Here is a 57,671-nt window from a genome sequence, read left to right on the forward strand (position 1 = left end):
TTGATCAAATGGATAGACTGTCAGGAATAGTTGTTGATCAAAACAGTATTGTGAACGAGCAATTGGATATTTTCTCAGAAGAAGCTAACAACCTTGTGCAAAAAATCAGCGAGTTAAATAAACAAGTAGCGAGTAAATCAGCACTCAATCTGAACAATGTCGATCACAGTGTACTTAACGAGCGAGATCAAGCTATCAAGGAACTCGCTGAACTTGTAGATATAGAAACACTCGATGGTGAAAATGGCGAGAAGCTCGTATTTTTAGGCACTGGGGATGCACTTGTGATGCAAGGTGGAGCCTTCAATTTATTCGCGATGAAAGGCAACCCAGATCCTAACCATAAAGAACTAATCCTAGACATTAAAGATAAAAATGTTGTGCAGCTCGAGTTAGATAGCGGCAGCTTGAAAGGCAAAATCGGTGGGTTACTGGCGTTTAGAGATGAAGTGTTGATCCCGGCACAAAACCAACTAGGTCAAATTGGCCTCGCATTGGCAGATGCTTTTAATCAGCAAAATAGATTGGGAATGGACTTAGATGGCAACATAGGTGGAGATATATTTAAAATACCTACCGTGGGTGGCTTTGCTTACAGCGAAAATACAGGCACCGCAGCGCTTACGGCAACACTTGAGCCTGGGCGCGGCAATGAGTTGCCAGCTACCGATTTCCAAGTTACTTATACCAGTGCAACAACCGTTGAAATAACAGCTGTAGATGCCAAAGGCAATCCTATCGGTACTCCGACGACTGGTAATATTGCAGGTGGAGTCATCACGGGAACGGGCGATTATTTTGGCTTACAAATGAACGTAACGGGTAGTGGTGCAACAGGCGATAGATTTCTTGTGAAATTAAATCAACAGGCTGCAACTGGATTGGAGCTTGCAACTCAAAGACCAGAAGCTCTCGCATTAGCGTCGCCAATTCGTACTGAAAAATCAGCAGACAATAATGGTACGGCGACCATTTCAGCCGGAGTCGTCACTGATACCGATCCCACGACCAGTGCGTTTACTGCGGGAACGCCGCCAACGTTGAATGATGGTCCTTATACGTTGACTAAAACAGCCAATGCTAACGAATATACGTTAACCAGTAATTCAGGTACAACGCATACCTTTACGGCTCCTGCGGATGGTAAAGATATTCTTTCTGGAGTGGGAGCAGCGCCTGCACCTTTTGATAATCTTGGCTTCACTTTCGATATTGAGGGTACGCCGAATACCGGTGATAGTTTTGAGATTAGTTTTAACACTGGTGGCTTTGATGACAACCGTAATGGTGCAGCGCTCGATGGTCTGAAATCATCGGATTTAGTTAGACAAAATGTAGAGTCTACAGGTAGTACAGAAAGCCATAAAACCTTTAATGAAGCATATGCCGATATTGTCACTGGTGTAGGGGTTATTACCAATCAAGCGAAAACCAATGGCGCGGCATTTGAAGCGTTGGCTAATCAGTCAAGCGCATGGTTTGAGTCTCTATCCGGTGTAAATCTAGATGAAGAAGCGGCCAACTTGTTACGTTTTCAACAGTCTTACTCGGCTTCGGCGCAAGTCATTTCGGCAGCAAGAACTGTGTTCGATACCTTATTAAGTGCAGCGAGGTAATTATGCGTTTATCTCAAAATCAAATTTTTAATTCTAATCTCAATTCTATTTTGCGTAATCAGCAAGACGTGAATAAAGCAACACAGCAGTTGAACACGCAAAAGCGGGTGTTGAGTGCTTCTGATGATGCTTCAGCGACTGCTAGAGCCATGCTTTTTGACGACCGGATCCAAGCAAACGATCAGTTTACTAAGAATTTGACTATGTTGTCTTCGAGATTAGACACTCAAGAGTCAGTACTAGAAAATATTAAAACGGCCATTGATAGTGCTTATACCAAGTCGATACAAGCAGGTAATGGTGGGTTATCCGATGTTGACCGCCAAGCAATCGCTGACGAGCTAGAGTCAATCCAAGATACTATTTTGGATTTGATGAACTCAAAAAGTGAAGATGGTAAGTTTATATTTTCCGGTTACCAAGACAATACGCAAACTTATAGCTTTGATTCAGCAACTGGAAAGTACGTATATAACGGTGACCAAGGACAACACAAAATAAAAGTTTCTGAGGGCGTCGAGATACGTTCCAGTGATAACGGTTTTGATGTATTTGAAAGTGCAGAGAAGCGACTGAATATTACTTCAAATACAGGTGTGGTTTCCGGTGGTATCACCTCTGCATCGGTTTATGTAGATGAGCAAGCTGTGTTTGATAAGTTTCATAAAGCGAATTACAACGCGGATCCAAGTGCGCCTGCAGGTGCAAACACCTTTGACTTAGTAGTGACAGCGGGTACACCAAATACTTACCAGCTTGAGCAGGGGGGAACGGTTATTTCAACCGGTACTGCAGAAGGCGGAACTATTAAAGTCGCTGGCATGGAGTTTGACTTCGCTGGTGCTGCGCCAGGCCAAATAAGCTTTGATTTGGAAAAGCCTCAGAAGGAAAACATTCTAAATACATTAGAATCTATGATTACGTCATTGAGAGACACCAGTATTACGGGTGATGATTACAAACAGGTACTGGCTGATGGTATTACTGGCCTAGATAATGCCAAGATTAAAATATCGCAAGGACAAGCGGGGCTTGGTGGCAGGTTAAATGCTGCAAAGCTTGTATCTGATGCAAATTCAGACTTGGACGTTGATAATAAAGCAAATAAAGCGGCTTTGATTGAAGTCGATTTTTATTCAGCGATTTCAGAGCTCACCAAGCATGAAACTGCATTACAGGCCTCTCAGGCAACATTTGGCCGCCTAACTAACCTTTCTTTATTAGACTACATTCGTTAAAAAGGTAGCCTTTAAAGGTTACCTTCTTCAAAACAGCCTAAAACACTACTATCTAATTTAATGTATTGAAAGTAATAGTACTTTCAATACATTTCTTCAGTATAAGCTCATAGCCATAACTTCCTGTCCTTTGTTCCATATAAAACAAAAAGTCTCGATAAATCAGTTGTTTATGTTTTTTTTAAAAAAAACACTAAAGGAAAATTTTTGCCGACCGATAACTTAAATAACCAAGCCGGAGAGTGAAAAACATTCAAAGGTTGGAAAGTTTCTAAGTTTGAGAGTGAAAGACTCGATTTAAAGTGGGAGAACCATCATGGCACTTTATGTAAATACTAACGTAAGTTCATTGAACGCACAAAGACAATTAATGCAATCTGGTAACGCACTAGATACATCATTTAAGCGTCTATCTTCAGGCTTTCGTATCAACAGCGCTGCTGATGATGCTGCAGGCCTACAAATTTCTGACCGTTTGACTTCACAAATCAATGGTCTTAATCAAGGTAACCGTAACGCGAACGACGGTATCTCTCTTGCTCAAACTGCAGAAGGGGCAATGGACGAAGTAACTTCAATGTTCCAACGTATGCGTACCCTAGCTCAACAAGCTTCAAACGGTTCGAATACTGATGAAGACAGATTGGCGATTCAAGAAGAAATCCGTTCTTTAGCATCAGAAGTTAACCGTGTAGCAAAAGATACAACTTTTGGTGGACAAAATTTACTAGATGGCTCATACGAGGCTAACTTCCAAGTCGGTGCTGATGCAGTACAGACAATTGGCTTCAGCATGAAAAACGTTGGTTCGTCTGCGAATGGTTCCAACTCTTTGACAGCAAATGGCGGCTTCACAATGTCTGGTATCGCGGGGATCGCTTCCGCGGTAACTGGCAAAACAATGTCGACCCTTGCTGCTGGTATCAGTAATGTTGGTACAGGTGTTACAGAAGCGACAGCTGGTTTCACCAACATGGCAGCTACAATCATTAGTGTATCGTCACAGGAAAATGCACAACAAGTGTTAGCTGCGATGGATTCAATGATTGCAGTAGTTGATAAGAAACGAGCTGAGCTTGGTGCGGTACAAAACCGATTCCAATCAACTATTCGTAACCAATCGAATATTCAGGAAAACTTATCAGCTGCAAAATCTCGAGTGAAAGATACTGACTTTGCTCAAGAAACAGCTAGCTTGACTAAAATGCAGATTCTACAGCAGGCAAGCCAAACAATTCTAAGCCAGGCTAACCAACGTCCTCAAGCTGCACTAAGTCTACTAGGATAATTTAACTAGGATGGTAAAAGGTGCCTAAGCCAGATGGGGTATTTGCTTAGGCACCGAATTGGATGATAAAGCGGAGGAGCTAAAAAATCCAATAGCGTTCATTAAAACAATGAACACGTTAATTAAAGCACATACCATGCCAAGTTTGTGTTAAAAAAATGACACTCACTCTCAAACTTACTAAAGAGGGGCTAGCCAGCCCCTCTTTTACTTCATATAACTTCCTTTATACCAACTATATATAGAGCGTAAAATCTGTTTGTTTGCCGCTAAATCAATGTATGAGGTTTGGATAAGGCATTAGATGTTCGATGCACAGATTATTTAACCAGCGACTTCAATGCCTAGGCTATTTTGTCTAAGATTTATTGGTGAGCATCGCTCACACGGTATATGAGTACCGCTCAAATAAGCACAGTAAATTGACGCTAAGATAATATCTATATCCAAATTTCAAAATAGAAATCTATAAATTTCATATTTATCATGGTTTTAAATTAAATTTTTAGCTATGTCTATAACCTTGTGTCTTTTTGGCCTGTAACTTGCTTTAAACCCAGTAGAGTTAATTTTGGCGTCAAAGTGGCAATTGGTTGCCTTAGTAAAAAGAAAACCTGAAACATGCATGCCGCTTTGTCATTTAACTATCTATCAATTAGATATTGATTTGGCAAAAAGAGAGTGAGTTATGGCTTTATATGTAAATACCAATGTCAGTGCAATTAATGCACAAAGACAATTGACTAATTCAGGTAATGAACTAGATACTTCTTTCAAGCGTCTATCATCTGGTTTGCGGATAAACAGTGCTGCTGATGATGCTGCAGGTTTACAGATCTCCGACCGATTAAATTCACAGATCATGGGACTTGAACAAGGCAACCGTAATGCGAATGACGGTATTTCTCTTGCTCAAACAGCTGAAGGTGCAATGGACGAAATCACCTCTATGTTCCAGCGAATTAGGACGCTTGCACAACAGGCTGCAAACGGCTCTAATACTGATGAAGACCGTTTAGCGATCCAAGAAGAGATTCGTCAGCTATCAGCTGAAGTAAATCGAGTCGCAAGTGATACAACATTTGGTGGTCAAAATCTACTTGATGGAACCTACTCTGCAAACTTCCAAGTAGGTGCAGATGCCGTTCAAACAATTGGCTTTAGCATGAAGGAAGTTGGCTCTTCTGCTAACGGTAGCAACTCAATGACCACCAATGGTGGCTTCACTATGTCTGGAATAGCGGGGATTGCGTCTGCGGTTTCAGGTAAAGGGATGTCAGTGTTGGCTGCTGGTATTAGTAATGTTGGCACCGGAGTAACAGAAGCGACTGCCGGTTTTACGAACATGGCTGCAACTTTGATCAGTGTTTCTTCGCAAGAAAATGCACAACAAGTTCTCGCAGCGATGGATGCAATGATAGCAGTGGTGGATAAAAAACGTGCAGAGCTGGGTGCTGTTCAAAACCGCTTTCAGTCGACCATTCGAAATCAGTCGAACGTATCTGAAAATCTAAACTCAGCGAAATCGCGAGTAAAAGACGCGGACTTTGCTTTAGAAACTGCAAAGTTAACGAAGAATCAGATTTTACAACAAGCTAGCCAAACTATATTAGGTCAAGCAAATCAACGACCTCAAGCAGCTTTAAGTCTACTACAAGGCTAATGAGTTAAATTTTTTAAAAAAAAAGCTAAAGCTTCCTCTTTTATAGTCGATAGAAGAGTTAGAGAACTATCAATCTAGTACTCTAACCTCTTCAATACTGCAGGGTAGGGGTATCCCGCAGCATTGAAATATGTATTATAAAGCGGAGGCTATTATGGCTATTTACGTTAATACCAATGTCAGTTCATTGAATGCACAAAGACAATTGATGAACTCAGGTAGTGCGCTTGATACTTCTTTTAAAAGATTGTCATCAGGCTTTAGAATAAACAGTGCAAAAGATGATGCTGCAGGTATGCAGATCTCGAACCGTCTAACAGGACAAATTAACGGATTAAACCAAGGTATTCGAAATGCGAATGATGGTATTTCTCTTGCGCAAACCGCAGAGGGTGCTTTGGATGAGACGACACAAATGTTTCAGCGTATTCGTACGCTAGCGCAACAAGCATCAAATGGTTCGAATACAGACGAAGACCGATTAGCACTGCAAGAAGAAATTCGCTCATTGGCGTCGGAAGTTAACCGTGTTGCTAAAGACACAACTTTTGGTGGTCAAAATCTACTAGATGGCACCTATGATTCAAATTTCCAAGTTGGCTCTGATGCCGTTCAGACTATAAGCTTTAGTATGAAAGACGTTGGTTCGTCTTCAAACGGCTCTAACTCTTTGACAGCAAATGGTGGCTTCACAATGTCTGGTATCGCCGGCATTGCGTCAGCAGTATCAGGAAAAACAATGTCAACATTAGCTGCTGGTATCAGTAATGTTGGTACTGGAGTTACAGAGGCTACCGCTGGTTTCACCAACATGGCTGCCACCGTAATTAGTGTATCTTCGCAAGAAAATGCACAGCAAGTACTGGCTGCAATGGATACCATGATTGCGGTAGTTGATAAGAAACGTGCTGAGCTTGGTGCGGTACAAAACCGATTCCAGTCAACTATTCGTAACCAGTCAAATATCCAAGAAAACTTATCAGCAGCTCAATCTCGAGTTAGAGATACCGATTTTGCTCAAGAAACAGCCAACCTGACTAAGATGCAGATTTTACAACAAGCGAGTAGCTCTATTTTGAGCCAAGCTAATCAGCGTCCACAGGTAGCACTATCGTTACTTGGGTAATATTCTGAGAAAAGCGTCAAGTTTGGGAATGTTCGCGAACTTGGCGTATACTCTTTATAGGCTTTACAGGAGGTCTAGATGAGTGATGTTCAAATTTCTCAAGGGCTAAACTATTCGGTTGATAGCCAACTGATTAAGCAACCAAGACAAGAATTAAACAATGAACGCGGTAATACTCCAGATGGAGTAAAGCCTGAAGATTCACCTGAGCATAATGGCAAAGGTGCTAGCAGTAATGAACAGTTAATATCAGAAGTTAAAGACAATTTAGCTAGACTAAACGATGTTATCCCCGTTACGGCTACGAACTTACAGTTTCAACTTGATGAAGAGGGTGATCCTCCAGTTGTTCTTGTTTTAGATAAGTCTAGCAATGAAGTAATTAGGGAAATTCCTTCAAAAGAGTTTAGGGAAGTAGCTAAGGCTTTGGAAGAGTTTGCCGATAAACTTACAAAGCGTGGCGTGTTATTTGATAGAACCGCCTGATATAGATTTGGAGGTAGATTATGCCACTTATTACATCTGCGGGTGTTGGCTCAGGGCTTGATTTAGAGTCAATTATAAAAGCTTCTGTGGATGCGGAAAACGTACCCAAGATGCAAAGGTTTGCTGCAAAGCAAGAATCACTGAAAGTTGAGTTGTCTTCTGTCGGTGAGGTTAAATCTGCCATTTCAAAACTTAAAGACACAATTGAAAAACTAGCGGACATCGATAACTTTGGCAAGCGAATCGCGAATATTCGTCAACCAGATGGTGCTGAAATAATCAGCGTAACACCAACGTCAGATATTTCTACGGGTAATTTCAAGATTGCTGTAGAACAATTGGCGCAAGGAAGCCGAGCCGTTTCTGCGGACGGTGCTTTTGCTTCAGCCGACGCAGTTGTTAGTGCAAGTGGTGGTACTTTGTCTTTTTCAGCAGGTGCGGATAAATCATTTGATTTAGAAGTAACTGCTGGAATGACTCTGGCTGAGTTAAGAGATGCTATTAATGCATCAGATACCAACTTCGGTATCACTGCCAATATTATTAACACAGGTGATCCCGATGTAGGCTCCAAACTTGTTTTTACGTCAAATGTCAGTGGCGATGGAAACGACCTAGTGATTACAAGTGATACTACTGAGCTTGATGCTATTGAGACATATGACGCGACAACAAACCCGTCTGGTGGCATGGTAATTGCGGATGCAGACAAAGCGCAAGATGCAATTATAACGGTAGATGGCCTTACAGTTAACAGCGATACAAACACATTTAAAGATGCTGTTCAAGATATGACGATAAGAGCACTCGAAGTTAGCCCTGAGGACACATCTGGTACAAAATTAACAGCTAAATTGGACGTAGATTATGACAGAGAGTCTGTCACTAAGCTCGTCGATGAGTTGATTACAAATTACAATAATCTCGTTGGAATGATTGGCCTGCAAACTCGAGTCGGAAAGCCTCTAAATGGTGATGCTTCGATGAGAGCATTGAGTGATCAGTTGGTTTCTACTCTGGGTTCTACGTTGACTGATGCTGGACCATTTGAGTCAGTGTTTGACATGGGCCTTGGTGTTAATAAAGAAGGTTATTTAGAAAAGTCATCACTAGTTCGCAGCTTAAACGAAGCAATGGATGATAATTACGATGATATTGGTACAGCATTTGCAGGGGAAAATGGTGTAGCCAAAAAATTAGAAGAATTGCTCGGAAACTACGTCGATTCAGATGGACTTATGAAACAACGTGAGACTAGTTTGAATGCTCAACTTGACGATTTAGAGGACGATGTCATAAATCACCAGGAGCGTATGAAGTCATTTGAAGCTAGCTTACGTCAAAAATATGCAGGGCTTGATGTACTTATCGCGCAAATGCAGCAAACTCAATCTTATTTGGGAGCTCAACTTTCTAATCTTCCAGGCTTTACCAAATCCAAGTAATAGAGAGGATTGAACATGTATAATGCAAAAGTTAAGAATTACCAGAGAGAAGCGCTTAAAACTCGAGTGGCAGGTGCGGATCGTTATGAAATTATCCAGATGTTGATGGCAGGCGCTATTGAAAAAATGGTACTGGCAAAGGTAGCTATTGATAAAAGAAATCTTGAAGCCAAATCCGAACATATTTCAAGAGCATCAGCAATTATTGAAGCGTTACGTGAATGCTTGGACTTTGATGTTGGTGGTGAAGTAACAGAAAACTTATATGCCCTGTACAGTTATATGATGGATAGGCTACTGGATGCATCAGTACAAAATGATTCAGCCATCGTAGATGAAGTGTCTAACCTGTTGAAAGAAATTAAATCAGCTTGGGATGCGATCCCTGTAGATGTCCGCATTAAAACACTGAATAATGCTTCTCAAGACGCTAGTCATGGATAGCCAGCATAGAGACGAACTTGGGGAATTGTTGTGTTTGATTTTCGAACACCTTCAAAGAGGTGAGATGGAACTCGCTGAAACAGAAACAAAGAAATTTTGTTTATATATTCAAAAGCGTTCAGACTTGATAGAAGATGTTGAAGAAAAAAGGGTCTACTTAGAAGAGTCAATCGCAATGTTGAATGAAGTGATTGAACGTATGAATCAAGAAAAAAGAAGTACCCGAGAGCAGTTGCTGAAGATTCAGCGAAAACAATCCTCAATCAAGAAATATAACGAGTTCAAATAATATCATGGATCCAATTAAGTCCCAGTTAGAAACTCTTGAAGTAAAATTAAAGGCCGTGGAAGAACAGGCGCTTAGAGAAGAGTTGTTTATAGAAGCTGCCAATTTAAAATTTGAAAGAAACCTCAAAGCCTTCAAATCACATTTTCCAGAAATTTACGAAAAATACTTAACCTACGAGCCAAACTCGCTGTTTAACTTATTTGTTAATCCTAACGGCAGCGCCAATATTATTGATTATAAAACTGGTGTACCGATGTATAGCGAAGACCCAGTTTCACAAATACAAAAGCAGACACAGAAAAATATCGAAAATCCAATTCTTGGACGTTTAGACCACTCCGGTGTTGCATTTGTTGAAAATGGTGACATCGAGTTTCTTCATGTTGAATTGATGCGAAACTTAGGGGAAATCTTTGTTGAGACGAAATCGAACTTAGCGCCATTTAAGAAGTTAGGTAGTGCAGTTCCAAACAAGATGATTTTCGGTATTGGGCTTGGCTATCACCTTGAAGACGTTATCGATGCTTGTAAAGCTGGTTACGTAAATATTTTTGAACCGAATGAAGACTACTTTTTTGCTAGTTTGTTTGTTTCCGATTGGGTTTCTATACTTGAAAAAATTGAGGCTCAAGGTGCTTACCTTTATCTAGGTGTAGGGGTCACAGAACATGAAATTTACGAAAAGGTTTATTCACGCTCAAGAGAAATAAGTGTAGCCAGTGTCTGCCACTCTTGGTTTTATCAGCATTACCCATCAGTTGAAGTAAATAAATGGATCGCGGAATTTAAAAAGAATTACCACCAGTTTTTCGCGGGATTTGGCTTCTTCGATGATGCTATGATCGGGATAGCTAACTCATTGGGGAATGTTAAAAACAACTGCAACTTCATGTTTTCTGCCAATGAACAGCAAGATAAAGCGCTATTGCATGATATACCAGCCGTAGTGGTTGCAAACGGTCCTTCATTAGACGCCAATATTGAACCGCTAAAACGGATCCAAGATAAAGTCATTATATTCGCGTGTAACTCAGCGACTACAGCATTAATAAAGCATGGGATTATTCCCGATTTTCACGTTGCACTGGAACGAACTAAATCAACCTATTATTTCCTCAAGCAGCATATACCCGAATCGATGCGCAAAGACTTAAATTTGCTTGTTACTAATGTGATGCATCCAGATGTGGCTGGTCTATTTGGATGGGCGGGAATGGCGCTTAAACCTGGTGAGTCAGGTACACAAATGTTGCAACTATCTCATTACAGGAATGAGAATAAAGTGCTTCGAAGCCTTTCATTTTCAAATCCTCTCGTGGGCAATACTGCGCTGAGTTATGCATGTCATCTTGGATTTAAAGACATCTATCTGTTTGGTGTGGATAATGGCTACATAGACCCTGAACATCATCATAGTAAGGCAAGCTTTTATTACAGTGAAGAAGGTGAGACTGTCATTGAACCAACCAAAATAGGGGGGCAAGTCAGGATCCCAGGAAACTTTTGTGAAACGGTACTTTCTGATGAGTTTATGTATGTTGGCAACTGTCAAATGGAAAGGATTCTAGAATCATTTCTTAAAGAAAATGTAAACTGTTACAACTGTAGTAATGGTGCAAAGATTAAGCACTCTATACCACTGGAGAGTAAAGACATTTTGTTGCCTGAAAGGGGAGTTGATAAACACCAAGTTGTGGAGCATATCAAAACTAACCTTTTTGCAGCTAAAGCTGACATTGAATCTATGGAAAAGCTACTTTGTGAAGAAGAGTTTGAGCAGCTGTGCGGCACAATGGTGGAGCTTTTGGAAGAAGAGTTTGATTGTCGAGAATCTGCGCAAGAAGTTTTACTGAAAAGTCTCAGGTATTTGTACTCATTTAGAAATTCTGCAGATCATTTAGGCTTGTATCAGTTACTAGAAGGTGAAGCTCTTTATACGTCATCAATATTAATTTCAATTCTTCATAACTTTGGTGATGATTACGAAGTGGTTCCGTATTTTAGAAAAGCGTTAAAGGCTTGGGTTGATTTTCTTAAGCAATGTCCTGAATACTACCGCCAAAGAAATAGACTTTGTCAGTAAAAGTCGATATGTAAAAGGGTGACAAGATTTTGTCGCGGCTCCGAAGTTAATGAGTAGACACTTCGGAGCCAGCTTAAACCAGAAATAATAAACGTTTTGCATGGCTTGTTACTCTCTACGTTTCCCCCCATTTTCTTTTAAAATTAGCTGTTTATTTAAAATTCCCTTACACTTTACTGAAATCTGATTCTTGAGTGAAAAATATCAGTAAAACTACCCTTGATTTCCCTGAAGGAGTTGTTTACTGAAGATTAAAAGTGACTCAAGCCAAATTTAAAGGTTAGTTACCACCTAATTGGTACTAACTTTGCTTCATCAGTGAAGTTGAAAATGTTAGTTGAGAAATCATGACGAATAAAAATACTGAAATGCAAGCAAAAGCGAAGCAACTGATCCCTGGTCTTTCACAATTATTGTCAAAGCGACCCGACATGTTTAATCAAAGTGTGTGGCCAGGTTACTTCAGCAAAGCGAAAGGTTGTTATGTTTGGGACCTCAATGAGCAACGATATCTTGATATGTCGATATCTGGCATAGGGGCAAACATTCTAGGGTATGCTGAGCCTGCCGTCGATCAGGCTGTAATTGAAACAATCAATAATGGGGTTAGTTCTAGTTTAAACTGTCCAGAAGAGGTCATGTTGGCAGAGAAATTAGTAGAGCTGCATCCATGGTCAGATCAAGTCCGATTCGCAAGGTGCGGTGGAGAGGCAATGACAATTGCTGTAAGAATTGCTCGCGCCGCGACGGGAAAAGATAAAATTGCATTTTGTGGTTACCATGGCTGGCATGACTGGTACTTGGCGGCAAATGTGTCCTCGAAAGAAAACCTAGATGAGCATTTAATTGCGGGTTTATCTCCAGCGGGTGTTCCAAAAGCGTTGGCCGGCACTGCAATACCATTTTCATATAATGACATTGACTCTCTAAAAGAGGTCGTCGAGCAACATGGCCCTGAGCTGGGCGCTATTGTTATGGAGCCAATGCGTAATATTGCACCTAATTCAGAGTATTGGAGTTTCGTTGGAAAAATAGCCAAATCACTGGGTATCCCATTAATAATTGATGAAATATCGATGGGTTTCAGAATTAATTGTGGAGGATCGCATTTACTGCTTGGTATAGAACCTGATATTGCCGTGTTTTCTAAAGCACTAGCGAATGGTTATGCGATGGCCGCAATAATCGGAAAAGAGAAGTGGATGGATGCTGCACAATCAAGTTTCATTTCCAGTACGATGTGGACGGAGCGAGTGGGTCCAACCGCAGCACTAGCAACTATACGTTATTATGAAGCAAATAACGTGCATGATCATCTTCAAAAAATTGGTGCACTGGTTAAAGCCGGTTGGCAGTCTCTTGCTGAAAAACATGGATTGAGCATTCATATTTCTGGTATTGATGCCCTGTGTCATTTTTCTTTCGAGCATGATAACCCACTGCAGTTGAAGGCGTATTTTATAGAGCAGATGATAAACCAAGGAGTGTTAGCTACAAATATGTTCTATGCAATGTATGCACATAAAGAAGAACACGTAGATGAATATCTATCTGCAGTAGACAATGCATTTAAAGCAGTAAAAGTCGCTCTGCATGATCCTGAAGTGCTGAAGGAGGTTACTCCGACAACTGCTGGTTTTAAAAGGTTAAATTAATATTAACAACTTTTTGAATACTGATATTTGATATTAGACGGGAAAGCACAAAATGATGATTGTTTCCGAGCGTTTCAAAATGAGAGGGTTAACTCCGTCCGACGCAACCGCTGATTATCTTTCATGGTTAAATAGTGACGTCAGTCAGTTTATTTTAAACCGACAACAAACGACCGACGATTTAGTGACATATATCAATACACAAAATAATACGCCAGATACTTATTTGTATGGAATTTTTACAAAGGAAGCTGAGCAGCATATTGGCAACGTGAAGTTTATTCTTTCAGAATATTCTGGTGGGACCTCGGCTGAAATGGGGATCTTGATTGGCGATAAAAATTGGCATGGCAAGGGAGTTGCGAAAGAGGCAATTTTTGCTTTTATCACAATAGCAAAAGACAAATACAACCTTAAGAGAGTGTTTTTGGGCGTTGATAAGTCTAATGTCCCAGCTGTGAAAGCGTACATTAAAATGGGTTTCAAGACTTTGGAACCTGATCAGCTCGATGATGAAAGTCTCTCTGGGGTTAAAATGGAATTGTTATTAAATTAGTTATTGGTTTGGCCGATAACAAAGCATTGAAGTATTTTAGTTATTAGTATGAATCAAAGTGACTCTATTTATGAAAGCTTAAAAAATAAGGACTTTCATATTATTATTCAGGCGCGGATGACATCAACTCGCTTGCCGAAAAAAGTGATGTTGCCTTTGTGTGGACGTCCAGTGCTTCAGGTTATGATTGAGCGTTTATCCCCTTTCAAAGACAAAATTATTGTAGCAACAACCAATGATGGCTCCCAAACCCCAATTACCGAACTGTGCAAGTCTTTGGGGGTAAGGTTTGTTGAGGGGGATACTCACGATGTGCTCAGCAGGTATTACTTAGCAGCAGAGTTAGTAAACGCGAAACCAGATACAGTACTTGTTCGCTGTACTAGTGATTGCCCTTTGATTGATGCCTATGAAACCGCTAAGGTCGTTTCTCATTTCTTTAATATCCGCAACAATTTTGATTATGTATGCGCGGGTCCTCATTGTGGATTTCCAAATGGCCTTGACACCGAGGTATTTACATTCGCAGCGCTAGCACAAGCACATGCCAGTGCTAGCCAAGATTTTGAGAGAGAGCACCTGACACAGTATATAGTGAAAAACTTGAAGGTCGCTGATTATAGTTATCATGAGGATTTATCTGGTTGGCGTTTGACTTTAGACGAACCAGATGACTATCTAGCAATACAGAAAGTTTTTCAGCTCTTCGATAATAAGACTGAATTTAGTTTTCCTGAACTGAAGAGAAAATTAAAAGCACACCCAGAAGTACTCGACATAAATAAACATGTTGAGCAAGTAAAAGTTGGATAAATATGTTTAAACAAGAGCTTAAAATAGATGGGCGTCTAGTCGGACATCAACACCCAAATTATATTATTGCTGAGATGTCAGCAAACCATGGACAAAGCTTAAGTCGAGCCAAAGAGTTGGTTTATGCGGCAAAGGAAGCGGGTGCCGATGCAATTAAATTACAAACATATAGTGCCGACACGCTTACAATTAAGTGTGACTTACCACATTTTTTTATTAAAGATGGGCCGTGGAAGGGGCAGTATTTATACGATCTTTATCAACATGCGTACATGCCTTGGGAGTTTCATGCTGAACTTTTTGAATTAGCTAAAAAAATAGGGATTACTTGCTTTTCTTCACCATTCGATAAATCAGCTGTTGATTTATTAGAACAACTTGATGCGCCGGCATATAAAATTGCGTCTCCAGAGCTGATTGATCATCAACTTATTCGTGATGTTGCCGCAACCGGCAAGCCTGTGATTATGTCTACTGGCGGTGCGACGCTGCCTGAAATTGCAGACGCAGTAAAAGTAGCAAAAGATGCCGGTGTCACTGAATTATGCCTGTTAAAGTGTACCAGTACTTATCCGGCACCTGCTGATAGTATTAATCTAAGAACAATACCGCATATGCGAGAAGCTTTTTCGGTTCCTGTTGGTTTGTCAGATCATACTCTAGGGAACGATGTGCCTTTAGCGTCGGTTGCTGTGGGTGGATGTGTTATCGAAAAGCACTTTGTAATGGATAAAAATGATCAAACTGCAGATAGCTTTTTCTCAATGACACCAGAAGAATTACAAAACCTTGTACATGGAGTAAGACAGATCGAGAAAGCAATGGGGCGAGTACATTACCCAGATACTCCTTGTCAAAAGCGCCGTTGTGTTTACCTTATTAAGGACGTTGAATCGGGTGAAACGCTGTCTAATATGCATTTGCGACAAATGCGCCCTGGTGGAGGCGAAATTCAACCAAAGCACTTGCCATCGCTTATCGGGCGACGAGTAAATAAGTCTTTACCTGCAGGTACTCAGCTTAAATGGGAGGATTTTTGTTAATGCCTAGCGAAACTCAGCTACTTGAATTTTTTCAGACCTTCCTATTAGCTCGTGGTGTAGCCGTTAAGAGTGAACAGCTACAAAGTTTTAATTTTATGGAGTCCGGGTTATTAGACTCATTTGAAATGTTATCAATGGTAATGCAGATCGAAACCGATTTTGGGGTTCGCCTAACACCTGAGCAAATGTTGAGACCAGACTCAGCGACAGTGGGTGGCCTCATTGATGTAATCTTGAGGTCTTGATGTTTGTTTTTCGTGTTAACAGCACTCAAGGAATTGGCCACTTAAAACGATGCTTGAATTTGGCTAAGGAGCTTAGTGTTCGGGGTTGTGGTAGTCATTTCATTTTAGATGAAAATGACTGTCTGAGTGACTATATCAGTGGTATTAACTACAGCGTCACCTTAATTGCTCATGGGACGAGTGAATATGATGATGCCCAACAAACTTTATCTATCGCTTACCAAGTAGGTGCTGAAGCTATCGTTGTTGACTCTTATCTATTAGGTAGAGAGTGGGAAAGCCAAATTCAAGATCAATTTAAACTTGTTGTAATAGATGATTTGGGTCGTGAACATTTAGCCAATACATTAATAGATATTAGATGGCGAGGAGATCAAACCGAAGCTTATTATCATCATTTGGTATCTCATGACTGTGAAACGCTTTTGGGACCTAAATATGCTTTACTTGAAAGTGTATATCACGACAGTTCGCGCGCAGATATAGAACGTTCTCATCTGCTATTTTCTCTCGGTGGTGGCGGGGATTGGGAGTTATTGACTCCTATAATTGAATTAGTGTGTCAGCTTAGGCCATGTCAGCCGATAGAAATTGTCCTAGGACCATCTGCAACAAATTATGACTCGATAATATCATTGCAGCATATTTATCCACAAGTTGAGATAAACAGAAGTCCAAAGAGTTTGTACCCAAGCTTTATTAGAGCACAGTTATTTGTTGGTGCGTTGGGTACTTCGTTGTATGAACTTGCTGCAACAAAAACACCTGCACTAACATTTAGTATGGCTAAAAATCAAGAGCATAATCAGAGCTGGTTGGATGATTTAGGGCACTGTTTACATCTGCCTGAGTTTTTATCTAGTGATCCGTTGGAAGTCGTTGAATTGATTAATATATTACTTGATAATTCAGACAAGCTAGCTGAGTACAGAAACCACAGTAAAGTTTGCGTCGATGGCAGGGGAGCTGCTAGAGTTTCAAGTTATTTATTATCACAACAGACACAGTCTGAAGCGGAAATACAGTCACTTTGTAAACGTGAATATCTACCTATAGCAGCAGATTTAACCGTTAGGATGGTAGACTTTTTTGATATTAATCGCTATTTACACGCCCGCAATAGTCAACATAATAACGTCAGAATGACTATCACGGAAGCTATCCCGACACTTGGTCACTACAAGTGGTGGCATCAAAATCAGCGTGAAAACTTTGTCGTTGAATTAGATGGTAATCCTCTCATCTATATTTGGCACCAATCACTAGAGCAAAACGGACAAACATACTTATATGGCGGCTGGTTTTCAGCCCTTGAGCAGGTTAATTTTGCGTATGTCCAGTTGGCATTAAACTGGCAGCTAAAACTCTGTGAGGAAGAATATCCTGATGGTATTTGGCTTGCAGTAATCCATAAAGACAATAAATTTGTTAATTTGCTGAATCAGCATAATGGTTTCAAAGCTATTGAGGTCGATAGTCCTCATTTTCAGGTTACACAATCAATTTTCCCATCAGCTGATCCTAAAAAGTTTAATTATGTAATGTTAACGAGAGAGAACGAGCATGGTTAATATATACCACCTTTTTCATCGAAATGTGGAAAAGTCGCCAGATAAGGTAGCAGTAGTATTTTCCGGAACGGAAGTTACCTACCGCTCGTTGTTTAATTACGTCCTAATTTTAAGTCGTTTTTTTAAGGAGCAGGGTCTAACACCGGGGCAGCGAATTGCATTGTTTGCACCCAATGGCATTGAATACCCTGTTGTATTGCTAGCTGCTGCGAAATTGGGTTTAGCTGTGGTACCGTTGCCAATAACCCTAAAGGGAGCTGCGTTAGAAATAGCGCTGAAGAAGACTCCTGTAAGTATGGCCATTTGTTGGCCCACTGTTAGTCGTACTTTACTGGAAAGTGCGGTTGTGAGAGAAGATGAGGTAATAACTATAGGTGAAAGCGTTCTCGGTGAACGTTGTTGGGAGGATATTTTCACCGATGTAGAACATGACGAAGAATACTCGGATGCAGCGCCTGAGTTGGACTTTATTTTGACTATGACGTCAGGCTCAACAGGTTCACCAAAACCAATCGTGTTAAGTCAAAAGTGTAAGATTGAACGCGCGTTTTCAGCAACGATAAATTACTATCAATTAACGTCAGATGATGTCATTTTGGTCGCAACACCGCTTTATCATTCCCTTGCCCAACGGGGGGTATTAATGCCGTTAATGCTCGGCGCTACAACTGTGATTTTACCTAAGTTTCAGTTACAAAGCTGGCTAGGTGCTATCGAACAGTATCAAGTCAGTTTCTTGTTTGCGGTGTCTTCACAGCTAGAGGGGTTAGTTGCCCAAGGTGTCGAAAACAAAGACATTTCCTCCGTCCGAATACTTGTGTCTTCATCAGCTGTTTTAAATACAGTGACGAAAGGGAAGTTATTAAAGTCACTTAGCTGCGAGTTTCATGAATGCTATGGTGCATCTGAAGTGGGGGTAGTAACGGACTTTTGTATCGATGATGAAGGTGGAAATCAGGGCAGTGTAGGTAAACCTCTCCCATTTGTTGATGTAAAGATCTGTGACGGCCACAGAAAGCCTGTTGAAATCGGAGTTGTCGGAGAAATTGCCTGTAAAACTACAACTCAATTTTCAGGTTATTTGAAACAGTTAGAGGCAACAAAAGCTGCATATGATGATACAGGTTATTTTTACACAGGCGATTTGGGCTACCTGAATAAGGAAGGTTTTCTATTTTATGTGGGTCGCAAAAAAGAGGTAATATCAAGTGGTGGCATCAATATTTACCCACAAGATATTGAAGAGGTAATAAAACGTCACCCCTTAGTTACTGATTGCGTTGCTTTTGGCGTTGCCGATCCTACTTTAGGAGAAGTCATTAAAGTAGTCTACGAGCAGGCGAAAGTACAACAAGAAGAAAGCCTTGAGCAAGCGTTACGTAAATTATGCTTCGCTGAATTGACCGATTATCAACAGCCTCGGATTATTGAAAAGTGTGACAATTTAGCCCGAAATGCGATGGGAAAAGTACTCCGGCAGCAAGTCAAAGAGACATACAGCTAGTCAGGTAGATAAGCACTTTAGAGAGTAATAGCATGAAGATTTCACTAATAGTACCAACTTACAACAGCGCTGAGTATATTCAAGCTTGTCTTGCAAGTTTGGTGACTCAATTAGAAGATTTCGCTGAGATCATCGTAATTGATGATTGCTCAACGGATGGTACTTTTGCGTTGTTATCAGCTTTTGCAGAGCGCAATCAAGCTGTGCATGTGCTCCAGACTGAGACTAATAGTGGTCCGGGAGTTGCGCGTAATTTGGGTATAGAGCATGCTAAAGGGGAGTGGATTTTATTTGTTGACAGTGATGACGCATTGACTGATCTAGCGTTAAAGCAGTTGATACAATTTGTTGATCCCGAAACCGTTAATTGTGATGTGGTGGCTTTTGACTGGCGATATAAAAAAGATAACGTTAACAATGAGACATTTCATTTTGAAGGTCGGTTTGATAAACCTGAATTTACAAATGAAAAAGCGTTGTTGTTAGAAAAATACGTAAAATTTAGAATGGATCATTCGGCAATTTACTTGATGATCAAGCGTCAATTATTGATAGAGCATCAGGTGTCCTTTGCTGGTGGCTTCCATGAAGATATTGACTTTACCTTTTTAGTGTACTGGCATGCAAGGGAAGTAAAATTACTGGATGAAGTTATTTATTTAAAAACCCCACGACCTGATTCAATAGTGAATTCGGTTAGCACGTCTCACATCAAAGGATTTTATCGTTCTTATGCAGTGATCCACACACTCCTCAAATCAGTTTCAAAGAACCAAAGCCTGCATACTGCTTTCTTAACCGGTGTAATTGGGTTGGTTGCTACTTGCATCAGGAAAATATTCTTAAAAGCGCCAAGTAAGGAGCTTCGAGAGCCTCTCTATGAATATACGTTTAAACAACTTAACGATTTTTCTGTGCCTATTGATAGCCTACCATTGGACAAAACCTATTACAGTTTGTTAGTAAAACACTTTCTTAATACCATGATGACGCATGAAACCGCAGCGCAGCGCCGAAGTGAAGTAATAGATGAATTCCTAGAAGAAAACGAAGGGAAAAAGTGGAGCTGTATAGACTTACATCACTCCGCGTTTCTTGCACCAAAAGAAATTCGTACTTGCTGTAAGCGTTTCTTTGTTGACAACGAAATGCGTGGCGACGTAACTATTGTTAATAGTGAGCAGCTAGAGCAATCCGAAAATCTAGTAAAAACGATAATGGATGCAAAGAAAAAGCTATTTGCAGATATCAATATGGGTGAGCCGACAGGTTGCGATGGTTGCCCTTACCTAGAGTTTAAACAGTGGGGGGCGATTGAATCTAGTAAAATTACAAAGGTATCGTATGAGCATCACTCAGTATGTAACTTGAAATGTAGCTACTGTAGCGATACTTACTACGGCGGAGAAAAGCCAGCTTACGACGTACTGGCTTTGCAAAAAGCATTATTAGATGAGCAACGACTGAGTGAAAAAGCGCTTTGCATTTGGGGTGGGGGGGAGCCTACCTCTGATAAGCATTTTTCTAAATTACTTTTGCAGACAACGGAGCGATTACCGCTATCAAGCAACCGGGTTATAACTAATGCGGTAGTGTTTAATAAAGCGATCTATGAGCTACTGCTCGCTAAGAAAGTTAGCATATTTACGAGTATAGATGCGGGGACTGAAGAAACGTTTGTCAAGATCCGGGGCAAAAACAGCTTACATAAGGTGATGGAAAACCTTGTAAAGTACTCCAGTGCTAATGCCGAAGCCGTTACGGTTAAATACATATTCACGGATGGAAATAAGTTTCAAGCGGAAATTCGTGCGTTTGCCGAGCTAATTGATCGATATCAGCTGAAAGCTTGTAATTTTCAGATAAGTTTTGATTTTAAAGAAGAGCGTATTAGCAGCGATGATTTGGTGCTTATTGTGCGTTTATATAAATCATTAAAGCAGCTTGGCGCACACGTGGTTTATTTAGACGACTTGATACTCATGCGTATCGGAGAGTTAAGCGTTGATGAAGAGGCGTTGTTAGCGGATAAATTGGAGCTGGCTGGGCTGAATGATATCGTCGCGTTAGCGGACTCCAAAGTGCCTGTTGCTCTTTGGGGGGCAGGAGAAACAGCACGTCTGTTATTGGAGCATAGCAACTACTTCAAAAGAGTCGAGTTAGCTTATTTTATTGATCCAGACCCCAATAAAATTGGAACCACGTTTATGGGTAAACCGGTTTATGCACCAGATATGCTGACAAAAACCCAGACACCGGTGTTTATCGCAGCGGTTCAGTACTATGCTCCGATATATAGAGAATTTAAGCAACTAGGCTTGCCTGACAGCCGTTTGATTAACAAGCTTATTATCTAATCAGAACAGCGGACAAACTGGAAGGCCGATTGCACGTTTACGGCTGGCTTTGAGGCTACACGATGTAAAAGCACTATTATGTTCAGCACAAGGTGAGCTACAAAAGATAGGTTGAACAACACCTTATGCAAGGGGGAGATATCCCGAAAGTGATTTTTATTTTAGTGGTATGAAGAGCTAAACCGAAGGTAAAAGTCGTTAGCAAAGCTTGGCTCATTCAGAACTCAAGAGCGAAGTGTTTGATGCAATTGGCTGAAAATTTATTCCCTAAAATTGATTAGGGAATAAATAAGGTCTATTGAAACGATATTAATTCGCTATTTTTTCCCAAGTACCAGAGTGTACAGATTCTTTGGCGGCTTTAAATAGGCACAGACCTGCTTTAGCTTGCTCTAGGCCAAATACGTAGTCATTGCTTTTCTTTTCACCTTCCAGATATAAGCATAGCTCGTGGTGTATATCTGCGTATAGGTTAGCGAATGCTTCGACAAACCCGGTAGGGTGGCCTGGCTTCATACGGTTATACCGAAATTGACCTGCGTACTCACATTGCCCAGCGCGGTCCAAAATTTCTCTGCGGCCATCATTATAGTTGAGTTCAAGTTCATCTGGGTTGAGTTGATACCAAAACGCACTCCCTTTTTCACCATAAATGCGCACTTTTAAGCCATTCCTATGTCCTATTGCTGTCTTAGACATCCACATACTACCTTTAATATTACATGGATATTTTAATAGCATATGTACATCATCTACTAAATTTGGGTACTGCGAGTGATTCGCAAATTCTGCTATGGTTTCGTTTGGTTCAATGTCGAGCAAGTAAGTGGACAAGTGATGTAAATGAACGCCTAAATCCAAACAAATTGTTGGAACTTCGCTGTCGTGTAAGCGCCAAGCCTGAGGGCTAGAAGCTTTCCCCGCAATATCTGGAGGTCTACGAAAACCCTCTTGAGGCATCTCTAAATGAACTTTCTGTATGGTTCCCAGCTTATCGTGCTTAATCAGATGCTTTAGCTCTCTGATCATGGCATAACCTGAATAGTTATAGGTAACTGCTAAGAAGTGCTTACTGGCGTTATAAGTCTTCTCGAGAGTTGCTATTTCAAGTGGGCCGCAAACTAATGATTTTTCGCAAATTACGGGTATATCTTGCTCCAACAAAGTTGTGAGAACTTCGATATGGTGGGGTGTAGGTGTCAGTATAACAAATGCATCTACGTTACTTTTCTCTTTTTTTATAAGCTCTTTCCAGCAACGATAAGTGCGTTGCTCTGATATACCCCAGCGATTTGAGGTTGCAATGTTTTGTTCCGTATCTCGTGAAAAAGCACCAGCAACAACGGTGAATTTGTTGTCGAGTTGAGTGGCTGCAAAGTGTACATAACCGACAGCTGAATTATTGCCACCACCAATGAACGCAAGCTTTAGTGGGGACTGTTTTGTCTTCATTTGCATTTTAATTCCTATTCGTTATGGCCACAGTGCGGGGTTGGTTAACGCTAAATCATCCACACTCAAATCTGGCAAGTCACTTGAAGCTATGTGAATCGCATTCTCAAAAGCTGATAGTATGTCAGTAAGCTCTCGAGCCTTATTTACTCCAACAACACAGTGATCTATCGCTTTTTGCTGTAATACATAAGCGAGGCTAATAACTAACTTGGAGGTATTGAAGGTCTCTGCGAGTTTTGAAATCTGTTCAAGGTTGCTTATCCAAGTCTTGAAGTAAGGCGGTACTTTGTCAGATTCCATCAAAAGCAACCCCTGTAGAAATATACTTCGAGCATGAACTTCAATTCCTCGTTGTCGGAATTGAGCTAACCATCCTGTCTGTTCAAAGTATCTGTCCAATACATTGTATGGTAGTTGAACTAGATCAAGCTGATAAAGTGATAAGAGCTGTTTACAGTCAGCATTGGCATACATCGATACACCTAGCTTTGAAATTTTTTTTTCACTTTGGAGGGCTGTTAGTCTTTGCCAGATTGCTTCTACTCCGGGCTTTAGGAGATCTGCACTTTGGTGAAATAACACGCCGTGTAAAGAGTCGGCGCCGAGTTCCTCAAAAGCACTTTCAATATATTGCAGGTAATGGTCTACATCCGACTTTTCGAAGTAAGCTTTGTTGAGCGGAGGAAGTTTCGTGATCAGATTGAAATCACGTTTGGCTACATGATGATCGTTTAGGACGTTGTGACTATTGCCGTAACCGATAGCAGTATCAATCAAGTTGATATTATTTTTTTCAGCAATCTCTAGAATTTGAGCCACTTCTGCTGTGCCCGGTCTGCCATCAAAATTACTCACTCCATAATCTAAACCAAATTGAACTGTACCTAGTGCTAACTTCATAATAGCTCCGACAATATGGACGAGATGTAAGCAATATCTTGTGTTGTCAAATTAGGGTGTAGAGGCAAAGTAATGGCACGTTTATAGTACGCTTCCGCATTGGGAAAATCACCTTTTTTAAATCCGAGAGATTGGTAAAACGGCTGTAAATGAATCGGGATATAATGGACGTGTGCAAACACTCCCTTATCGCGTAAATGTGTGACCACGTATTTTTGGTCCAAGCCTTCAGGTAGCAGCACGATATAAAGGTGATAGGAGGAGCGACGATTAGATAGCCGAGTTAAATGGCAAAGCTGCTTAGGCAAATTATCACTGTAAATCTCAGCCAACTGGTTTCGCCGAGTGACAAAATCTTCTAGGCGCGACATTTGACTTAGTCCGAGAGCAGCTTGTATATCTGTCAGTCGATAATTAAAGCCTAAAGATTGCTGTTCATAATACCAAGGGCCATGACTTTGCTGGACTAATTCTTTTGGATCAGAGGTAATACCGTGGCTTCTAAATGACTTGGCTCTGTGTGCTAGTTGTCCATGCTTGGTTGTAAGCATGCCTCCTTCAGCACTTGTGACAATCTTTACTGGATGAAAGCTAAATACGCAGATATCACTGTATTTACAGTTTCCTACAGGTTCCCCATTGTAATTCGCACCGATAGCGTGGGAGGCATCCTCTATTACTTTAAATCCATATTTTTTCGACAGTTCAGCAATTTCATACATATCGCAAGGCTGACCTGCAAGGTGCACTGGAATGATAGCTTTGGGTAATTTATTTTCAGATTTTGATTGCTCAAGTTTTTTTGTCAAAGCTTGAATCGACATATTACCCGTTTGGGTGTCTATATCAACAAAGTCGATGCTTGCACCGCAATATAGGGCACAGTTACTACTTGCTACGAATGAGACTGGTGATGTCCAAACGATATCATCTGGACCGATTTCTAATGCTAAGCACGCTATGTGCAAAGCTGAAGTAGCACTATTACATGCGATAGCATGTTCAACATTGCAGTGTTGCGCAACTTTTAACTCAAAATCTTGAACTTTAGGGCCTTGGGTTAGCCAGTCTGACTTTAGAACTTCAATGACAGCATCTATATCATCTTGATTAATATCTTGTCTGCCATATGGGATCATTTAATTGCCTCAATGTTAAATGCCAATATTTCTTCAACAGACATATAATCAGGGTTATCGAGAGAGTTAAATTCGAAGTTAGTACTAACAGGGTGGCCTTTTTCGCCAATTGCGTTGATCGTAAAGTCGTTACTTCGACTACTGAACTTTATACCTGGAGCGATAACGAAATGATCGTCATATTCAAAAGTATCAAAGCATAAGTCTGCAGGACACATTACTTCGTGAAGTTTTTCGCCTGGACGTATACCAATAATTTTCTGCGGTAAGTTGGGGGCCATCGCGGTCGCCAAATCCGTAATCTTTATGGAAGGTATCTTTGGAACGAAGATTTCACCACCTAGCATCCGCTCAAAATTCTTTAGTACAAAGTCAACCCCTTGCTGCAGGCTTATCCAAAAACGGGTCATTTCAGGATGTGTGATAGGAATGTGATCTTTACCTTCATCAATGAACTTTTGAAAGACAGGAACTACAGAGCCTCTGGAGCAGACAACATTGCCATAACGGACAACGGAAAAAAGAGTTTTATGTCCACCTGCAATATTGTTCGCAGCGACGAAGAGTTTATCTGATGCGAGCTTCGTAGCACCGTATAAATTAATTGGATTTGCTGCTTTATCTGTAGAAAGTGCGATAACCTTTTCTACATCATTATCTAAAGCGGCTTCAATCACATTTTCAGCCCCATTAATATTGGTTTTAATACACTCCATAGGATTATATTCAGCAGCAGGAACTTGTTTCAATGCAGCGGCATGAATGACGTAGTTGACGCCTTGCATTGCTCTTCGTAACCTATCTTTATCTCGTACATCTCCGATAAAGTATCGCATGCAGCGTTGATTAAACTCTTGTTGCATCTCAAACTGTTTTAACTCATCTCGAGAAAAGATAATGATTTTTTTAGGCTTGTATCTCTCGAGCAAAGTTTTTACATATTTTTTGCCAAAAGAGCCTGTGCCGCCGGTTATTAAAATGGTTTTATTATCAAACATAGGGTGTCCACCTACAGGTGCAATCAAAACTTTACAGTATCGAGTATCGAAACTGCTCTAGATATCTCACCGATACAATAAATTAGCTACTACTCAATACTTTATATCACTTCTATGTGTTTTGCAGTATTTATGCCAGTCATTGCAGGAAATTTAACGGCTATGGTGACTTTTTGCTCACAATAGCGTAGATTTAACCTAATGATAGTGAATGGGGGTATATATGAAAATCCAATCACAAAGTACTGCTTTTTTTAATCGCACGGAGCAGACTGCTAATAAACTCAATCAACAGCTGGCTTCTGGTAAGAAGGTTAATTCTGCTGCAGACGATGCTGCGGCTTTGCAGATCATTAATCGTTTGACGTCTCAACAGGACGGCTACAGTCAATCTATTCGTAACGCATATGATGGTATCTCGTATTCGCAAACCGCTGACTCGGCATTGTCTGGAGTGAATGATGCGGTTTCCCGGATTAGAGAATTATCGATTCAAGCCGGTAATGGGGCGTTGACAGATAGTGACCGTCAAGCATTGCAAGAGGAAGTATCGCAGTTGCAAACGCAAATCAGCGAAACGTTTGAAAATACTACATTTGGTGGCGCACAAATTTTTGACGGTGAGTCTCGTAGTTTTCAGGTAGGTCCCGACGCTAATACCACTCAGTCGCTACAGCAGACTGATGGTGGTTTTGCCAGTGCAATATTGAGTGTAGACATTTCGACGCAGGCGGGCGCACAAGCTGCCATTGATGCGGCAGATACAGTCTCTGAGGATTTAAACAGCCAACGCGCGGAGCTTGGCGCATTTGAAAATGCGGTATCTAGTACAATTCGCTCTGCAAGTAACCAACGTGAGAACATTGCGGCGAGCCAAAGTCGAATTCAAGACACCGATTACGCGCAAGCGGTGAGCGATCAAGTTGCCAACGATATTTTATCGCAAGCTTCTATTGCTTTGCGTGGTCAAGCTAATCAGTCTGCATCATCGGTACTAGGTTTATTATAAATTAATACCAAAGTATTGATATAGAACAGCTCTAGTGGCGATTTTTTGGCGTTAATGTCAAAAAGTTGCCACTTAGGTATTGCATCCCCCTTAATCTCTCTTACAATCTAACTATTGAAAAAATTTTAAGTAGATTGGTTCTCAAGCAATGGTCTTGATCTTAGATAACAACAACAAAAGAGCGATCGGATTAGGTGCGGCACTTAGTTTTGTCGGTCAAGCAAATGAAGTGCTGGCCGAAGAGCGTTATGAGCCCAAGATCCTTGATAACAACCAAGAACCAATTTTTGTGCTAGGCGCTTTGCAAAGCTTAACACACGAAGCGTTGATAAAATCTCATCCCGCCGTCCCGTTTTTATTAATAGGTGAAACGCTCAGGCCGCTACTTGCATTACCGAATGTAATAGGGCTTATCACCGAACCCTTTGGGCAAGAAGTCACGATGCAATTGCTACATGACTGTCAGCAATATTTACGTATGCTTCCAAATAAAGAGAACAAGCTACTAAATAAGAGCTTTGATGGTTTAGTTGGGGAAACCGAAGCGGTTAAAAACGTTCGTTTCTTGATTTCTCAAGTGGCTAAAACCGACGCCAATGTCCTTATTTTGGGTGAATCGGGAACCGGTAAGGAAGTGGTTGCACGTAACGTACACTTATTGTCTAAACGTGCACAGGGACCATTTGTGCCAGTTAACTGTGGTGCTATCCCTGGGGAGTTGTTAGAAAGCGAGCTTTTTGGTCATGAAAAAGGCGCGTTTACTGGCGCGATTTCAGCCAGAAAAGGGCGTTTTGAACTGGCGCAAGGAGGTACGCTTTTTCTCGATGAAATCGGTGATATGCCACTGCAAATGCAGGTGAAATTGTTACGAGTTTTACAAGAACGCACCTATGAACGAGTAGGGGGCACAAAGCCGATTCAGGCGGATGTTCGTGTGATTGCCGCAACGCACCGTAATCTTGAAACCATGATTGAAAACGGCAAGTTTCGCGAAGACTTATTTTATAGACTCAATGTATTCCCCATTGAAAACCCCTCTTTAAACGAGCGTGCGGAAGATATTGCGCTACTGCTAAAAGAACTAACACGTAGAGTAAATGAACAAACGGGCAATTCGGTTAAGTTTACGGATAGAGCCGTAGACAGCTTAAAGTCGCACGCTTGGCCTGGGAATATTCGAGAGCTTGCAAACCTTGTGGAACGAATGGTGATTATGTTCCCAGACAAGGTTGTCGATGTGACTGATTTACCACAAAAGTACCGCTATATAGAAGTCGAAGCGTTTGAGCCTGAATATCCAGAAGAACTTTTGGAAAAAGATGCCTTCAACGAACTATTTAGCGATGGTTTTAGTGACGATGAAGAGGATATGGTAGCAGAAGATTTTGCGCCGCAAGCATCGAATGTTGGCTTACTGCCGGACGAGGGGATAGAGTTAAAAGAATATTTAGCAGAGCTTGAAATTGATTTGATCACTCAAGCTTTAGAGCGCTACGATTATGTGGTTGCTCGCGCGGCTGAAATCTTGGGCGTTCGCCGTACAACATTAGTTGAGAAGATGAAAAAGTATAATCTCAATCGTGATTGATAGTTCATCAATTACTACCTAACCTGAACTCGGGATAAGAAGTAAGTTAATCCACTAAAATCACTAAATTCAAAAGCGAAGTATCACTCTAGCCAGAAGTTATTTCTTAATACAAGGCAAATTTGTGCGTCAATAGCTGGCCTATTGTAAGCAAATTTAACGCAGTAGTAAGGGGTAACAGCTGCTAGAGAACAAGTTGTTATTCCAAGTTCAGGTTACCTAATCAACTCAACAAGGCCGCTTAATACGCGGCCTTGTGTTTTATTGTTTAAAGTCGAGTAAAATCCAAGTCTTGATAACTGGCAATAATGGTTTGTTTGCAAAAACAGTTATCGGCATGGTCGTTAACCATGCCGCAAGCTTGCATATGTGCATACACGGTCGTTGAGCCTAAAAACTTAAATCCACGTTTTTTTAAGTCCTTGGCAAATTTGTCGCTGAGTTCACTGGTGGCAACGGCATCGTGTTTGTCATGTATGGGATTGATAACAGGCTTGTAATTAACAAATTGCCACTGGTATTTTGCAAAGCTGCCAAACTCTTGCTGAATTTCAATAAATCGCTTAGCGTTGTTTATCGTGGCTGCGATTTTTGCACGGTTTCTGATAATTCCGTCAAATGCTAATAGCCGCTCGACATCTTGCTCTGTCATCTGGCTCACTTTGTGTACATCAAAATCGTGGAATGCTTTTCTATAGCCTTCACGTTTTTTCAAAATGGTATACCAGCTTAAGCCAGCTTGTGCAGATTCCAATGTGATAAACTCAAACAAGCTCTGGTCATCTAGTACAGGTCTTCCCCATTCCTTATCATGGTATTCAACATAATCGGGTTTGCTCTCGTCTACCCAGCCGCATCGTATTGTCATTGTTGGCTCTCTTCTATCTAATTGTGAGTATGAATAAGCTAAATGATTTACTACGCCAACTACTCATTGCGGCATCACATTTGGCTTTCAAAAACTCTAGCATAATGCTGTATATAAAAACAGTGTCAATAAATTGATATTGTTAAGTGTTATGTAACTCTATGTTTTAAATGGAATATAAAGTTGGATCGTTTTTTGCTTTTATCCATTGAGTTTATTTTTAAGAGAGCGGAAAAATGGCATTAGCACATGTTATTAATCCACAATTTGTACCAACGACGAATCGCTACAACCCCTGTTTGCTGCAAGAAGCCTACGTAGGTGAGCTAAGCGACCTTAGGCAGCAGGCGAGTTGGTTAAGTCATCTTGTTGATACTATGCCTGCGGGTGTCGTGGTACTTGATGGTCAAGGTATGATTGCCAAGGCAAATCAAATCGCGATGGATATGTTGGGTGAACCACTCGAAGGTGAAAAGTGGTTTAGCGTTATTCAGCGTTCATTTCGACCACAGCAGGACGATGGTCATGAAGTCTCTCTTAAAGATGGCAGAAGAATTAAGTTAGATATAACCGCGCTAACACCAGAACCTGGGCAACTTATTTTAATGACAGATCTCACCGAGACGCGCCGGCTTCAAAGCCGTGTTGCGCATATGCAAAGGTTAAGTGCGTTAGGAAAAATGGTTGCTTCATTGGCGCATCAAGTGCGTACGCCGTTATCGGCTGCGATGTTATATGGTGCAAATCTTGGTGCAGCTAATCTTCCTTCGGCTTCTCGAGAAAAGTTTCACGATAAGTTGATGTCTCGGCTAAAAGACTTAGAAAGCCAAGTTAATGACATGCTGCTGTTTGCTAAAAGCGGTGAACAACAAGTGGTTGAGCGAGTGTCAATGCAACAATTATTAAGTGAAGTCAAAGCGGGTGCTGACGCTATGGTTGAGCTTAACCAAGCAAAATTGGAAGCATTTTTACCCGAGCCAGATATCGAAATATTAGGTAATCGTACTGCGCTTGCAAGTGCGATCCAAAACCTGATCCACAACAGTATTCAAATAATTGGCAGTGCGGCACACATTGAACTTAATGCAGAGCGCGAGCCGTGTGGCGAGTATGTACGTATCTCAGTTGTTGATAATGGACCTGGCATCGATGAAACCTTAGTAGACAAGTTGTTTGAACCATTTTTTACAACTAAGTCGCAGGGGACTGGGCTAGGACTTGCGGTGGTTAATTCGGTCGCTAACGCGCACAAAGGGTTTGCGCAGGCAGACAATGTTGAAGGTAAGGGTGCGCGTTTTAGCTTGGTACTACCACTAATTGAGGCGGAGGAACTATGAGTAACAGAGTTTTAGTTGTCGAAGATGATGCTGGTTTAAGAGAAGCACTCATCGATACATTGCAGCTTTCAAATATCGAGTGCGTAGAAGCAAGTTGTGCGGAACAAGCCGTTTTATTGCTAAAGCAGGAAACCTTTTCTTTGGTGGTGAGTGATGTGCAAATGGGTGCCATGAGTGGGCTTGACTTGTTAAAGACCATTAAACTCAACTATCCCGAATTACCGGTATTGATGATGACAGCATACGCGACCATTGATGATGCGGTTGAAGCGATGAGATTGGGTGCCATCGACTATATGGCTAAGCCATTTGCGCCTGAAGTATTGCTCAATATGGTTGGACGTTATCTACCTGAGAAGGAAAAAGAGACAGACGGCCCCATTGTTGCCGATCCAAAGAGTATTAAACTACTTGAACTGGCTGCAAAAGTAGCTAAGTCGGATGCCAGCGTTATGGTACTTGGACCGAGCGGTTCAGGTAAAGAAGTGTTGGCTCGCTATATTCACGATAAATCCGACAGAGCAGACGAGCCTTTTATCGCAATTAACTGCGCTGCAATCCCAGAAAATATGCTCGAAGCGACCCTGTTTGGTTACGAAAAGGGGGCATTTACAGGTGCCATTCAGGCGTGTCCAGGTAAGTTTGAACAAGCACAAAAGGGAACGATTTTGCTTGATGAGATCACAGAGATGGATTTGGGATTACAAGCAAAATTACTTCGCGTGTTACAAGAGCGGGAAGTAGAGCGTTTAGGCAGTAGAAAAACCATTTCACTGGACGTCAGAGTGTTGGCAACCAGTAACCGCGATTTAAAAGAAGCGGTGGAGGATGGGGTATTTAGAGAAGATTTATATTATCGCCTCAATGTTTTCCCGCTAGAGTGGTTGTCACTGAAGGATAGAGCGGGTGATATCGCGGTGTTAGCCGAGCATTTGTTGGTAAGACATACGCAAAAAGCAGGCAAGCCAACACCTATATTAAGCAGCGGTGCAAAGCACAAGCTCAGTTCGCACAGTTGGCCTGGAAACGTAAGAGAGCTAGATAACGTTATTCAACGTGCCCTGATTTTGTTCCAAGGTAATGAAATTCAAGAAGATGATATTTTTATCGAAAATTTCTCACCGATGGCTTTGATTGAGTCTGCACCACTTGTAAATCATGAAGCATCAGCTTTAATGGAGCGCTCTCAAGGTGAGGATGAGATCATTAGCTATAAAGATGAGTTACAGGATAAAGAACACCAAATTATTTTAGATACACTGGCAAAGTTTAATGGAAAACGTAAAGAGGTGGCGGAGGTATTGGGTATGAGTCCTCGCACACTTCGCTACAAGCTGGCAAAAATGCGAGATTTAGGGATTGCGTTACCCGCTTAGCCTAAGATACCTGAGCTTAAAAACAATGAGTTAGCTTATTTCTTTTCCAAACCTCAGGTTAAGCTTTATCTGTTAATTCAAATTTACTCAGGCGCCTATAAAGATCAGCAGATTTTAGGCGCCTAGTTTTCACTTCTATGCACTGCCAATTTTTCGACATGATTAAAATATTATAAGATGCTGAAAATAAAGGGTTTTAAGTTGGCACGTTTTCTGCTTTATTACAGGTAACTAAGAGTTATTTTGAGTAAAGCATCATGAAAGTACAATCATCAGCGCTATTTCAAGAAATGCAGGCAATGGCTGCAGAAGCGACGAGAAACACACAGCCATCAGTGCAGCCGGTTAAGACTGCGGCATCTTCGTCGGCTCAGTTTGGCGATTTACTCTCAGACGCACTTAATACGGTTCATGGCTTACAACAAGAAGCGAAACAAAAAGTCACCGCTGTTGAAATGGGTGACAGAAGCGTTTCTCTTGCAGAAGCCATGATAGCGAAACAAAAATCGTCGGTCGCTTTTGAGGCAACAGTGCAAGTTCGTAATAAACTTGTTGAGGCCTATAAAGAAATCATGAGCATGCCAGTTTAATTGAGTGACTGTGGAGAGTAATCGTGGCTACTAATCAATCAACAGATCTTACGCTTTCCGATGCAGCGCTGAATAATGACAGCGGTTCGGATGAGCAACAAGAGCAAAAATCAGGCTACTTCAGTGCGCTAAGCGGTGTTGATATGTTGCGCCAGGTTACTCTGGTTATTGCCCTTGCTATTTGTTTAGCAATCGCAATCTTTATTATCATTTGGGCGCGCCAACCAGATATGCGCCCACTTGGTAAATATCCAACAGAAGAACTCGTTGAAACGTTAGACTTTTTAGACCAACAAAAAATTGAATACCAATTAGATGGTAATACCATTTTAGTCGCTGAGTCGGACTATCAAGACATAAAACTACGCATGGCGCGTGACGGTTTTACCCAGTCTCCGAGTTCTGGCACTGATATTCTGATGCAAGATATGGGTTTTGGTGTTAGCCAACGTCTTGAAAGAGAGCGCTTAAAGCATAGCCGTGAGCAACAACTTGCAAGAACAATTGAAGAGTTACAAGACGTAAATCGTGCAAAAGTGTTGCTTGCAATACCAAAAGAAAACGTCTTTGCGCGTCGCGAGAAAAAGCCCTCAGCAACCGTAGTTATTACCCTTAAACGTGGCAAAACGCTTGGCGGCGAAGAAGTTGATTCAATCGTAGACATCGTGGCATCAGCGGTACAAGGCCTAGAACCTTCACGCGTGACCGTCACCGATCAAAACGGTCGTCTACTCAACTCTGGTTCTCAAGACTCTTTAGCTGCACGCTCGAGAAAAGAGTATGAAATCGAACGTAAGCGTGAACAAGAGTATCTAGAAAAAATTGATAGCATCCTGATCCCAACTGTAGGTCTTGGTAACTTTACCGCGCAGGTTGACTTAACGATGGACTTCAGCGCAGTTGAAGAAACGCAAAAACGTTATAACCCAGATTTACCTGCGGTTCGTAGCGAAACGACGTATGAAGAAAATAATATTGGTGGTTTAGCTGTAGGTATTCCGGGGGCACTGACTAATCAACCTCCCATAAACTCGAATATCCCAGAGGTTGCTGGGCAAGGCGGCAATGGTCAAAGTGCAACACCAAGCAGCAATCAAAAAGAAGCAACCCGTAACTATGAGCTGGATACCACTATTAGCCATAAACGCCAGCAAACAGGAGTTATTCGCCGGATCAGTGTGAGTGTGGCCGTTGACTACCTCGCAAAACCTGATGCTGAAGGTAACATGGCAATGGCGCCGCGTACGCAAGAAGAGTTAAATAACATCCGTCGTTTGCTACAAGGTGGTGTGGGCTTTGATATGCAGCGAGGTGATGCGCTAGAGGTAGTGACTGTGCCATTCGTACGTGAAGACCTCACTGAAATGCAAGAGATACCACTTTGGGAGCAAGATTGGTTCCAAAAGACAATCCGTCTTGCAGCAGGTACCTTAGTGATCATTGTGCTAATCTTAGCGGTAGTAAGACCTATGCTTAAGCGTCTAATTTACCCAGATGATACGCTAGAAGATTTTGATGAAGATGCGTTGACCAGTGGTGTAGATTTAGGTGACAGTACACTCGATATGCTAAATAACGAATTCGATGAGTCTGCGGTTGGCTTCTCTTCTGACGGTAGATTACAATTGCCAGACTTACATGGCGACGAGGACTTACTCAAAGCAGTACGTGCCCTAGTTGCTAACGAACCAGAACTCTCATCACAAGTTGTGAAAGCGTGGTTGACAGAAGATGACTGATCAAGAACAAAAACAATTGCCCGCAGCCTTTGACGTTGACAAGCTAGATGGCGTCGACAAGGCTGCCATCTTACTGCTTAGTTTGACTGAAGAAGATGCGGCTCAGATTTTGAAACACTTAGAGCCAAAACAAGTGCAAAAGGTCGGTATGGCAATGGCCTCCATGGATGACCTATCTCAGGCTAAAATAGCAGCTGTGCACAATTTGTTTATCGAACAAATTCAAAGTTTTAGTACAATTGGTTTCCAATCGGAAGATTTCATTAAGAAGGCGCTAACCGCAGCACTTGGTGAAGACAAAGCGGCAAGTCTTATTGACCAAATCGTTATGGGCTCCGGTGCAAAAGGGTTGGATTCGTTGAAGTGGATGGACTCGAAGCAAGTTGCCAATATTATCCGCAACGAACACCCGCAGATCCAAACGATTGTATTGTCTTATCTCGAGCCTGAGCAATCCGCCGAAATCTTGTCTCAGTTTCCTGAGAAAGTACGCTTAGATTTAACAATGCGTATTGCAAACTTAGAAGAAGTACAACCTGCGGCACTGCAAGAACTCAACGAGATCATGGAGAAGCAGTTCGCTGGTCAAGCTGGTGCACAAGCAGCGAAAATGGGTGGCTTAAAAGCCGCTGCAGATATCATGAACTACTTGGATACCAATATTGAAGGTCAGTTGATGGATTCAATCCGAGAACATGACGAAGAAATGTCGCAACAAATTCAAGACCTCATGTTTGTGTTTGAAAACTTGATGGATGTCGAAGACAGAGGTATCCAGGCTATTCTGCGTGAAGTACAGCAAGACGTACTGATGAAAGCAATTAAAGGCGCGGACGAATCTTTAAAAGAAAAGATTATGAAGAATATGTCTAAGCGTGCTGCTGAGATGATGCAAGATGACCTTGAGGCTATGCCTCCAGTGCGGATCAGTGAAGTGGAAGCTGCACAAAAAGAAATTTTGGCAACGGCTAGACGTTTGGCTGACTCAGGCGAAATTATGCTTGGTGGCGGTGGTGGTGAGGAGTTCCTATAAACCATGGTCGATAAAAAGTTGTATAAAGGCCGCCCAGTCAGCACCGAAGCGCTGGATGAGTTATTAGAAAACTGGCCTATTCCAGATGTTACGGATAAGCCCGAAAAATTCCGCGGTCGTTCGACCGCATTCGGTACACCGCTTGAAGAGTTGTATACGAAAAAGCAGGCACACCCCGAACCTGAGCCACAAGAGCCTGAATTTCCTACTTTGACCATTGAAGAGTTAGAGCAGATCCGCCAGGACGCCTACGACGAAGGAATAAAGCAAGGCCATGAGCAGGGCTATATTGAAGGCTTTGACAAAGGGGTTTCTGAAGGTAAAGAAGCCGGTTATAAAGAAGGCGTAGAAATAGGTAAAGAAAAGGGACTTGAGGAAGCACAACCGCTTATTGAAGAGAGGATGAAGGCGCTATCCACTATACTAGATGGCATGCAAACGCCACTGAAAAAGGTTGATGATGAGTGTGAAAAGCAGCTGGTTGTACTTGTCAATTTATTGGCGGAGCAGGTTATTTTTAAAGAGCTTAAGACCACGCCTGACCTCATTTTAAACGCGTTGAAAAAAGCAATGGACGCGTTGCCTGTCAAAGATCAAACAGTACGCATCCATCTGCATCCAGAAGATTTGGCCTTAGTGCAAGTCATGTACGGCGAAGAACATATACAATCACAGCATTGGCAGTTACTTCCAGAGCCGACGTTGGACAGAGGTGGCTGCGAGGTGAAAACGCCACAGTCATCCATTGATATGACGCTTAAGAACCGTATTAGCGAAGTGTTGGAATCATTTTTGCAAGATAGCGGTATAAACCAATAATACTGCACTGTTATCTAGATAAGCGAAGCAATCAAATCAGGATAACGATGCCTTCCTAAGGTAATTGCGAACATGTCGACATCTGCTGCTATGAGCGAGCGCATCAGTAAGTATCAGAAATTTATTAAACCATATGGGGTTGCGGTTGCAGGCAGCCTCACCCGTGTGGTTGGCCTCACCCTTGAAGCTAGGGGGCTAAGTGCTCCCGTCGGCAGCCAATGTAAAATCGAGACACTGGGCGGTTTTATTGATGCAGAAGTCATCGGTTTCAATCAAGAAACGCTTTACCTTATGCCAAACGATCATATTACAGGCGTCCTTCCTGGAGCGCGAGTGATCCCAAAAGTTAAGGATGCTGGATTACCTGTCGGAATGGGTCTACTTGGCCGCGTGGTTGACGGACTTGGTAGGCCACTAGATGGCCTTGGAGCCATTGACGCTGAGAAGCATCTGAAATTTGCCGCAGCGCCCATTAACCCACTTGCAAGGCGTCCAATCGACTCACCAATGGACGTAGGTGTACGCGCGATAAATTCGATCGTGACAGTGGGTCAAGGCCAACGTATGGGTCTGTTTGCAGGGAGTGGTGTGGGTAAATCGGTACTGCTTGGCATGATGACACGAGGCAGTGAGGCGGATGTTATCGTCGTTGGCTTGGTCGGTGAACGCGGTCGTGAGGTGAAAGAATTTATTGATGAGATTTTGGGCGTCGAGGGTAGACGCCGCTCCGTCGTGGTTGCCGCTCCCGCCGATGCCTCACCGCTGATGCGCTTAAAAGGCTGTGAGAGTGCAGTGACTATTGCGGAGTATTTCCGCGATCAAGGATTAAACGTACTGTTATTACTGGATTCGGTGACGCGTTATGCCATGGCACAGCGTGAGATAGCGCTTGCGGTTGGTGAGCCGCCAGCCACAAAAGGATATCCGCCTTCCGTGTTTGCAAAGCTCCCAGCATTGGTTGAGCGCGCAGGTAATGGTGGTGAAGGACAAGGCTCAATTACCGCATTCTTTACGGTATTGAGTGAAGGTGATGATATGCAAGACCCCATTGCCGATGCTGCTCGAGCTATTTTGGATGGTCATATTGTGTTATCACGAGAGCTTGCCGATAGTGGTCATTATCCAGCGATAGATATTGAAAAGTCCATTAGTCGAGTCATGCCTCAAGTGGTATCAGAGGCACATATGCAGCAAGCCAGAGTGCTCAAACAAGTCTATTCAATGTACCAGCAAAATAAAGACATGATCACCTTAGGTGCTTATCAACGTGGCAGTGATCAGATGTTAGATCAGGCGATAAATATGATGCCTGCGGTGAATAACTTCCTTCAGCAAGGCATGAAAGACGTGATCAATTATGACGAGTGTTTACAAGGCCTCGCTAAGCTACTAGGACAAGCATAATGGCAAATAACAAACTGACTTTATTGCTTAAGCTAGAAAAAGACAAAGAAGATAGCCTTCGAGCGAACTTTGTTCAAGCCCAGCAGCACTTAGCAACAAACCAACAACGGTTATCGGGACTAAACGATTTTCGTCTGGAATACAGCATGCAGCTTCATAGTAAAGCACAAGTTGGTCTGTCTAGTGGCGGATTCAATCAATATCATAACTTTATTAATAAGATTGAGCAGGCAATTGATCAGCAAGCAAAAACGGTCAACACCGCGAAGCAGGTGGTTGAACAACGTCGCAAGCTATGGCTAGCGCAACAGGCTAAAACGAAGGCAATTGAAAAGCTTATCGAGAAGCAAGCCCTCGCGAAGCAAACTCGTCTTGCCAAAGCAGAGCAAAAGATGCTTGATGAGTTTGCAACGAATCAGTTTGTACGAAGAGAGCGTGCTTGGTAAGTTGGCTCGAAATATGCTTCGTAATAATTAGCGTTTTATTATTTAGGTAGTTCACTCGTAAAAGTCACTAATATTCATAGTGTTGGTTTTTAACGGTGTATTACAACGGCAGGACATTGCCACTTTATGAGGTAGCTTTAAGATGAATCTAATGCTTGCATCCATGCTGCAACGAGGCAGTAACGAGGTTGATATTAAAGAAAAATCCCAAGATATGGATGCTGAGGGTTCTGAGGGCGGCTCTGGGTTTAGTGCTTTAATGGCTGAGCTAGCGGAACAAGAGAGTGCAAGCAAGCAGGTAAAAGAATCTGCAGATCCTGTAACCTTAGATCTGGATGCGCCAATAGATAGCGAAGTCGCATCAGATGATGCTCCGCAGGCAGATAGTAAAGCACAAGCCTCTTCTTCTAAGCAGCAAGGAGAAGTACCAACTTCTACTGTTAGCTACACTGACAAAGGTCAGGTAGTTGTGGACAAACCGCTTCCTGATCTCCCGGATAATGACTTGTATGCTCAGATCAACGCTGCAAAACAGCAGAGCACTTCATTGAGCCAATCCCCAACAGCAATTGCGCAATCAGTCAAAGAAGCATTGGGCAATGCTTCTTTGACTGATGAAGAGGTTGTAGCTAGCGATAGTGCGCCATCTCAGGAGCCGCTACAAGACGAAGCCAGTCCACTCATTCGAGGGGGGAAAGGCCAAACTGAAAACGCCGGCACTAAAACAAATACTTTGCTACAACCAACCGTTTCTTTGGATAGTCAAGACGCAGACGGTGAGGTTGCTAAACCTTCGTTAAGAAACGACAGCGCAGAGACTGAAGAGCAAATATTACAGCCTAAGTTGCAAAAGGATACTGGCACTCAAGCCTTGGTTACCAATACAAACGTAGAAAAGCGGGATCTAGGTGCTGATAAGTCAGTTGGGACTCAAGTTGAAGATGAGTCTGAAACCGCGCAACTGAAAGAACTCTTAGCCGCTAAGAAATCAGAGCTTGCTCAATCGGTTTCCTCATCTGAAGCTAAGCAATCAGAGACAAAGCAAATCGTCTCTGAGGCTAGTACACAAACTGCGAAAGACAAAAACGCAGTAAGTACAAAAAGCACTACAGATGTGCAAACCATGGTAGAAAAGTTGACCGTACAGCAACAACAAGAATTAAAAGCCGTGATGGCTGGTAAGCTGGATATTTACGATGCGTCACCGGCTGTACAAAAAGCCGTAGCTCAGTTAATTGGTAAAGGTGTTGATATCGCAAATGTACAGCCGTTTAAAGCATTTGTGCCATCCTCTGTCGTAACACAAACTTCAACAAACACGCCGCAAGAAGCTGCTACAGATGTTAAAAATACTACTCAAGCGTCTTTTAATGTAAATAGCACGCAAGAAAAGTCTAACAATAGTGAGCAGCAGGCTGTGGTAGTTAAAGAGGGTGAACGTGCTGAAAAAAATATAGCTGTAAATAAATTGACTAGCGATGAAAAGTTGGCTGCAGAGAAGCAGAGTTCAGAAAAACAGAACTTAGAAAAACAAATAAGTGAAAAGGTAGTTGATAAAGAAAATAGTAAGCTGATGCAAGCGGAAGCAAGCATCGCGAAAGAGGCTGTCAAAAATGAGCGTCAATCGGCCAATACCGCAACAGCGATACCAACTCCAGCTAAGCCTGAAGCAAGCCCTGTAAGTGCATCGCAAGACACAAGCTCACTAAACCAAACATTGAAAGAAGTTCAGCAAATTCAACAGTCTCAGCCAACAAACCAAAGTACAACACAGACAAAACAAGCAACAGATGCTAATCTTCAACAGGCGATTAACATAGCGCGTCAAGATGCGGCTAAAGAGCTTCATCAACGGGTAGGGCTGATGCTTAATCTTAACAATAAAGAAGCTGAAATTCGCTTAGACCCGCCAGAGCTAGGGGCGATGCAAATTCGGATAAAAAGCGATGCAGAGCAGGCTCAAGTGAATATTGTGGTGCAAAATCAGCAAGCTAAAGAGTTGTTAGAGCAATCACTTCCAAGACTAAGAGAAATGTTAGCTGAGCAGGGTATTGAGCTGGGTGACAGCCAAATATCACATCAGCAAGGTGGAAATACTGAATCAGAGTCGCAAACTGCTGGTGGCAATGCGAGTGGACAGCAAACTCTAGGTGATGAATTGGGGGGGTCTGATAATTCACAATCGCCGCAAAAGAGAAATACTGATTCTGCAATAGATTACTATGCCTAACACCTGCTATTATTGTAATTAATAAAGATCATAAGGGCTTGCTATGGCTGAAGAAACCGACTTAGAAATAGAAGAAACGGGTGGTTCTAAGAAAAAGCTGATTATCATTATTGCCGCGGCGGTATTGGTACTCGGCGGTGTCGCAGGGTTTTTCTTATTTTCAGGCTCAGACGCACCAGAAGAATCCCTTGCGGAAGAAACAACAGCAAGCGAAGTTAAAGCGGAGCAAGGTAGCGCTGCGCAAATGGGGAGCGCACTGTACGTTGCTATGCCTCGCCCTTTTGTTTTTAATGTGCCAGGTGCCAGTCGCGATAGAATCGTGCAAATTAAAGTTCAGCTGTTGGTTCGCGGTGATGTTAATGAGGAAGTAGCAAAGAAGCATATTCCCTTGATTGAAGGTACTTTACTGAGCGTGTTTTCAACGACTACGGCTGATGAGCTAAGTACGAGTGCAGGTAAAGAAACTTTGCGCTTAACGGCGCTAGATAAAGTCCAAGCTGCGATGGAAGGGGTTGAAGGTAGCAAAGTAATCGAACGTGTGTTGTTTACTGGCTTTGTAATGCAATAAGGTAGTATTTGTGAGCGATTTATTATCCCAAGACGAAATTGATGCGCTACTCCATGGTGTAGATGAAGTCGAAGAAGACGAAATCGGCGACGGTGGTGACGGCGAAGGTGCAGGTGCCTTACAGTATGACTTTTCGTCTCAAGATAGGATTGTGCGTGGGCGAATGCCGACGCTTGAAATCGTTAATGAACGATTTGCCCGCCATATGCGGATAAGCCTTTTTAACATGATGCGCCGCACCGCTGAGGTCTCTATCAATGGCGTACAAATGCTGAAATTTGGCGAATATATCCATACTCTATTCGTTCCTACCAGCTTGAATATGGTGCGCTTTAGACCGCTAAAAGGTACTGGCCTGATAACCATGGAAGCGCGTCTGGTCTTTATTCTTGTAGACAACTTTTTTGGTGGGGATGGTCGTTATCATGCCAAGATAGAGGGGCGTGAGTTTACACCAACGGAACGTCGTATCGTGCAGATGCTCCTTAAAATCATCTTTGAAGATTACAAAGAAGCCTGGGCGCCGGTGATGGATGTGTCATTTGAATACCTCGACTCAGAGGTGAACCCAGCGATGGCTAACATTGTGTCACCGACAGAAGTGGTGGTGATTAGCTCTTTTCACATCGAGTTAGACGGTGGAGGGGGCGATTTCCATATTTCACTGCCTTACTCTATGTTGGAACCTATTCGAGAGTTACTCGATGCTGGTGTTCAATCAGATACTGAAGATACCGATCTGCGTTGGAGTAAGGCGCTTCGTGATGAGATTATGGATGTAGAAGTTGAGATTTCTTCCCAGCTACTGGAAGTTGACTTATCGCTTGAGCAAATAATGAAGCTTCAAGCTGGTGATGTTATTCCTGTCGAAATGCCAGAACATGTAACGGTTTTTATTGAGGAATTGCCAACGTTTAGAGCAAAAATGGGCCGTTCTCGTGACAATGTCGCGTTACAGATCAGTGAAAAAATTAAACGTCCAGAATCAGTTAAGTCTGAGCTTCATGTATTTACCAAAGGTGGTAAAAAGCTCGATTCTGATGCTGAACTGGCAGAATTAGAAGAAGATCTACATCTTTCCGAAGGTGTAGATTTAGATTGGTAGTCGCGGACTTGTATAGGCAAAATCGTGAGACTAATTATGGACAACAAATTAACTTAATCAGGTAGTAATCCAATGAGCGATGATCAAGATACTATGGACGAATGGGCAGCAGCACTCGCTGAAGCCGAAGGTGCCGAAGGTGGCAGTGAGCCAGAAGTTGCAGAGTTAGATGAACTCAAAGATTCAGCGCCTGCATTATCGTCAGATGAAAAACGTAAACTCGATACCATTTTAGACATTCCAGTCACCATTTCTATGGAAGTTGGCCGTTCTAAAATTAATATTCGTAATTTACTCCAGCTAAATCAGGGTTCTGTTGTTGAGCTTGATCGCGTGGCCGGTGAACCGTTAGATGTGCTTGTTAATGGCACATTGATAGCGCACGGTGAAGTGGTTGTAGTAAACGACAAGTTTGGTATTCGCTTAACGGACGTCATTAGTCAGGTTGAGCGTATTAAAAAGCTACGTTAATGCGCTGGGGTTGGTCTTTAGCAGTGTTTGGCATCGCTTTTTATACACGGGCTGTCACTGCAACAACCTCAGAGACAGTACCTAAATCTTCTGTAGGGGCAGGTACCGCGGGGTTAAGCTCAGAGCTACTTTCCATGGGGTTGTCTCTGATGTTGGTGATCCTACTTATTTTAGGCTTAGCGTTCGTTTTAAAACGTTTAAATCCCAATATTGTAAACCAGAAAGACTTTAAGGTGATCCGCAGTATATCGCTCGGTACGAAAGAACGTTTGCTGGTTATCGAATTGGATGAAAAGCAGCATTTGCTTGGAGTAACACCAAATAATATCAACTACTTATACCAGTTGGAAACACCGTTAGATGATGTTAGCCGAACACCATTTGCAAATGAGTTACAAAAGTTTTTAGCGGGCAAAGGGCGAGTAGCCAATAACCATAATAAGAAAAGTCATGATTAGATTGCTGATACTCTGTTTATTACTGTTTTCTGGGGTAGCTTCTGCAGAAGGGATAGAAGCAATAAACGTTACAACAAACCCTGATGGCTCTCAAGAGTACTCAGTGACACTTCAAGTACTCGCCATTATGACAGCGCTGAGTTTTATTCCAGCAGCTGTTATCATGATGACTTCGTTTACTCGAATAATTGTTGTGCTTGCGATTTTGAGACAGGCGATTGGTCTGCAGCAGTCGCCATCGAATCAAATTTTACTCGGTTTATCGTTGTTTTTGACGTTGTTTATAATGGCACCCATATTTTCGCAGATAAATGATGAGGCGGTGCAGCCGTACATAAAGGAAGAAATCACGTCAATCCAAGCACTTGAACGTGCTAAAGAACCGATGAAAGCCTTTATGCTGTCACAAACTCGAATTAAAGACCTTGAAACCTTTGCCAAGATAGCGGGTTATGACAAGCTTGATAGCCCTGAAGACACGCCGTTTATCGTTATTATTCCGGCTTTCGTTACATCCGAGCTGCAAACGGCTTTTATTATCGGCTTTATGTTCTTTATTCCATTTTTGATAGTCGACTTAGTCGTAGCCAGTGTCTTGATGGCCATGGGTATGATGATGTTATCTCCAATGATAGTTTCCTTGCCGTTTAAGATTATGCTTTTTGTGCTCGTCGATGGTTGGAGTTTGGTCATGGGTACACTGGCCAGAAGCTTCGGATTGGGGGTGTAATGTGGAACCAGAAGTCTTTGTTGATATCTTAAGTGATGCATTGTTTTTAGTCATCAAGCTGGTGGCGGCGATTGTAGTACCTGGGCTTCTAGTTGGTTTAGTTGTTGCTGTGTTTCAAGCAGCAACATCGATTAATGAACAAACATTAAGCTTTTTACCTCGTCTCATTATTACTATCCTTGCGCTGATCATTGGCGGCCATTGGCTCACTCAAGAACTAATGGACTATTTTACCTCTTTGGTGATGCGCATCCCTGAAATTGCAGGCTAATCATGGAGTTCACCTTTGCGGTAATCATGCAGTGGCTAAGTGATTTTTTACTTCCACTGGTGCGGATAAGCTCAATGATGATGGTAATGGCGGGGCTTGGGGCACAGAGTGTACCTGCCCGAATTAAGTTTGCACTCGCCGTGGTCGTCACTTTTGCCGTGGTCCCCGTTTTGCCCAAATCAGAATTTACCGATTTGTTCTCCTTTTCGATGATTTTAGTTGTTATTCAAGAAATGGTCACTGGGGTAGCTATTGGGTTTGGTTCATTGCTACTTCTGAATACTTTTATCATTGCGGGTCAAATCCTTGCTATGCAAACCGGTCTTGGTTTCGCATCTGTAGTAGATCCGGCCAATGGGTTGAGTGTACCTGCTGTCGGTCAGTTCTATTTAATATTAGCGACATTACTGTTTTTTGTTTATAACGGCCATCTGATGATGATCCAAATGGTTGTGTATAGTTTTGAAAGCTTTCCCATTGCAGGGAACTGGTGGGCGGTAGACAATTTTTGGCGAATAGTTAATTGGGGGGGATGGATGTTCTCTACGGCTCTTGCACTTGCATTAGCTCCATTAACTGCAATGTTGATTATCAATATCTCATTTGGGATTATGACTCGAGCCGCGCCTCAAATGAACATTTTCTCTGTGGGGTTTGCTTTTACCTTAGTTGCAGGGCTTACCATTATTTGGGCGACATTGGGTAATTTTTTAGCACAATTTGAATTTCAATGGCTCAAAATGACAGAGCTGATGTGCGATCTAATTGGTTGCACGGTATAGGAGTCTGAAATGGCAGAAGATTCCGGTCAAGAACGCACCGAAGAACCCACCTCCAAGAAAATAGACGATGCTAGGAAGAAGGGCCAAATAGCCCGTTCAAAAGAACTCGGCACGACGTTTGTGTTATTGTTTTCTGCAATAGCTCTACTTTTGTATGGGCCTGGAATTGGGAAGGCGCTCTACAATGTTATGGGGCGAATGTTGTCGCTTAATCGCAATGAAACCTACGACACAACCAAGATGTTTGCTGTGTGGGGAGATATTGCTGCTGAACTGCTATTTCCAATGGCCATGTTTGTTTTTATCATCGCAATTGCAGGAATAGTGGGGAATACGTTACTCGGGGGCTTTAACTTTTCTTGGCAGGCAGCCGCTCCAAAAGCAAGTAAAATGTCCCCAATGAAGGGATTGAAGCGAATGTTAGGCCCGCAAGCGGCCATAGAGTTATTGAAGTCCGTTCTTAAGTTTGTATTAGTAGCTGGCTTTGCAATCTTGCTTATCAATATGTATTTTAACGAAATATTACACTTGAGTATTGAGCAAATCCCATCGAGTATAGAGCATGCGTTAGAAATCATTGCGTGGATGTTCTTAGCACTTAGTTGCACTATGATCATTATTTCAGCGATTGATGCCCCTTATCAAAGTTATAATCACCATAAGCAGCTAAAAATGACGCTGCAAGAAGTCAAGGATGAATACAAAAACTCAGAAGGTGACCCTCAGATAAAAGCGCGGATCCGTCGAACACAAAGAGAAATGTCGCAACGACGTATGATGCAAGATGTACCAGATGCAGATGTTGTTGTGACCAACCCTACTCACTATTCGGTTGCGCTTAAATACGACACTGAACGAGCGGGAGCGCCTATAGTTATTGCAAAAGGGGTTGATGAACTTGCGATGCAAATTAGGAAAATAGCCAAAGGAAATGAAGTGCCGATTGTGGAGTCACCCGTATTGACTCGTTCACTTTATCACACCACAGAAGTAGGTGATCAAATCCCTGAACAATTGTTTACTGCGGTTGCACAGGTACTTGCTTATGTATTTCAGCTGAATCGTTTTCAAAAGGGCAAAGGGAAAAGACCCGTTGCACTTACTCGAGATTTACCAATCCCAGACGATTTGAAGCATTAAAATTGCTCTCATAAAAATAAGCTATTAATTGGAACGCATATTGCATTTGTTGCTATGTGTCAATTTTTTTGCTTGTGTTAAGTTATGGAATTTAAAGCAGTTTTACAACAACTCAATCGAGATAAAAAAGAATATGCTAAAGGTGTGGGTACTCCATTGTTGGTGCTTGCAGCACTTGGCATGGTTATTCTGCCGCTACCTCCTTTTTTGCTTGATATTCTATTTTCCTTCAACATTGCATTGGCACTTGTGGTGCTATTGGTGACTGTTTATACCTTGAAGCCACTTGAATTTGGTATGTTTCCGGCGGTACTACTGATCGCGACTATCATGCGATTGGCACTAAACGTAGCGAGTACTCGCGTCGTATTACTTGAAGGTCATAATGGTGGTGATGCGGCAGGTAAGGTGATTGAAGCCTTTGGTAGTGTTGTTATTGGTGGTAACTACGCCGTCGGTTTAGTTGTATTTCTTATCCTTATTATTATTAACTTTGTTGTAATTACCAAAGGTGCAGGTCGTATTTCTGAGGTGTCTGCGCGTTTCACCCTTGATGCTATGCCGGGTAAGCAAATGGCCATTGATGCGGACTTAAATGCCGGTTTTATCTCTGCAGATGACGCCCGGGCTCGTCGTGAAGAAGTGACTCGAGAAGCTGACTTTTACGGTTCAATGGACGGTGCAAGTAAATTCGTTAAAGGTGATGCTATTGCAGGTATCGTGATCCTTGCCATTAATATAATAGGTGGCCTTTTCGTTGGGATGATCCAGCATGATTTAAGCTTTGGTCACGCGATGGAAGTATATACCATGCTGACAATCGGTGACGGTCTGGTCGCGCAAATTCCTTCTCTTTTACTCTCAATTGGCACTGCAATTGTCGTAACGCGTCAAAATGAATCGCACAACATGGGCGATCAGTTTAAAAACCAACTGGGTAATGAAAAGTCGCTGGCTATCGCGTCAGGCATTTTGATCACCATGGGACTCGTTCCAGGCATGCCACATGTTGCCTTCTTAGGATTAGGCGTATTACTTGGCTATATAGCCTATTACACAAGTCAGCAAAAGAAAAAGGCGGAGATTGAAAAGGCGGAACAAGCTGCCAAAGGGCCTGCCGCCAAAGGAGGCCATCAACAAGATCAAAAAGAGCTTGGTTGGGATGATGTACAACCTGTTGATGTGATTGGTTTAGAGGTAGGTTATCGCCTAATTCCTCTAGTTGACCAAGCCCAAGGCGGGGAGCTTCTCAGTCGTATTAAAGGGGTGCGTAAAAAGCTATCTCAGGAACTGGGCTTTTTAGTACCGCCGGTACATATCCGCGATAACCTAGAATTAGATCCAAATGCATACAATATTACTTTAATGGGAGTTGGCTCAGGAACCGGTGAGTTGAAGCATGGCGATGAGCTCGCAATTAACCCAGGGCAGGTGTTTGGGCCGATTAAAGGCATAGAGACTAAAGATCCTGCATTTGGCCTAGATGCAGTATGGATTAAGCCAGACCAAAAAGATGAGGCGCATTCACTTGGCTATACAGTAGTAGATGCTGCAACTGTGGTGGCAACACATATTAGTCAATTATTAACGAATAATGCGTCACTATTACTTGGTCATGAAGAGGTACAAAATCTATTAGATATGCTTGCGAAAAGTCACCCTAGATTAGTAGAAGGCTTAGTACCTGATATTTTACCGCTCACTACCGTGGTAAAAGTGCTACAAAATCTGCTTAATGAGGGCGTTGCAATTCGAGATATGCGCTCGATTGTACAAACCTTAGTTGAGTACGGACCACGTAGCCAAGACCCTGATGTATTAACGGCTGCGGTAAGAATTTCATTACGTAGATTGATTGTTCAAGATGCCGTTGGAAGCGAAGAAGAAATTCCTGTCATAACATTGGCGCCTGAGTTGGAACAGATGTTGCATCAGTCACTTCAGAACGCAGGTGATGAGGGGGCAGGTATTGAACCTGGCTTGGCTGAGAGGCTTCAAGAATCATTAAGAGAAGCACATCACAACCAAGAAATGCTAGGGGAACCGTCCATCTTATTAACCTCAGGTATGTTAAGAAGTGTGTTATCTCGATTTGTTAAACATACAATTCCAGGTCTTAGAGTGATGTCATATCAAGAAGTGCCGGAAGAAAGACAAATTAAGATAGTGAGCTCGGTTGGACAATAGAGGATAAAGGGGCTGTAACATGAAAATTAAACGTTTCTTCGCAAAAGATATGCGTACGGCTTTAAATGAAGTAAAAGAAGAGCTTGGTGCAGATGCTGTCATTATGTCTAACAAAAAGTTAGCGGATGGTGTTGAAATCGTCGCAGCAATTGATAATGACCGTACTGCTGCACCTGCTAAGCAAGCACCAGCGACCCATGCAGCAGCCCCAAGAGAAGCACAGACTCGCTTTGCCCGTCCGGAGCCTCGCCAAGCACAGCCAGCAAAGCAAGCGCAAGTTGCTGATAGCTTAGAAGCATTGCTTGAGCGTCAGGCACCGCGCCCACGCTCACCAGAACTTGCTTCTATGTTCTCCCAGTCGGGGATAGATACAGAGCAAATGTTAAGCAGCCAACGTAAAACACAAACTGCTGCACCGACGCACCAAGCGAAGCCACAGCAATTTCGTCGCCAATCTTTTGACTTTGATGATGATGCATTTGAGCAGCCACAGCATTGGGGCGAGTCGGATGAGTTAGACAACGGTTTTGGTGATGATTTACCTGAGTTAAATGCCAAGCCTGACGAAATGAGTGCAATGCGCGAAGAAATGAACGCTATTCGTCAATTACTTGAACATCAAGTATCTGGTCTAATGAAACAAGAAATGGCTCGTCGCGATCCAACCCGTGCGTGTCTTGTAGATCGTCTGGAAGGAATGGGCATAGACAAAGACGTTGCTGAGCAAATGGCATGCTTTATCCCTGATGATGTTTCTCGTAAAGAAGCCTGGAATGCATTGTTAAACATGGTGATCAACCAAATGCACACCACTAACAATGATATTCTTCGTCAAGGTGGCGTATTTGCGATGGTGGGTCCAACTGGTGTTGGTAAAACCACAACGGTTGCAAAATTAGCGGCATTAGGTGCACAAAAATACGGTGCAGATAAAGTAGCGTTAATAACGACTGATACCTACAGAATAGGCGCTTACGAGCAGTTAGCTACCTATGGTAGAATCATTGGTTGTCCGGTTAAGCAAGTTAAAGATGCAAATGAACTTGCAGAAGTGCTTTATCATTTACGCAATAAGCGTCTAGTATTAATAGATACGGCGGGAATGAGTCAAAGAGATTTGCGCTTAACTGAACAGTTAAATACACTTATGCGTAGCGCGAGAGTAGATATTCGCAGCTATTTAGTATTAAGTGCGACAGCACAGATGAATGTGTTACAAGAAACAGTAAGACACTTCAAAAAAGTAAATTTAAGTGGCTGTATTTTCACAAAACTTGATGAAAGTCTAAGTTTAGGTGAGATAATTAGCATAGCGATTCAAAATCGCTTGCCAATAGGGTATCTTACCAACGGTCAGCGAGTGCCAGAAGACATTCGCGTAGCAAATGCTCAAAAGCTAGTAAAAAAGGCTGAGCAATTGTATTTAAAAAGAATAAAAGCACAGCACTCTCGACGTGTACCTGTAGCGTCAGAGTCAGTAGGAATGTATGATTAACACAGTTTTAGATCAAGCAAGTGGCCTGCGTAGAATGAGTCAAAATAGCAACCAGGGTGTAAAAGTAATAGCCGTGACCGGTGGAAAAGGTGGGGTGGGTAAAACCAACGTCTCGCTCAATACTGCCATCGCTATGGGCCAACAAGGACAGCGAGTTCTCGTTTTAGATGCGGACTTGGGCTTGGCAAACTGTGATGTGATGTTAGGTCTAAGGGTAGAAAAAAATCTGTCGCACGTGTTGTCGGGTGAATGTGAACTAGATGAGATTCTCGTAGAAGGTCCCGCTGGAATTAAAATTGTACCGGCGACCTCAGGCTCTCAAAGTATGGTAGAGCTGACTCCCGCAGAGCATGCAGGACTTATTCGTGCATTTAGCGAGCTTAACACGCAATTTGATGTCTTAATTGTTGATACCGCAGCTGGTATCTCAGATATGGTTCTGAGCTTCTCTCGAGCTGCACAAGATGTGATGGTTGTGGTGTGTGATGAACCGACTTCCATTACAGATGCTTACGCGTTGATCAAAGTTTTGAGCAGAGAGCATGGTGTCTATCGTTTTAAAATTGTTGCCAACATGGTCCGCAGTATGCGTGAAGGGCAAGAATTATTTGCTAAACTTTCAAAAGTTACAGACCGTTTTCTTGATGTAGCACTGGAATTAGTGGCCACCGTACCGTTTGACGAAAACATGCGTAAATCTTCTCGCAGACAAAGAGCTATCGTGGATTTATTTCCGAGTTCCCCTGCGGCGATTGCGATTAAGGGACTAGCTGCTAAGGCAGTTAAATGGCCAATTCCGCATCAACCTTCTGGTCATCTAGAATTTTTCATTGAACAACTTGTAAACGGGTGATTATGGCTTCTCCGGTCAATAGAGCTGCGGGATATCAAACTTCAGACCACATTCATAAGGTGGTTGAACGGCATGCTCCACTTGTCAAAAAAGTGGCATGTCACCTGATTGCTCGACTTCCGGCAAGTGTGCAACTCGACGATCTGATCCAGTCAGGTATGATTGGATTGATTGAAGCATCTAAAAATTTCGATGCAACTAAAGGCGCTAGTTTCGAGACCTTTGCCGGGATCCGTATTCGAGGCGCAATGCTGGATGAAATCCGTCGTGGTGATTGGGCGCCTCGTTCTGTTCACAAAAATAGCAGAATGGTTGCAGAGGCTATCTCCGAGTTAGAATCTCTCCTTGGTCGAGAACCAAAAGACACTGAAATCGCTGAAAAACTTGATATATCTCTAGATGAGTACCATCATATTTTACATGATGTAAATGCAAGTAAAGTCATCGGTATTGAGGATCTTGGGGTTGATGAAGACGTGATAACCCCAGCAAACAGCGATTTTGCGCTAGACAAACCGTTTAATAACGTTAAAAATGAACGTTTTAACGAGTCTTTAGTAAATGCTATCAAAGCGTTACCCGAAAGGGATGCTCTGGTTTTATCACTTTACTATAACGACGAAATGAATTTAAAAGAGATTGGTGCCATCCTTGATGTCAGTGAATCTCGAGTAAGCCAAATTCACGGTCAGGCAATGATAAAGCTTAAAGCTAAAATCAATGACTGGATAAATTAGAGTACATAAAATAGTTGGGTTCGAACCTCACTGGAGGAAGTTTTGGATAAGAACATGAAGATTCTCGTGGTTGATGATTTCTCTACTATGAGAAGAATAATCAAAAACCTATTAAGAGATTTAGGCTTTACCAATGTTCAAGAAGCTGATGATGGTAGTACAGCACTTCCGATGCTACAAAATCAGGAGTTTGACTTTGTAGTAACTGATTGGAATATGCCGGGCATGCAAGGTATTGATTTGCTTCGTGCAATACGCGCAGATGAAAAGCTTAAGCACATTCCAGTGTTGATGGTTACCGCAGAAGCAAAAAAAGAACAAATTGTTGCAGCAGCGCAAGCTGGGGTGAACGGATATATTGTTAAACCGTTTACTGCAGGTACGCTCAAAACTAAGCTTGAAAAAGTATTTGAGCGACTAGGCTAACAGCAAGGGGATATGGCCTATGTCTGTAAATGCTGCGCCTCAAATTACACTTGAACAAGCTAAGCAACTTGTTGAGCTTCTAGAGCAAGGTGAACAAGAAAAAGCTGACCAGCTGATTTTAGAAGCTGCTAACAAAGAGCAATCGGAGTTATTTGCAGAAGTCGGAAAGCTGACTCGCCAATTACACGAGTCCTTGAAGAACTTTGAGCTGGATACTCGCCTCGCAGATCTCACGACAGAGGCTATTCCTGACGCCAAGCAGCGTCTTAATTATGTTATGGAAATGACAGAAAGCGCTGCTAACAAAACGATGGACGCGGTCGAAGAAAGCTTACCTCTTGCGCAGAACCTAGCGGATGAGTTAGCGCAAATAAAGCCCACTTGGGATCGATTGATGAGCAGAGACATTCAACTCGGTGAGTTTAAATCTCTGTGTCATGATCTCGACAGCTTTATGCAGACTTCAAAGACACGTACAGACGAATTACAAGGTTTAATGACGAATGTGCTGATGGCTCAGGACTATCAGGATTTGACTGGGCAGGTTATTCGGCGCGTCATTGAGCTTGTGAGAGAAGTAGAAGATAGTCTCATTCACCTCCTGACTGTTTTTGGTACTTCAGATGAAGCGCCTTCAACTGCTGTGAAAGCGAATGAAAACGAAATAAAAACAACCGAGACTATCAGTGATGAATTGTCTGGACCTGAAGGTCCAATTATTGACGCTGAATCGCGAGATGACGTGGTTTCTGGTCAAGACGAAGTCGATGACTTGCTATCTAGTTTAGGCTTCTAGTTGGAGAGTGTGTATGAGCTTTGAAGTCGATGAAGATATCTTGCAGGACTTTCTTGTTGAAGCAGGCGAAATATTAGAACTGTTATCTGAACAGCTTGTTGAACTAGAAAATAATCCTGAAGATAAAGAACTTCTCAATGCGATTTTCCGTGGCTTCCATACCGTAAAAGGTGGGGCTGGCTTCCTAGGTATGACCGAACTGGTCGATGCCTGTCACGGTGCGGAAAACGTGTTTGATGTACTACGACAAGGGCAACGAAAAGTAACTTCCGAACTGATGGATGTTATTTTGCAATCTTTGGATACGATCAACGAAATGTTCGCTTGTATTCAAAACCGTGAGGAACCAGAAGCGGCCGACCCTGTGTTGCTTGAAACACTCCACAAACTTAGCCAGCCTGCATCTGAAGACGAAGTCAGTGAAGTGATTGACGAACCTACTTCTGAGCCAGAACCTGTGGTGCCAGATTTAAGTGCTGATGATATTTTATTCGACGCCGATGTTGGTTCAGGCGATGATAGCGGCTCCAGCATCGATGAGATAACAGAAGAAGAATTTGAAAATCTTTTAGATGAATTACACGGTTCGGGTAATGCGCCTGCTGTTGCTCCGGCAACTAAACCTGAAGCTGTATCAACCACAGATGATGGTGATATCACTGATGACGAATTCGATAACCTCTTAGATGAACTTCATGGTGTTGGTAAATTCGGTGGAGCACCAAATGCAGAAGATGCTGTTGCCCCAGAAGCGAGTGAACCTAAGGCTAAATCAACCTCACCAGCAGCCCCAAGTGGGTCTACTGGCGACGAAGAAATTACCGACGATGAGTTTGAAGCTTTGTTGGACGAGCTTCATGGTAAAGGCAGTGCACCTAAAGCGGTCGATGAATCGCCAGTAGAGGTTTCAGAGACTAAACCTGCGCAACCAGAGCCTGTTAAAGCCGCGCCAGCGCCGAAACCTGCGCCAAAGCCTGCGCCCAAAGTTGAAGCTAAGCCTGCGACTCCAGCACCAGCACCGCAAAAAGAGCCCGAGGCTGCAAAAGCTTCCACACCAGCCGCTGCGAAGAAACCTGCGGCACAAGCTGAGACCACGGTCCGAGTTGATACTAAACGTCTTGATGAAATCATGAATATGGTTGGCGAATTAGTATTGGTTCGTAACCGTTTGGTTAGCTTAGCGAATAACACCAACAGCGAAAGCATGGGTAAAGCTATTTCGAACCTTGATGTAGTCACTGCTGATTTGCAGGGCGCCGTGATGAAAACGCGGATGCAGCCAATCAAAAAGGTATTTGGTCGCTTTCCTCGAGTAGTGAGAGACCTTGCTCGCAGCTTGAAAAAAGAAATCAACCTAGTTTTACAGGGCGAAGAGACGGATTTAGATAAAAATTTGGTTGAAGCGCTTGCAGATCCACTGGTCCACTTAGTGAGAAACTCAGTAGATCACGGTATTGAAATGCCTGACGTACGTGAAGCGTCTGGCAAACCAAGAATGGGTACAGTCACATTGTCAGCATCTCAAGAGGGAGATCACATTCTTCTCACGATTCGAGATGATGGTGCCGGTATGGACCCTGAAAAGCTCAAAAAGATTGCTATAAATAAAGGCGTGATTGACTCCGATCAAGCAAGCCGACTGTCCGATACTGAAGCCTATAATTTGATCTTCGCACCAGGGTTCTCAACAAAAGAGCAAATTTCAGACATTTCTGGTCGTGGTGTTGGGATGGACGTTGTTAAAACGAAGATCACTCAATTGAATGGCTCGGTAAATATCCAATCAGAATTGGGTGTTGGTACCGTATTAGAGATTAAGGTACCGCTTACACTGGCTATTTTGCCTACCTTGATGGTGGTCGTTGGAGAGCAAACGTTTGCGTTACCACTTGCCGGCGTGAACGAGATCTTCCATTTAGATTTGACAAAAACGAATGTGGTTGATGGTCAGTTGACTATCATAGTGAGAGAAAAAGCAATTCCGTTATTTTATCTTGAACATTGGTTGGTAAAAGGTGCGAACAGGGGCATGAGAAAGGCTGAAGGCCATGTTGTCATTGCGCAAATTGGCACTAAACAAGTCGGTTTTGTGGTTGATTCTCTTATAGGCCAAGAGGAAGTCGTAATCAAACCACTAGATGCGTTATTACAAGGTACACCAGGTATGGCCGGTGCTACCATCACATCTGATGGTGGTATAGCGCTAATCCTTGATGTCCCCAACTTATTAAAACACTACGCCTAATTTTATTAGGCGTAGTTCGAATTCTAGAGCGGCATTTGCTGCTCTGCTGTAGAGCAAATTAAAGAGCGTTGCCAATGGCAGTTAAAGTGTTAGTCGTAGACGATTCTAGTTTTTTTCGTCGTCGAGTCAGTGAAATTTTAGAAAAAGACAGTGAAATCAAAGTTATAGATTTCGCAGTTAATGGCAAGGAGGCGGTTGAAAAGGCCGCTTCATTGCGGCCAGACGTAATTACGATGGACGTGGAAATGCCTGTGCTTGATGGGATCAGTGCGGTAAAGCAGATCATGCAGGCCACTCCGACCCCAATCTTAATGTTTTCTTCGTTAACTCGTGAAGGCGCTAGTGCTACGTTAGATGCACTGGATGCGGGGGCTGTAGATTTTTTACCGAAAAAGTTTGAAGACATCGCTCGTAATAGCGAAGAAGCAATTAAGTCGTTACAAAATAAGGTAAAGGAAATTGGCCGCCGTCGCGTTAGCCGTTTTACTCGCCCTACTATTGCGACTCCGCCAAAGCGCGTCGAGTCTAGAGCAACTCGCGCTGATACAGGACGAGCAACGATCCCTCAACCGGATAGAAGTTTTCAGAGGCCTGTATCTGGTGGTACGTCTAGTGCTGCGGGTGCTAGAGCATCGGGTAAGAAATATGGACTGGTTGCAATTGGTACATCAACAGGTGGACCCGTTGCACTGCAAACAATACTAACTCAGTTGCCTGCAAACTTTCCTCATCCAATTTTACTTATCCAGCATATGCCGGCCGCATTTACACCTGCGTTTGCAGCAAGATTGAATAGTTTATGCCAGATTAAGGTTAAGGAAGCCGAGCAAGGTGATAGATTAATGCCTGGGGTGGCCTATTTAGCCCCTGGCGGTAAGCAAATGCTGGTTGAAAATCGCGGTGGTAGTAAGACACTAAAAGTGTTCGAAGATGATAGTCCAAGGATCACCTATAAACCCAGCGTTGATGTGACATTTGCAAGTGTTGCAAAAGCTTATGGTGGCGACACGTTAGCGATTGTCTTAACGGGAATGGGCGCAGATGGCCGAGATGGTGCTCGTATGCTAAAACAGGTAGGGGCCACTATATGGGCGCAAGATGAAGCGACTTGTGTTGTTTATGGTATGCCTCAAGCTGTCGCTGGCGCTGGACTTTCGTCGGATAGTATCGCCCTACAAGACTTTGCTGCGAGAATTAATAAAGAAGCGGGTAATCAATAGACTAAGTCATCACTTGGTTGCTTTGCTTGAAGCTTGTAAATATCAAACGTCTAAAAAGAATGAATAACACTGAGTTGGTATAGTATCTATTGAACGAAATCAATAGAGATAAGCGAAGGAATATAGAGTGAAAATTTGGACAGTAGCAAATCAAAAAGGTGGTGTGGGTAAAACCACGACGACGGTGAGCTTAGGAGGCATTCTTGCTGAACAGGGTCACCGAGTTTTGCTTATTGATACTGATCCACATGCTTCACTGACATATTACTTTGGTATTGATTCTGAAGAGTTAGAAGTCAGTGTGTATGATATTTTTGCACGCGGCAGCAGCATGACGAGTGAAGAAATTTTACAGTCTCTTTGCCCATCAACCATAGAGAATCTTGATATTTTGCCTGCCACTATGGCCATTGCTACGCTTGATCGTAGTATGGGTAATAAAACGGGCATGGGGCTTATCTTAAAGAAATCGCTCGAAAAAATAGCGGATCAATATGACTATGCTATTTTAGACTGCCCACCAGTGCTTGGGGTACTGATGGTTAACGCATTAGCAGCGAGTGAGCGAATTTTAGTACCTGTCCAAACTGAATTTTTGGCATTGAAGGGACTAGATAGAATGATGCGCACGATGGAGCTGATGCAGTCTTCACAGCAGAAACAGTATCAATATACTATCATTCCAACTATGTATGATAAACGGACCAAAGCGTCGTTGGAGGCGTATAAAACGTTGCTAGCAACATACAAAGAGGCTGTTTGGCCAGGTGTGGTTCCTGTAGATACTAAATTTAGGGATGCGAGTCTTGCACAGCAAGTCCCAGTACAATTTTGTCCTAAATCACGAGGCGTGTTCGCTTATCGTGCACTTTTGGACTATTTGAAGCAGTTAAGCTAGAGAGCATAATGAGTAAGCATTTATTTGCAAATGAAAAGGTGATGAAGCAGTATCTTGGCGCCCTATTACAAGAGGAGCCAGAGATTGAACAATGCGAATTATCACCGGTTGCAAAGCTACTTGAACAAGTAAAAGAGCCGGAATCCGAACTTGAGGATACAGACCTTCCAGTTGTCGTTGCTACAGAGCCTCAGGAGTCGGTGAGTGAAGTTATTGAAGAACAACCGAGTAAATTAGCTCAAGATCTTGAAGTCACTGAAAATACATCTATTATCAAAGAACAGACAACGATAGAATCCGTTTCTGCAAGGGAAGCCTATCAAGAAGGTGAATTTCAGGCATTGTTTTTTGAAGTTGCAGGCTTAACACTGGCGGTTCCGCTTAAATCACTTGGGGGAATACACCAACTGGGTGAAGTCAATCAACTCTTTGGTAAACCTAAATGGTTTAAAGGCGTGATGCTAAATCGTGAAGAAAAGCTTAATGTTGTTGATACTGCGCGATGGGTAATGCCTGAGAAGTTAACACCAAAATTAGAAGATGCTCTGGATTACCAGTATTTGATTACGCTTGGGGATAGTAACTGGGGACTGTTAGCAGAGAAACTAGTCAACAACTTAACACTCAAGCCTGAAGACATAAAGTGGCGCACAGCAGATGGTAAACGGCCTTGGTTGGCTGGGGTGATTAAAGAGAAAATGTGCGCGCTGATTGATGTAGAGAATTTAAACCGTTTGCTAGAACAAGGCCTCGATAGTCGAGAGCAGTAACTAGTATATTGATGGAGTGAAACCATGAGCCAAGATAGACTACTTTCTGCAGACAAAAATGCTGATAGTAATGATGAAGTATTGCAATGGGTTACTTACAAGCTTGAAGAGGAAACTTACGGTATCAATGTAATGCAAGTGCAAGAAGTATTACGTTATACCGAAA

53 protein-coding genes (2 of these 53 only partly in view) are annotated in these 57,671 nt (G+C 42.5%); 48 read left to right on the forward strand and 5 right to left on the reverse strand.

Annotation, left to right across the window (positions count from 1 at the left end; translation table 11 throughout):
* The 18 genes from flgK to MHN30_RS03235 form a co-directional block, all read left to right on the forward strand.
* A protein-coding gene (gene flgK / locus MHN30_RS03150) for a flagellar hook-associated protein FlgK (RefSeq protein ID WP_039492574.1) crosses the window boundary here: on the forward strand, positions 1–1,616 show its 3' portion. The gene continues 397 nt to the left of window position 1, outside the view; only the last 1,616 of its 2,013 coding nucleotides appear in the window; the start codon falls outside the window, past its left edge; its stop codon occupies positions 1,614–1,616.
* Between the two features lie 2 nt (positions 1,617–1,618).
* A complete protein-coding gene (gene flgL, locus MHN30_RS03155; protein WP_039492572.1) occupies positions 1,619–2,854 on the forward strand; it encodes a flagellar hook-associated protein FlgL in 1,236 nt (411 codons plus the stop codon).
* A gap of 316 nt (positions 2,855–3,170) precedes the next feature.
* Complete coding sequence (locus MHN30_RS03160; RefSeq protein ID WP_039492570.1) at positions 3,171–4,142, forward strand: flagellin; 972 nt, start codon at positions 3,171–3,173, stop codon at positions 4,140–4,142.
* Between the two features lie 688 nt (positions 4,143–4,830).
* Positions 4,831–5,805, forward strand: a complete 975-nt coding sequence (locus tag MHN30_RS03165; RefSeq protein ID WP_130164499.1) for a flagellin — start codon at positions 4,831–4,833, stop codon at positions 5,803–5,805.
* Between the two features lie 154 nt (positions 5,806–5,959).
* Positions 5,960–6,931: a flagellin gene (locus MHN30_RS03170; RefSeq protein WP_039492670.1), complete on the forward strand. Its 972-nt coding sequence runs from the start codon at positions 5,960–5,962 to the stop codon at positions 6,929–6,931.
* A 78-nt stretch (positions 6,932–7,009) separates the two neighbouring features.
* Positions 7,010–7,417 (forward strand): flagellar protein FlaG, encoded by a 408-nt coding sequence (locus MHN30_RS03175; protein ID WP_039492567.1) that lies wholly within the window; start codon positions 7,010–7,012, stop codon positions 7,415–7,417.
* A 20-nt stretch (positions 7,418–7,437) separates the two neighbouring features.
* Positions 7,438–8,862, forward strand: coding sequence for a flagellar filament capping protein FliD (fliD, locus tag MHN30_RS03180; RefSeq protein WP_130164498.1), 1,425 nt, complete (start codon positions 7,438–7,440; stop codon positions 8,860–8,862).
* A 15-nt stretch (positions 8,863–8,877) separates the two neighbouring features.
* The gene (gene fliS, locus MHN30_RS03185) at positions 8,878–9,306 is read left to right on the forward strand and encodes a flagellar export chaperone FliS (RefSeq protein ID WP_039492563.1); all 429 of its coding nucleotides are present in this window, start codon (positions 8,878–8,880) and stop codon (positions 9,304–9,306) included.
* Positions 9,299–9,595, forward strand: coding sequence for a hypothetical protein (locus tag MHN30_RS03190; protein WP_130126599.1), 297 nt, complete (start codon positions 9,299–9,301; stop codon positions 9,593–9,595). The genes fliS and MHN30_RS03190 overlap by 8 nt, the downstream gene beginning before the upstream one ends.
* Positions 9,596–9,599: 4 nt before the next feature.
* Positions 9,600–11,678 carry a 6-hydroxymethylpterin diphosphokinase MptE-like protein gene (locus MHN30_RS03195; protein WP_069018745.1) on the forward strand — a complete coding sequence of 693 codons (2,079 nt, stop codon included), beginning with the start codon at positions 9,600–9,602 and terminating at the stop codon, positions 11,676–11,678.
* A gap of 347 nt (positions 11,679–12,025) precedes the next feature.
* Positions 12,026–13,333 carry an aminotransferase class III-fold pyridoxal phosphate-dependent enzyme gene (locus MHN30_RS03200; RefSeq protein WP_239358181.1) on the forward strand — a complete coding sequence of 436 codons (1,308 nt, stop codon included), beginning with the start codon at positions 12,026–12,028 and terminating at the stop codon, positions 13,331–13,333.
* Between the two features lie 52 nt (positions 13,334–13,385).
* On the forward strand, positions 13,386–13,889 hold the full coding sequence (locus tag MHN30_RS03205; protein ID WP_083229820.1) for a GNAT family N-acetyltransferase: 504 nt from the start codon (positions 13,386–13,388) through the stop codon (positions 13,887–13,889).
* 48 nt (positions 13,890–13,937) lie between these two features.
* Complete coding sequence (locus MHN30_RS03210) at positions 13,938–14,702, forward strand: glycosyltransferase family protein (protein WP_082083462.1); 765 nt, start codon at positions 13,938–13,940, stop codon at positions 14,700–14,702.
* Positions 14,703–14,704: 2 nt separating this feature from the next.
* Positions 14,705–15,745 (forward strand): pseudaminic acid synthase, encoded by a 1,041-nt coding sequence (gene pseI, locus MHN30_RS03215; RefSeq protein ID WP_239358188.1) that lies wholly within the window; start codon positions 14,705–14,707, stop codon positions 15,743–15,745.
* Positions 15,745–15,990 carry a phosphopantetheine-binding protein gene (locus MHN30_RS03220; RefSeq protein ID WP_039492552.1) on the forward strand — a complete coding sequence of 82 codons (246 nt, stop codon included), beginning with the start codon at positions 15,745–15,747 and terminating at the stop codon, positions 15,988–15,990. Before pseI ends, MHN30_RS03220 begins: the two co-directional genes overlap by 1 nt.
* Positions 15,990–17,561: a UDP-2,4-diacetamido-2,4,6-trideoxy-beta-L-altropyranose hydrolase gene (gene pseG / locus MHN30_RS03225; RefSeq protein ID WP_239358198.1), complete on the forward strand. Its 1,572-nt coding sequence runs from the start codon at positions 15,990–15,992 to the stop codon at positions 17,559–17,561. The genes MHN30_RS03220 and pseG overlap by 1 nt, the downstream gene beginning before the upstream one ends.
* On the forward strand, positions 17,554–19,065 hold the full coding sequence (locus MHN30_RS03230) for a class I adenylate-forming enzyme family protein (protein WP_239358200.1): 1,512 nt from the start codon (positions 17,554–17,556) through the stop codon (positions 19,063–19,065). The genes pseG and MHN30_RS03230 overlap by 8 nt, the downstream gene beginning before the upstream one ends.
* Positions 19,066–19,097: 32 nt before the next feature.
* A complete protein-coding gene (locus MHN30_RS03235; RefSeq protein ID WP_239358202.1) occupies positions 19,098–21,422 on the forward strand; it encodes a glycosyltransferase in 2,325 nt (774 codons plus the stop codon).
* Between the two features lie 309 nt (positions 21,423–21,731).
* Here the strand turns inward: MHN30_RS03235 and MHN30_RS03240 are convergent, their stop codons facing one another.
* Genes MHN30_RS03240 through pseB form a run of 4 tightly spaced genes read right to left on the reverse strand, consistent with a single transcriptional unit; the run spans position 21,732 to position 25,914 of the window.
* Positions 21,732–22,880, reverse strand: coding sequence for a Gfo/Idh/MocA family oxidoreductase (locus tag MHN30_RS03240; protein WP_239358204.1), 1,149 nt, complete (start codon positions 22,878–22,880; stop codon positions 21,732–21,734).
* Between the two features lie 15 nt (positions 22,881–22,895).
* On the reverse strand, positions 22,896–23,777 hold the full coding sequence (locus MHN30_RS03245; protein ID WP_239358206.1) for an aldo/keto reductase: 882 nt from the start codon (positions 23,775–23,777) through the stop codon (positions 22,896–22,898).
* Complete coding sequence (pseC, locus tag MHN30_RS03250) at positions 23,774–24,916, reverse strand: UDP-4-amino-4,6-dideoxy-N-acetyl-beta-L-altrosamine transaminase (protein ID WP_239358216.1); 1,143 nt, start codon at positions 24,914–24,916, stop codon at positions 23,774–23,776. Before pseC ends, MHN30_RS03245 begins: the two co-directional genes overlap by 4 nt.
* The gene (gene pseB / locus MHN30_RS03255) at positions 24,913–25,914 is read right to left on the reverse strand and encodes a UDP-N-acetylglucosamine 4,6-dehydratase (inverting) (protein WP_039492537.1); all 1,002 of its coding nucleotides are present in this window, start codon (positions 25,912–25,914) and stop codon (positions 24,913–24,915) included. Before pseB ends, pseC begins: the two co-directional genes overlap by 4 nt.
* Positions 25,915–26,137: 223 nt before the next feature.
* On the opposite strand from pseB, the gene MHN30_RS03260 reads away from it, so the two are divergent.
* Together MHN30_RS03260 and MHN30_RS03265 are read left to right on the forward strand one after the other, a co-directional pair.
* Positions 26,138–26,923 carry a flagellin gene (locus tag MHN30_RS03260; protein WP_039492535.1) on the forward strand — a complete coding sequence of 262 codons (786 nt, stop codon included), beginning with the start codon at positions 26,138–26,140 and terminating at the stop codon, positions 26,921–26,923.
* Positions 26,924–27,071: 148 nt separating this feature from the next.
* Positions 27,072–28,511, forward strand: coding sequence for a sigma-54 dependent transcriptional regulator (locus tag MHN30_RS03265; RefSeq protein ID WP_239358225.1), 1,440 nt, complete (start codon positions 27,072–27,074; stop codon positions 28,509–28,511).
* Positions 28,512–28,779: 268 nt separating this feature from the next.
* Here the strand turns inward: MHN30_RS03265 and MHN30_RS03270 are convergent, their stop codons facing one another.
* Positions 28,780–29,379 (reverse strand): DNA-3-methyladenine glycosylase I, encoded by a 600-nt coding sequence (locus tag MHN30_RS03270; protein ID WP_130164492.1) that lies wholly within the window; start codon positions 29,377–29,379, stop codon positions 28,780–28,782.
* 236 nt (positions 29,380–29,615) lie between these two features.
* On the opposite strand from MHN30_RS03270, the gene MHN30_RS03275 reads away from it, so the two are divergent.
* From MHN30_RS03275 to MHN30_RS03410, 28 genes are all read left to right on the forward strand, one after another.
* Positions 29,616–30,716: an ATP-binding protein gene (locus MHN30_RS03275; RefSeq protein WP_095728221.1), complete on the forward strand. Its 1,101-nt coding sequence runs from the start codon at positions 29,616–29,618 to the stop codon at positions 30,714–30,716.
* Complete coding sequence (locus tag MHN30_RS03280) at positions 30,713–32,092, forward strand: sigma-54 dependent transcriptional regulator (protein ID WP_239358227.1); 1,380 nt, start codon at positions 30,713–30,715, stop codon at positions 32,090–32,092. The genes MHN30_RS03275 and MHN30_RS03280 overlap by 4 nt, the downstream gene beginning before the upstream one ends.
* Positions 32,093–32,349: 257 nt before the next feature.
* Positions 32,350–32,682: a flagellar hook-basal body complex protein FliE gene (fliE, locus tag MHN30_RS03285; protein WP_010369155.1), complete on the forward strand. Its 333-nt coding sequence runs from the start codon at positions 32,350–32,352 to the stop codon at positions 32,680–32,682.
* Positions 32,683–32,702: 20 nt separating this feature from the next.
* Positions 32,703–34,421: a flagellar basal-body MS-ring/collar protein FliF gene (gene fliF / locus MHN30_RS03290; protein WP_096040862.1), complete on the forward strand. Its 1,719-nt coding sequence runs from the start codon at positions 32,703–32,705 to the stop codon at positions 34,419–34,421.
* Positions 34,414–35,454 carry a flagellar motor switch protein FliG gene (gene fliG / locus MHN30_RS03295; RefSeq protein WP_010369151.1) on the forward strand — a complete coding sequence of 347 codons (1,041 nt, stop codon included), beginning with the start codon at positions 34,414–34,416 and terminating at the stop codon, positions 35,452–35,454. The genes fliF and fliG overlap by 8 nt, the downstream gene beginning before the upstream one ends.
* Before the next feature lie 3 nt (positions 35,455–35,457).
* A complete protein-coding gene (gene fliH / locus MHN30_RS03300; protein WP_239358229.1) occupies positions 35,458–36,273 on the forward strand; it encodes a flagellar assembly protein FliH in 816 nt (271 codons plus the stop codon).
* A 72-nt stretch (positions 36,274–36,345) separates the two neighbouring features.
* Positions 36,346–37,677 carry a flagellar protein export ATPase FliI gene (gene fliI, locus MHN30_RS03305; protein ID WP_017218040.1) on the forward strand — a complete coding sequence of 444 codons (1,332 nt, stop codon included), beginning with the start codon at positions 36,346–36,348 and terminating at the stop codon, positions 37,675–37,677.
* A complete protein-coding gene (gene fliJ / locus MHN30_RS03310) occupies positions 37,677–38,123 on the forward strand; it encodes a flagellar export protein FliJ (protein WP_010606358.1) in 447 nt (148 codons plus the stop codon). The genes fliI and fliJ overlap by 1 nt, the downstream gene beginning before the upstream one ends.
* Positions 38,124–38,265: 142 nt before the next feature.
* Positions 38,266–40,353: a flagellar hook-length control protein FliK gene (locus MHN30_RS03315; protein WP_239358239.1), complete on the forward strand. Its 2,088-nt coding sequence runs from the start codon at positions 38,266–38,268 to the stop codon at positions 40,351–40,353.
* Positions 40,354–40,396: 43 nt separating this feature from the next.
* Positions 40,397–40,921: a flagellar basal body-associated protein FliL gene (gene fliL / locus MHN30_RS03320; RefSeq protein ID WP_039492515.1), complete on the forward strand. Its 525-nt coding sequence runs from the start codon at positions 40,397–40,399 to the stop codon at positions 40,919–40,921.
* Between the two features lie 10 nt (positions 40,922–40,931).
* The gene (gene fliM, locus MHN30_RS03325; protein WP_010369125.1) at positions 40,932–42,026 is read left to right on the forward strand and encodes a flagellar motor switch protein FliM; all 1,095 of its coding nucleotides are present in this window, start codon (positions 40,932–40,934) and stop codon (positions 42,024–42,026) included.
* A gap of 72 nt (positions 42,027–42,098) precedes the next feature.
* On the forward strand, positions 42,099–42,497 hold the full coding sequence (gene fliN / locus MHN30_RS03330; RefSeq protein ID WP_010369124.1) for a flagellar motor switch protein FliN: 399 nt from the start codon (positions 42,099–42,101) through the stop codon (positions 42,495–42,497).
* Complete coding sequence (gene fliO, locus MHN30_RS03335) at positions 42,497–42,955, forward strand: flagellar biosynthetic protein FliO (RefSeq protein WP_039492513.1); 459 nt, start codon at positions 42,497–42,499, stop codon at positions 42,953–42,955. The genes fliN and fliO overlap by 1 nt, the downstream gene beginning before the upstream one ends.
* Positions 42,948–43,685 (forward strand): flagellar type III secretion system pore protein FliP, encoded by a 738-nt coding sequence (gene fliP, locus MHN30_RS03340; protein WP_010369122.1) that lies wholly within the window; start codon positions 42,948–42,950, stop codon positions 43,683–43,685. Before fliO ends, fliP begins: the two co-directional genes overlap by 8 nt.
* A gap of 1 nt (position 43,686) precedes the next feature.
* Positions 43,687–43,956, forward strand: coding sequence for a flagellar biosynthesis protein FliQ (gene fliQ / locus MHN30_RS03345; protein ID WP_039492511.1), 270 nt, complete (start codon positions 43,687–43,689; stop codon positions 43,954–43,956).
* Between the two features lie 2 nt (positions 43,957–43,958).
* Positions 43,959–44,738 carry a flagellar biosynthetic protein FliR gene (gene fliR, locus MHN30_RS03350; protein ID WP_045989540.1) on the forward strand — a complete coding sequence of 260 codons (780 nt, stop codon included), beginning with the start codon at positions 43,959–43,961 and terminating at the stop codon, positions 44,736–44,738.
* A gap of 9 nt (positions 44,739–44,747) precedes the next feature.
* Positions 44,748–45,878 (forward strand): flagellar biosynthesis protein FlhB, encoded by a 1,131-nt coding sequence (flhB, locus tag MHN30_RS03355; protein WP_069018764.1) that lies wholly within the window; start codon positions 44,748–44,750, stop codon positions 45,876–45,878.
* Between the two features lie 84 nt (positions 45,879–45,962).
* The gene (gene flhA / locus MHN30_RS03360; protein WP_039492505.1) at positions 45,963–48,065 is read left to right on the forward strand and encodes a flagellar biosynthesis protein FlhA; all 2,103 of its coding nucleotides are present in this window, start codon (positions 45,963–45,965) and stop codon (positions 48,063–48,065) included.
* 19 nt (positions 48,066–48,084) lie between these two features.
* Positions 48,085–49,560 (forward strand): flagellar biosynthesis protein FlhF, encoded by a 1,476-nt coding sequence (gene flhF, locus MHN30_RS03365; RefSeq protein ID WP_239358241.1) that lies wholly within the window; start codon positions 48,085–48,087, stop codon positions 49,558–49,560.
* Positions 49,553–50,413 carry a MinD/ParA family protein gene (locus MHN30_RS03370; RefSeq protein WP_010369106.1) on the forward strand — a complete coding sequence of 287 codons (861 nt, stop codon included), beginning with the start codon at positions 49,553–49,555 and terminating at the stop codon, positions 50,411–50,413. Before flhF ends, MHN30_RS03370 begins: the two co-directional genes overlap by 8 nt.
* Positions 50,414–50,415: 2 nt before the next feature.
* Positions 50,416–51,150, forward strand: coding sequence for an RNA polymerase sigma factor FliA (locus MHN30_RS03375; protein ID WP_010369105.1), 735 nt, complete (start codon positions 50,416–50,418; stop codon positions 51,148–51,150).
* Between the two features lie 42 nt (positions 51,151–51,192).
* A complete protein-coding gene (gene cheY / locus MHN30_RS03380) occupies positions 51,193–51,576 on the forward strand; it encodes a chemotaxis response regulator CheY (protein WP_010369104.1) in 384 nt (127 codons plus the stop codon).
* 19 nt (positions 51,577–51,595) lie between these two features.
* Positions 51,596–52,372: a protein phosphatase CheZ gene (locus MHN30_RS03385; protein ID WP_039492497.1), complete on the forward strand. Its 777-nt coding sequence runs from the start codon at positions 51,596–51,598 to the stop codon at positions 52,370–52,372.
* Between the two features lie 13 nt (positions 52,373–52,385).
* Positions 52,386–54,617: a chemotaxis protein CheA gene (locus tag MHN30_RS03390; RefSeq protein WP_010369102.1), complete on the forward strand. Its 2,232-nt coding sequence runs from the start codon at positions 52,386–52,388 to the stop codon at positions 54,615–54,617.
* A 74-nt stretch (positions 54,618–54,691) separates the two neighbouring features.
* Entirely contained in the window at positions 54,692–55,837 is a 1,146-nt protein-coding gene (locus tag MHN30_RS03395) for a chemotaxis response regulator protein-glutamate methylesterase (protein WP_010369101.1), read from the forward strand.
* Between the two features lie 127 nt (positions 55,838–55,964).
* Complete coding sequence (locus MHN30_RS03400; RefSeq protein ID WP_010369100.1) at positions 55,965–56,735, forward strand: ParA family protein; 771 nt, start codon at positions 55,965–55,967, stop codon at positions 56,733–56,735.
* 8 nt (positions 56,736–56,743) lie between these two features.
* Positions 56,744–57,505, forward strand: a complete 762-nt coding sequence (locus MHN30_RS03405; protein ID WP_130164484.1) for a chemotaxis protein CheW — start codon at positions 56,744–56,746, stop codon at positions 57,503–57,505.
* A gap of 24 nt (positions 57,506–57,529) precedes the next feature.
* Positions 57,530–57,671: the 5' end (the start) of a chemotaxis protein CheW gene (locus tag MHN30_RS03410; RefSeq protein ID WP_010369098.1), read on the forward strand. 356 nt of this gene lie beyond the right edge of the window; the window shows 142 of its 498 coding nt (coding positions 1–142); its start codon is at positions 57,530–57,532; the stop codon falls past the right edge of the window.

This window comes from Pseudoalteromonas sp. OF7H-1 (genome assembly GCF_022347825.1).
Classification (GTDB): domain Bacteria; phylum Pseudomonadota; class Gammaproteobacteria; order Enterobacterales; family Alteromonadaceae; genus Pseudoalteromonas; species Pseudoalteromonas maricaloris.

Coding starts and splice junctions, on each gene's coding strand:
- flgL (WP_039492572.1), top strand. CDS start 1,619: ATGCGTTTATCTCAAAATCAAATTTTTAATTCTAATCTCAATTCTATT.
- MHN30_RS03160 (WP_039492570.1), top strand. CDS start 3,171: ATGGCACTTTATGTAAATACTAACGTAAGTTCATTGAACGCACAAAGA.
- MHN30_RS03165 (WP_130164499.1), top strand. CDS start 4,831: ATGGCTTTATATGTAAATACCAATGTCAGTGCAATTAATGCACAAAGA.
- MHN30_RS03170 (WP_039492670.1), top strand. CDS start 5,960: ATGGCTATTTACGTTAATACCAATGTCAGTTCATTGAATGCACAAAGA.
- MHN30_RS03175 (WP_039492567.1), top strand. CDS start 7,010: ATGAGTGATGTTCAAATTTCTCAAGGGCTAAACTATTCGGTTGATAGC.
- fliD (WP_130164498.1), top strand. CDS start 7,438: ATGCCACTTATTACATCTGCGGGTGTTGGCTCAGGGCTTGATTTAGAG.
- fliS (WP_039492563.1), top strand. CDS start 8,878: ATGTATAATGCAAAAGTTAAGAATTACCAGAGAGAAGCGCTTAAAACT.
- MHN30_RS03190 (WP_130126599.1), top strand. CDS start 9,299: ATGGATAGCCAGCATAGAGACGAACTTGGGGAATTGTTGTGTTTGATT.
- MHN30_RS03195 (WP_069018745.1), top strand. CDS start 9,600: ATGGATCCAATTAAGTCCCAGTTAGAAACTCTTGAAGTAAAATTAAAG.
- MHN30_RS03200 (WP_239358181.1), top strand. CDS start 12,026: ATGACGAATAAAAATACTGAAATGCAAGCAAAAGCGAAGCAACTGATC.
- MHN30_RS03205 (WP_083229820.1), top strand. CDS start 13,386: ATGATGATTGTTTCCGAGCGTTTCAAAATGAGAGGGTTAACTCCGTCC.
- MHN30_RS03210 (WP_082083462.1), top strand. CDS start 13,938: ATGAATCAAAGTGACTCTATTTATGAAAGCTTAAAAAATAAGGACTTT.
- pseI (WP_239358188.1), top strand. CDS start 14,705: ATGTTTAAACAAGAGCTTAAAATAGATGGGCGTCTAGTCGGACATCAA.
- MHN30_RS03220 (WP_039492552.1), top strand. CDS start 15,745: ATGCCTAGCGAAACTCAGCTACTTGAATTTTTTCAGACCTTCCTATTA.
- pseG (WP_239358198.1), top strand. CDS start 15,990: ATGTTTGTTTTTCGTGTTAACAGCACTCAAGGAATTGGCCACTTAAAA.
- MHN30_RS03230 (WP_239358200.1), top strand. CDS start 17,554: ATGGTTAATATATACCACCTTTTTCATCGAAATGTGGAAAAGTCGCCA.
- MHN30_RS03235 (WP_239358202.1), top strand. CDS start 19,098: ATGAAGATTTCACTAATAGTACCAACTTACAACAGCGCTGAGTATATT.
- MHN30_RS03240 (WP_239358204.1), bottom strand. CDS start 22,880: ATGCAAATGAAGACAAAACAGTCCCCACTAAAGCTTGCGTTCATTGGT.
- MHN30_RS03245 (WP_239358206.1), bottom strand. CDS start 23,777: ATGAAGTTAGCACTAGGTACAGTTCAATTTGGTTTAGATTATGGAGTG.
- pseC (WP_239358216.1), bottom strand. CDS start 24,916: ATGATCCCATATGGCAGACAAGATATTAATCAAGATGATATAGATGCT.
- pseB (WP_039492537.1), bottom strand. CDS start 25,914: ATGTTTGATAATAAAACCATTTTAATAACCGGCGGCACAGGCTCTTTT.
- MHN30_RS03260 (WP_039492535.1), top strand. CDS start 26,138: ATGAAAATCCAATCACAAAGTACTGCTTTTTTTAATCGCACGGAGCAG.
- MHN30_RS03265 (WP_239358225.1), top strand. CDS start 27,072: ATGGTCTTGATCTTAGATAACAACAACAAAAGAGCGATCGGATTAGGT.
- MHN30_RS03270 (WP_130164492.1), bottom strand. CDS start 29,379: ATGACAATACGATGCGGCTGGGTAGACGAGAGCAAACCCGATTATGTT.
- MHN30_RS03275 (WP_095728221.1), top strand. CDS start 29,616: ATGGCATTAGCACATGTTATTAATCCACAATTTGTACCAACGACGAAT.
- MHN30_RS03280 (WP_239358227.1), top strand. CDS start 30,713: ATGAGTAACAGAGTTTTAGTTGTCGAAGATGATGCTGGTTTAAGAGAA.
- fliE (WP_010369155.1), top strand. CDS start 32,350: ATGAAAGTACAATCATCAGCGCTATTTCAAGAAATGCAGGCAATGGCT.
- fliG (WP_010369151.1), top strand. CDS start 34,414: ATGACTGATCAAGAACAAAAACAATTGCCCGCAGCCTTTGACGTTGAC.
- fliH (WP_239358229.1), top strand. CDS start 35,458: ATGGTCGATAAAAAGTTGTATAAAGGCCGCCCAGTCAGCACCGAAGCG.
- fliI (WP_017218040.1), top strand. CDS start 36,346: ATGTCGACATCTGCTGCTATGAGCGAGCGCATCAGTAAGTATCAGAAA.
- fliJ (WP_010606358.1), top strand. CDS start 37,677: ATGGCAAATAACAAACTGACTTTATTGCTTAAGCTAGAAAAAGACAAA.
- MHN30_RS03315 (WP_239358239.1), top strand. CDS start 38,266: ATGAATCTAATGCTTGCATCCATGCTGCAACGAGGCAGTAACGAGGTT.
- fliL (WP_039492515.1), top strand. CDS start 40,397: ATGGCTGAAGAAACCGACTTAGAAATAGAAGAAACGGGTGGTTCTAAG.
- fliN (WP_010369124.1), top strand. CDS start 42,099: ATGAGCGATGATCAAGATACTATGGACGAATGGGCAGCAGCACTCGCT.
- fliO (WP_039492513.1), top strand. CDS start 42,497: ATGCGCTGGGGTTGGTCTTTAGCAGTGTTTGGCATCGCTTTTTATACA.
- fliP (WP_010369122.1), top strand. CDS start 42,948: ATGATTAGATTGCTGATACTCTGTTTATTACTGTTTTCTGGGGTAGCT.
- fliR (WP_045989540.1), top strand. CDS start 43,959: ATGGAGTTCACCTTTGCGGTAATCATGCAGTGGCTAAGTGATTTTTTA.
- flhB (WP_069018764.1), top strand. CDS start 44,748: ATGGCAGAAGATTCCGGTCAAGAACGCACCGAAGAACCCACCTCCAAG.
- flhA (WP_039492505.1), top strand. CDS start 45,963: ATGGAATTTAAAGCAGTTTTACAACAACTCAATCGAGATAAAAAAGAA.
- flhF (WP_239358241.1), top strand. CDS start 48,085: ATGAAAATTAAACGTTTCTTCGCAAAAGATATGCGTACGGCTTTAAAT.
- MHN30_RS03370 (WP_010369106.1), top strand. CDS start 49,553: ATGATTAACACAGTTTTAGATCAAGCAAGTGGCCTGCGTAGAATGAGT.
- MHN30_RS03375 (WP_010369105.1), top strand. CDS start 50,416: ATGGCTTCTCCGGTCAATAGAGCTGCGGGATATCAAACTTCAGACCAC.
- MHN30_RS03385 (WP_039492497.1), top strand. CDS start 51,596: ATGTCTGTAAATGCTGCGCCTCAAATTACACTTGAACAAGCTAAGCAA.
- MHN30_RS03390 (WP_010369102.1), top strand. CDS start 52,386: ATGAGCTTTGAAGTCGATGAAGATATCTTGCAGGACTTTCTTGTTGAA.
- MHN30_RS03395 (WP_010369101.1), top strand. CDS start 54,692: ATGGCAGTTAAAGTGTTAGTCGTAGACGATTCTAGTTTTTTTCGTCGT.
- MHN30_RS03405 (WP_130164484.1), top strand. CDS start 56,744: ATGAGTAAGCATTTATTTGCAAATGAAAAGGTGATGAAGCAGTATCTT.